We start from the raw sequence: 55,887 nt of genomic DNA, 5'->3' as shown, positions 1-55,887 counted from the left end.
CGAACCGTATTGAAACACTTGTTGCACATCTCGTCACGCCTGCCTATCGTCCGATCGATGGATCAAGGCCCCCTCGCCGAGCGCATCGTCGACAGCTTCGAGGCCATGCCGGCGCAGCTGCAGGCGGCGGCCCGCTACGTGCTGGACCGGCCGCGCGACGTCGCCCTGCTGTCGATGCGGGAGCAGGCGCGCCAGGCCGGGGTGCCGCCGGCGACGATGACCCGGCTGGCCAAGCGCCTGGGCCTCGACGGCTATGATGCGGTGCGGGCGCTGTATGCCGAGGCGGTGCGGTCGGGCGATCTCGGTTTCGCCGGCCGCGCCGATGCGCAGCTGGCCAGCCAAACGCTGAAGGGCGACCGGGCGCTGGCGGCGGAGATCGCCACCACCATCGCCGGCCATGTCGCCCGGCTGGCCGAGCCGGCGGCGCTGGACCGCCTTGCCGCCGCCGCCGCCCGGCTGGCCGCCGCCCGCCGGATCTACTGCCTGGGCCTGCGCGCCGGCCACCCGATCGCCTGGCATCTGCATTACGTGCTGTCGCTGCTGGGCGAGCGGACCGTGCTGCTCGACGCCGCCGGCGCCACCGGCACCGACCCGATCCGCGCGGCGACGCCGGAGGATGTGCTGCTGGCGGTCAGCGTGTCGCCCTACACCCGGGCCACGGTGGAGACCGCCCGCTACGCCGCCGAACGCGGGGTCGCGGTCGTCGCAGTCACCGACAGCGAGGTGTCGCCGCTGGCCCAGCTGGCGGCGGAGACGGTGCTGGTCGCGACCGACAGCCCGTCCTTCTTCCACAGCCTGGCGCCGGGCTTCGCCGTCGCCGAGATCCTGGCGGCGCTGGTCGCCGGCCGCGGCGCCGATGCCCCGGCCGCGCTGCGCCACACCGAGGCGCAGCTGGCCGCCTTCGACACCCATCTCCGCCCCTGGTCCGCCAAGGCACAGCCATGACCCACATCCTGCACCGCCAGATCCATGCCGAGTTCCCGACCGCCGTCGCCGGCCGGGGCATCGAGGTCATCGATGCCGAGGGCCGCCGCTACATCGACGCCTCCGGCGGCGCCGCAGTCTCCTGCCTCGGCCACGGCCATCCGGAGGTGATCGCCGCGCTGCACGCGCAGCTGGACCGGATGGCCTATGCCCATACCAGCTTCTTCACCAGCGAGGTGGCCGAACGCCTGGCCGACCGGCTGGTCGAGGACGCGCCGGCCGGGCTGAGCCATGTCTATTTCACCAGCGGCGGGTCGGAGTCGGTCGAGGCGGCGCTGAAGATGGCGCGGCAGTATTTCGTCGAGGCCGGCCAGCCGCAGCGCCGCCACATCATCGCCCGGCGCCAGAGCTATCACGGCAACACGCTGGGCGCGCTGGCCACCGGCGGCAACGAATGGCGGCGGGCGCCGTTCCGGCCGCTCTTGATCGAGACCCACCACATCGACCCCTGCTTCGCCTATCGCCTGCAGGAGTCGGGCGAGAGCGACGAGGACTATGCCGCCCGCGCCGCCCAGGCGCTGGAGGACAAGATCCTGGAGCTGGGGCCGGAGACCGTGGCCGCCTTCGTCGCCGAGACGGTGGTCGGCGCCACCATGGGCGCGGTGCCGCCGGTCGCCGATTATTTCAAGCGCATCCGCGCGATCTGCGACCGCCACGGCGTGCTGCTGATCCTGGACGAGGTGATGTGCGGCATGGGCCGCACCGGCACGCTGCATGCCTGCACGCAGGAGGGCATCGCCCCCGACCTGATGACCATCGCCAAGGGGTTGGGCGGCGGCTACCAGCCGATCGGCGCGGTGCTGCTGTCGCGCCGCCTGTTCGACGCCTTTTCCCAAGGCTCCGGCTTCTTCCAGCACGGCCATACCTATACCGGCCATCCGATGGCCTGCGCCGCCGGGCTGGCGGTGCAGGAGGTGATCCGCGGCGAGCGCCTGCTGGACAATGTCGCCGCCATGGGCGAGCGCCTGGCCCGCCGCCTGGGCGACCGCTTCGGCAACCACCCGCAGGTCGGCGACATCCGCGGCCGCGGCCTGTTCCTGGGCATCGAGCTGGTGGCCGACCGCGCCACCAAGGCGCCGTTCGACCCGGAGCTCAAGCTGAACGCGCGGGTCAAGCGCGAGGCGATGGCGCGCGGGCTGATGGTCTATCCGATGGGCGGCACGGTCGACGGGGTCGCGGGCGACCATGTGCTGCTGGCGCCGCCCTTCATCATCGACGGGGCGGCGGTCGAGGCCATCGTCGAGCGCCTCGGCGACGCCGTTGACGCCGCCATTGCGGGGCTACCCAGGGCGGCCTGAGAGACACCGGCCGACCCTCCGCCAGAGAGGGAGGCCGTCCGCACATACGATCAGAAGGGGAGAGAGATCATGAGGCTTCAGGTCACCGCATCGCTGCTCGCCGCCGTCACCGCGGCGGTGCTGGCGCTGGGTGCCGGCCCGGCCGCGGCGCAGCAGCGCTTCGTCACCATCGGCACCGGCGGGGTCACCGGCGTCTACTACGCCGCCGGCGGCGCGATCTGCCGGCTGCTGAACAAGGACCGCAAGACCCACGGCATCCGCTGCTCGGTCGAATCCACCGGCGGGTCGGCCTTCAACGTCAACACCATCCGGGCCGGCGAGCTGGATTTCGGCATGGCCCAGTCGGACGTCCAATTCAACGCGCTGAACGGCGCCGGGGCGTTCAAGGAGTCGGGCGCGTTCCCGGAGCTGCGGGCGGTGTTCTCGGTCCATCCCGAGCCCTTCACCGTGCTGGTGCGCAAGGAGGCCGGCGTCACCAGCTTCGCCGACCTGAAGGGCAAGCGCTTCAATGTCGGCAATCCCGGCTCCGGCACCCGCGCCTCGATGGAGGAGCTGCTGGCGGCGCTGGGCTGGACCCTGGCCGATTTCTCGCTGGCCTCGGAGCTGAAGGCCGACGAGCACGGGCCGGCGCTGTGCGACGACAAGATCGACGGCTTCTTCTACGGCGTCGGCCATCCCTCGGCCAACATCCAGGACCCGACCACGACCTGCGGCGCCAAGCTGGTGTCGCTGACCGGCCCGGCGGTCGACAAGCTCTTGGCCGAGAAGCCGTATTACTCCCGCGCCACCATCCCGGGCGGCCTCTACAACGCCAATCCGGACACGACCGAGACCTATGGCGTGCTGGCGACGCTGGTGACCTCGGCCGGCACCGACGAGGAAGCGGTCTACCAGCTGGTCCGCGCCGTGTTCGAGAATTTCGACGAGTTCAAGGGCCTGCACCCGGCCTTCGCCCATCTCGACCCGGCGCAGATGGTCAAGGCCGGCCTCTCCGCCCCGCTGCACCCGGGCGCCGAGCGCTACTACAAGGAGAAGGGCTGGCTGTAGCACCAACAAGCAGGGAGAGGCGGTCATGACCGACACGCCGGGGCTGCAGCCGAGCGCGGAGCTGGAGCAGTTGGTCGCCGAGGCCGACACCGGCGGGCGCAAGCCGGCCGGGGCCGCGGCGACGCTGCTGGCCGGCATCGCCATCGCCTGGTCGCTGTTCCAGCTGTGGTACGCCTCGCCCCTGCCCTTCCGGCTCGGCTTCGGCGTGTTCAACGACACCGAGGCGCGGTCGATCCATCTCGGCTTCGCCCTGTTCCTGGCCTTCACCGCCTATCCCGCCTTCGCCCGGTCGCGCCGCGACCGGGTGCCGGCGGTCGACTGGATCCTGGCCGTCCTCGGCGCTTTCGCCGGCGCCTATCTGTTCCTGTTCTATCGCGAGTTGGCGCAGCGCCCGGGCCAGCCGACCACGCTCGACCTGGTCACCGCCGGCGCCGGCGTTCTGCTGCTCTTGGAGGCGACGCGGCGGGCGCTGGGCCTGCCCATGGTCGGCGTCGCCATCCTCTTCATGGTGTTCACCTTCGCCGGCCCGTGGATGCCCGAGGTGGTGCAGCACAAGGGCGCGTCGCTCACCAAGTTCCTGCAGCATCAATGGCTGACCACCGAGGGCATCTTCGGCATCGCGCTGGGCGTCTCCACCAGCTTCGTCTTCCTGTTCGTGCTGTTCGGCACCCTGCTGGACAAGGCCGGGGCGGGCAACTGGATGATGCAGATCTCGATCGCCCTGCTGGGCCATCTGCGCGGCGGGCCGGCCAAGGTCGCGGTGGTGTCCTCGGCGCTGAACGGCGTGGTCTCCGGCTCCTCCGTCTCCAACGTCGTGTCGGGCGGCATCTTCACCATCCCGCTGATGAAGCGCACCGGCCTGTCCGGCGTGAAGGCCGGGGCGATCGAGGCCGCGTCCTCGATCAACGGCCAGATCATGCCGCCGGTGATGGGCGCCGCCGCCTTCCTGATGGTCGAGTATGTCGGCATCCCCTATTCCGAGATCGTCAAGCACGCCCTGCTGCCGGCCGTCGCCTCCTATGTCGCGCTGCTGTACATCGTCCATCTTGAGGCGCTGAAGATCGGCAGCAAGCCGATCCCGCGCGAGCACGTGGCGCTGCGGACCCGCCTCCTGCGCACCGGCCTCGGCCTCAGCGGCAGCGTCGCCGCGATCGGCCTGCTGTATTACGGCATCCTCGGCGCGCAGGCGGCGTTCGGCAGCGCCGCCGGCTGGGTCCTGGCGCTGGCCGGGCTCGCGCTCTATGGCGCCAGCCTGGCCTATGCCGCGCGCTTCCCCGACCTCGCCATCGACGACCCGAACACGCCGCTGCTGCACCTGCCGCGGGCCTGGGACGTGACCCGCACCGGCCTCGACTTCCTGATCCCGCTGGTGGTGCTGCTGTGGTGCCTGATGGTGGAGCAGATGTCGCCCGGCCTGTCGGCCTTCTGGGCGACCGTCGCGATCATCGGCATTCTCGCCACCCGCGGGCCGCTGCTGGCCCTGTTCCGCCGGCAGGATCTGCCGCAGGCGCTGCGCCGGTCGGTGGCCGAGCTGGTCGACGGGCTGGGCCTCGGCGCCCGCAACATGATCGGCATCGGCATCGCCACCGCCACGGCCGGCATCATCGTCGGCACCATCACCCTGACCGGGCTCGGCCTGATGATGACCGAGCTGGTCGAGGCCGTATCCGGCGGCAACGTCATGATCATGCTGGCGCTGATCGCCATGATCAGCCTGATCCTCGGCATGGGCATCCCGACCACCGCCAACTACATCCTGGTGGCGACGCTGATGGCCCCGGTGGTGGTCGAGCTCGGCGCCCAGGCCGGGCTCGCCATCCCGCTGATCGCGGTGCATCTGTTCGTGTTCTATTTCGGCATCATGGCCGACATCACCCCGCCGGTCGGCTTGGCCGCCTTCGCCGCCGCCGCGATCTCACGCGAGGACCCGATCAAGACCGGGTTCCAGGGCGCGCTCTACTCCCTGCGCACGGCGGTGCTACCGTTCGTCTTCGTGTTCAACCCCGGCATGCTGCTGATCGGGGTCGAGGGCTGGGCCGACCTCGCCGCCATCGTCACCGTCACCTTCGCCGCCGTGCTGTTGTTCTCCGCCGCCACTATGGGGTACTTCGTCACCCGGTCGCGGCTGTGGGAGAGCGCGCTGCTGCTGGTCGCCTGCTTCGCCCTGTTCCGGCCGGACTGGTGGCTCGACCGCTTCTATGCGTCCACCGTGTCCCAGGCCCCGGCCACCTTCCTGGCCGAGGTCGCGGCGGCGCCGGCCGGGCAGCGCCTGACCTTCGTGGTCGAAGGCCTGTCGATCGAGGGCGAGGAGGTGCGCAAGACCGTCAGCCTGCCGCTCGGCGACCCGCAGCCCGACCCGGCCAAGCGCCTGCGGGCGGCGGGGCTGGGCGTCAGCGCCATGGGCGACGGGGTGACGATCACCGATGTCGGCTTCGGTTCCTATGCAAGGCGCACCGGGCTGGAGGCCGGCTACGACATCACCGCGGTGCTGAAGCCGGCGGATCGGCCGCCGCATCTCTGGGTCTACCTGCCGGCGCTGGCGCTGGCCGGGCTGGTCGCCCTGCTGCAATGGAGCCACGCCGGCAGGCTGGCCTCACGCGGCCGGCGGCCGGGTCAGGACGGGTTGGCGGCGAAGACCTCGGAGCAATAGACCGTGTTGCCGCCGGCCATGACGAAGAACACCATGTCGTCGCTGTTGGTCAGCGCCGTGACGGTGCAGACGATCGGCAGGACCTGGTCGTCGATGGTCTTGCTGTCGTGCCGCTCCCACACCAGCTTGCGGCCGCCTTCCTTGTTGGGGGTGTCGCGGTCGGGCGGGCCGAGATCGGCGATCATCTGGGCCGAGGGATGATCCTGGTAGGGGGCGATCCTCTCCCCGAAGCGTTCCCGGGCCGCGGCGGTGATGCTCTCGGCCGTCTGCGGCTCGGCGCAGGCAGCGAGCAGCAGCAGGGCGGCTGCGGCGGTCAGCGATTTCGGGAAGGGCAACGGGCGTCTCCAGCCAGCGGTCGCAACGGATGTCCAGCGTGTACACGCCGGGGCCGGGGTGGTCCAGCGGAGCCTACAGCGATTGCAGCCCGAACCGAGCCAGCTCGTCCGGCAGGAACGGCGAGGCCGACAGCACATAGACGAGATGGAACGGCTCCACCCGGCCCGGGCGGAACACCGGCAGCGATGCGGGGGAGAAGCCGGCGGACCGGGCCCGACCGACGAATCCCGGATCCGCGAAGGCGGACCAGACCATCAGGATACCGTCCGGCCGCAGCGCCCGGCGCAGGGTGGCGAGGCCGTCCGCCCCGTAGAGCGCCGCGTTCCCGGCGGCGGAGAGCGGCTCCGGCCCGTTGTCGACATCGAGGAGGATGACGTCGAAGCCGGGGCCTTCGGCCGCCACGGCGAGGACGTCGCCATGCCGGATCCTGGCGGGATGGTCGCCGAGGGAACGGGGTTTGGTGTAGCGGTCGAACCAGCGGATCACCGCCTCGGACAGCTCGGCCACGGTGACCCGCCCGGCCCCGCCGAGATGCCGGTGCAGGCTGGCCAGGGTGAAGCCGAGGCCGAGGCCGCCGACGAGGATGTCGGGATCGGGGCGGCGGGCCAGCCGGGCGGCGAGCTCGCCGAGCCGGTCCTCCGACTCGTGGTACGCGCCGTTCATCAGCTCCCAGCCATCAACCCGGATCATATAGACGCCGTCGCGCTCATAGAGGTCGAGCACGCTGTCGCCGAGCGCGGCGCTGTCCACATGAATCCACATCGGCCGTCCTTATCGAGCCCATAGAAGCTACCGGATCGCCGTTCGACGATCCCGGTGCGCTGGCTACCCGTACAACTACATCAGGATCTCGCCGGATCAAACGAAGCAAAATCCCGCGAAATTCCAGCCTCGCCATTGTAAACAAAATGTTCATTGAATAACCAGAATTCACAAGATATCTTCAAGCTATAAGCACAAGAGCCGGAATAGTCGTAGCATCGACATGTCTCCGATCAAAAAGTCGGAGTGCGTGACCAACGCCCCTTTGGCCGACAGGAAAGACGATGACTGCATCGTCGGCAACCGATCACAGCCGCCCCTGCTGAGATCAGTACCGAGCAGCGGCGGCTGGAACCGGCCCGAAACAGCCCTCCACGAACCCCTTCCGGCGCCGGTTGAAGCCGGAAGTCCCTGGACACTTCACATCCTGCGCAAGGACGCCGACATGACCGACTATGATTCCAGGATGGCCGCACAATCGGCCACCATCCCGGGCACGGTGACCAACATCCGGGTCGCCGGATATGCCGACCCCGGGGACGGAGGCGAAGCGCTTTACAAGCGCGTGGATGCGGCCACCGTCCCCCAGCCGCCTCTCACGCCTCACAAGGGCTACTTCCAGTCGACCGGCGGCGCCTGGTGGCTGATCGCCGAGAACGAGCCGAACGTTCGGCAGTTCGGCGCGGTCGGCAATGGGGTGACTCCGGATACCGACTTCGTCCAGGACGCCGTCGATGCCTGCATCACTCTGGCGAAGCCCCTGGCGGTGCCCGCCGGAAGGTACATGGTGGGGCCGATCTACCTGAACGGCAGAACCTGGAAAACGAAGCTCGTCAACTGGTTAGAGGATTGGGAAGATTGGAAAGCCGCGCATCCTGGAGATGACTACCAAGATTACCTTGACCAGTATTATGAGACCAATCCTGGAGATTACCTCGAAAAGAATCCCAATGCCGACCAGCAGGTCTGCCTGAAGGCCCTTATCGGCGCGGGTTCCATCTGGTACGGATCGCGGTTCGTGGCCGATCCGGATGCTTACACCGAGGTTCCGGTAACCCCCGGCAGGGCTGCGGCGGTCATCACCGCCCGAAACGTCGCGAGCACGGTGATTACCGGCATCAACATCGATGCGGCCGGCGTCGCCGATGTGTGCATCGATGCGGCCTGGATCGGCTCCTGGAACGGCGTGCCGGGCCTGGCGGCGCCGGCCTGCTTCAACACCTTCGCCGACTGGTTGTGCGAGAACGCCAAGCTCAAGGGCATCATCGTCGACGGCGGGGCGGACAGCCGGATCTCCAACCTCAGCTATCGCGGCGGAACGGCGTCTGTCGGCCTGTCCATGCAGCTGTCCGGCGGCGGCATCTGGGTGGACAACATCCATCTGTACAAGGGCCGGCTGGAGATCGCCTGCCAGAACGCCAGCATCGTCAACAGCTTCCTGGCGCATGGTGTCCGGATTGTCGGCGCGTCGTATGACATGATCAACCTCCACGCGTGCCAGATTTCCAATGATCCCGAGGCGGGGGGCGATGGTGGGTACGCCATTTATTCGAAGACGGACGCGGGAAGTTTCGGGACCCTTGCCCTCACGGCCACGTCCTGCTTCTTCCTGGGGGGGACGACCTTCAAGGCCTACTTCGCGGGCCGCTGGGGCGCCGGGGCGAAGCTGGTCGGCTGCCACTTCCTGCAGAACGAGTACTTCGACAATACCAAGCTCGCCCCGAACAATCCGGCGTCCCCGCCCGTCTTCGATTTCGAGCACTGCACCTTTGACGCCCCCGGGGGCGGCCTCATCCTTCCCGAGGCTGTCTTCTCGCCGCCTCCCGCTCAGCGGCTGAATTTCGTGGGCACCTACGCGTGCCGCCGCGGGGACTCCGTCGTCCTCGCACGGCGTGACTTCCCTGCCGGCGCTCGGTTCGGAACGGGCCAGATCGACCCGGACAAGCTCGACGCCAAGGCGAGCGGCCTGTACGGACGCGGACAGGGCGTCGCCGTGATCCCTGCCGACGCCTATTTCGGGTTCGGATACAACCGCTCCGGCGGTCAAGCGGAGACGGAGGCGTACCACCGCGGCGACCTGTTCCGTATCACCAAATGGGATGGTGTTACGGCCACGCCGGGGTTCACCTTCAATGTGAGTGCGAACGGCGCGTTCTACCCGGCAGCGGACAATATTCGCAACCTGGGCCTCCCTGGCCAGCGCTGGGCCACGGTCTATGCCGGCACCGGCACGATCAACCCCTCCGACGCCCGCATCAAGACCGAGGTGGCGCCGCTGACCGGGGCCGAGATCGAGGCGGCCAAGGCGCTGGCCAAGGAGATCGGGACGTATCGTTTCCTGGATGCGATGGCGGCCAAGGGCGATGCCGCGCGGCTCCATCCGGGCCTGACCGTGCAGCGCGCCATGGAGATCATGACCGCCCACGGTCTCGATCCTCTGCGGTACGGCTTCATCTGCCACGACGCCTGGGACGAGGAGGTGACCGAGATCCCAGCGGTCACGGACGAGAGCGGGAAGGAGGTCGCCCCCGCACGCACCGAGACGAGGTCCGCCGGCGATCTTTACAGCTTCCGCCCCGACGAGCTGATGCTGTTCATCGGCCGGGGCCTCGAGGCGCGTCTGTCCGCCCTGGAGGCGGCTGTCGCCGGAACCGCCTGATCCTCTTGCGGCGGCCCCGTCCGGGGCCGCCGCTTCCTACCTCTTGCTCCAGCGAGATGACATCAATGCGCGTCCGCCGAGGGGCCGCGGGGCGGCGCCACCTTGCGCATCAGCGGCACCATCAGCGCCGCGATCGTCAGGCAGACGCACAGCACCAGGAAGGCGTCGGCATAGGTCATGGTCTGCGCCTCGCGCATCGTCAGCGCCCACAGCTGCTGCAGCGCCGCCGCATGGCCGCGCTGGGCGTCGCCGCCGAGGGCGACGGTCTGGGCGGCCGTCACCTTCTGCACCAGGTCGACCATGGCCGGGTTGGCCGGGGTCAGATGCTCGGCCAGCCGCAGGAAATGCAGGTTGGTGCGGTCGTTCAGGATGGTGGCGCAGGCGGCGATGCCGATGGCGCCGCCGAGGTTGCGCATCAGGTTGAACAGGCCGGAGGCGAGCTTCAGCCGGTCCGGCGCCAGCCCGCCGAGGGTCAGCGTCACCGCCGGAGCCACCGCGAATTGCTGCGAGAAACCGCGGAACGCCTGGGGCAGCAGGAATTCGCGCCAGCCCCAGTCATGGGTGATCGGGGTGAAGTACCACAGCGAGACGGCGAAGCAGGACAGGCCGAACATCATCAGCCAGCGCAGGTCGAAGCGCTTGGCGAACCAGGCGTAGACCGGGATCGCCATGATCTGGAACACGCCGGTCGAGAACACCGTCAGGCCGATGTCGTAGGCGCTGAAGTCGCGCACCCGGCCGAGGAACTGCGGCGTCAGATAGATGGTCGAGAACAGGCCGATGCCGGTGACGAAGGAGAAGAAGCAGCCGAGCGCGAAGTTGCGGCTCTTCAGCGCCCGCAGATCCACCACCGGCCGCTCATAGGTCAGGCTGCGCCAGATGAAGAGGATTCCGCTGACCGCCGTGATCCAGGCGGTGGCGCGGATGCTGTCGTCGCCGAACCAGTCCCAGCGCGGCCCCTCCTCCAGCGTGTATTCGAGGCAGCCGAGGAACAGCGCCATCAGCACCATGCCGGGATAGTCGGCGCCGCGCAGCAGCGACCAATCCGGCTTGTCGATCTTCACCAGCATCGGCACCGCGATGGTGATGAACACGCCGGGGACCAGGTTGACGAAGAACAGCCAGTGCCAGGAGTAGTTGTCGGTGATCCAGCCGCCGATGGTGGGGCCGAGCGTCGGGGCCAGCGAGGACAGCGCGCCGACGGTGGCGGCCGCGGCGATCACCTTCGGCCCCTGGAAGAAGGCGAAGGCGGCGGTGAACACGGTCGGGATCATCGAGCCGCCGAGGAAGCCCTGCAGCGCCCGGAAGGCGATCATGCTGTTGATGTCCCAGGCCCAGCCGCAGAGCAGGCTGGTCACGGTGAAGCCGGCGGCCGAGACGCTGAACAGCCAGCGCGTCGACATCACCCGCGACAGCCAGCCGGACAGCGGGATGACGATGATCTCGGCGATCAGGTAGCTGGTCTGCACCCAGGCGGTCTCGTCGACGCCGGCGGACAGGCCGCCGCCGATGTCGCGCAGCGAGGCCGAGACGATCTGGATGTCGAGCAGGGCGATGAAGAAGCCGACGCACATCACGGCGAAGGCGAAGATCTTCTGGCCCTCGGTCAGCCCGGCGACGCCGGCAGGGGCGCCGGGCGAGGCCGCGGCGGCGCTCATTTCGCAGCCCCGTCCCGCTGGTCGACATCGGCGGTCACCGACAGGCCGGGCCGCAGCCGGCCCAGCACCGAGGCATCGCCGTCGAGCAGGATGCGCACCGGCACGCGCTGCACGATCTTGGTGAAATTGCCGGTCGCGTTCTCCGGCGGCAGCACGCTGAACTGGGCGCCGGTGGCCGGCGCCAGGCTGGCGACATGGCCGTGGAACACCTCGCCCGGCAGCACGTCCGCCGTCACCGTCGCCGCCTGGCCTGGGCGCATCTGCGCCAGCTGGGTCTCCTTGAAATTGGCGTCGACCCACAGGCCGGCGGCCGGCACGATCGACAGCAGCTGCGACCCGACGGTGGCATAGGCCCCTTCCTGCGCGGCACGGTTGCCGATGGTGCCGTCGATCGGCGCCCGGATCTCGGTGTAGCCGAGGTTGAGCTGCGCCGTGTCGCGGTCGGCGACGGCCGCGGCCAGCGCCGCCCGGACCTGCTGCTTCTGGGTGTCGATGACGTCGAGCTGGCGCTCCGTCGCCTCCAGCGTCGCCTGCGCCTTCTGGCCGTCGGCCACCGCCTGCTTGTGGTCGGCATCGGCCTTCTGGAAGGTCTGGACCGAGGCGAAGGATCGGGCCGAGAGCTGCTGGTAGCGCACCTGGTCGTCGCGGGTGCGCACGATCTCGGCGTCCGATGCCGCGATGCCGGCCTGGGCCTGGGCGATCACCGCCTGCTGCAGCCGCCAGGTGGCGTCGAGATTGGCCAGGGTCGCGTTCTGCTGCGCCACCGCGGCCTCGGCCTTGGCCAGCGCCGCCCGGTAGTCGCGATCGTCCAGCCGGACCAGCAGGTCGCCGGCATGGACCGGCTGGTTGTCGGTCACCGCCAGGGTGGCGACGAAGCCAGCGACCTTCGGCGCGATCACGGTGATGTTGCCGCCGACATAGGCGTCGTCGGTGCTTTGGAAGAAGCGGCCGACCGTCCACCAATTGTACCCGTACCAGCCGCCGCCGAGGATGATGGCGAGCGCCACGCCGGACAGGGCCAGGCGCTTCCTGGTCAGCCGCGGCTTCCGAGCGGCCGGCGCCTGGACCGGGGTCGAGGTGTCGCGGTCGAGGACGATGGCGTTCACGGCTTGGCCTCCTGGGTGTCGATGCGGGCCAGCCGGCGGCGCGTCTGCTCATCGGCGGCCGGGCCGGCGCCGGGCTTGAAGTCGCGTGAGGTGATCGGCCGGCCGCTGTTCCGGTCGACCAGGATCGGATCGGCAACGACGCCGGTCTCGCGGTCGACCAGCTGGACGCTGGCGCCCTCCGGCGCGAAGTGGCGGTTGCCCCAGGCGACCAGCGACCACACTACCGGCCGGAAGTCGCGGCCGATCTCGGTCAGCACGTAGTCGTCGCGCGGCGGCTTCTCGCTGTAGCGCCGCCGCTCCAGCAGGCCGGACTCGACCAGGCTGTTCAGCCGCCGGGTCAGCATGCTGGGGGCGATGCCGAGGCTCTTCTGGAACTCGTCGAAGCGGGTCAGGCCGTAGAAGGCGTCCCGCAGGATCAGGATGCTCCACCACTCGCCGACCCGTTCCAGGCTGCGGGCGACGGGGCACGGCATGGTGCCGAAGCTCTTGCGCTGCATGGCGATGCCTTGCGGTCATCATTGAATGATGGTCGTCATATATGCGCGTCACTATCATTTTGCAAGTAACACGATCGAGCGGGCGCCTAAGACCCTCTCCGGCCCTCGGCACCATCCGTTTGCGATGGAGGCCCCAGGAGGAGAAGATCGGCGTGATGACGACGCACGAGATCTTCCTGCACTTCCTGACCACGGTGAAAAACCCGCTGGTGCTGGCCGCCTGCCTCCTGACCGTGCTGTTCATGCCGAATCGCTGGGCCATCAGGCTCGTCACGATCGCGACGGCGCTGGCATGGGGGGTGTTCAGCGTGACGGTCGTCCGCCCGTCCGACCATCCACTGCTGGCCCTGGCGATCAGAGGCGTGGCGGGCGCGCTGGTCGCCGAATTGGCCCTGCTCGTGATCGTTCCGATGATCGTTCTGGGCCTGGCGGCCGCGCGGTCGCTGCTGGCCTGGCTGCGCCCGCCGCCCTAGCCCGTCCCCATTGCGCAGCCCGGCCGATCCCGGCGAGAATGGGGGAACGCCGCCGAGGACATGCCCGCAACCCGCCCTGATCGGGCGAGAGGTGACCCTTGAGTCGCGACCGCCAGCTGCATCTCGGCGCCTTCATGCGCCCCGTCAGCATCCACACCGGCGCCTGGCGCTATCCCGGCGCCTATCCGGACGCCAACTTCAACTTCGGCCACCTCAAGCGCTTTGCCCAGACGCTGGAGCGCGGCTGTTTCGACGCCTTCTTCATGGCCGACCATCTGGCTGTGCTGAACATGCCGGTGGAGGCGCTGAAGCGCAGCCACACGGTGACCTCCTTCGAGCCGTTCACCCTGCTGTCGGCCCTGGCCGGCGCGACCGAGCGGATCGGGCTGGTGGCCACCGCCTCGACCACCTTCGACGCGCCCTACCACATCGCCCGGCGCTTCGCCTCGCTGGACCACATCAGCGGCGGCCGCGCCGGCTGGAACATCGTCACCACCTCGAACCCGGACGCGGCGCTGAACTTCGGCCTCGACGAGCACATGGAGCATGGCGAGCGCTACGACCGCGCCCGCGAGTTCTACGACGTGGTCACCGGCCTGTGGGACAGCTGGGCCGACGACGCCTTCCTCCGCGATGCCGGGAGCGGCCTCTATTTCGACCCCGACAAGCTGCATGTGCTGGACCACAAGGGGCCGCATCTCTCGGTGCGCGGGCCGCTGAACATCGCCCGGCCGCCGCAGGGCTGGCCGGTGATCGTGCAGGCCGGTGCCTCGGAGTCCGGCCGGCAGCTGGCGGCGGAGACGGCGGAGATGGTGTTCGCCGCCGGCTCGACCCTCGCCGCCGGCCAGCGCTTCTACGCCGATGTGAAGGGCCGGATGGAGGCGATCGGCCGCGACCGCGACCATCTGAAGATCCTGCCCGGCGCCTTCGTCGTGATCGGCGACACGGTCGACGAAGCGCGGGCCAAGCGGGCGACGCTGGACAGCCTGGTCCATTACGAGAGCGCCATCGCCTCGCTGTCGATCGCGCTGGGCATCGACGCCTCCGGCTTCGACCCGGACGCGAAGCTGCCGCCGATCCCGGAGACCAATGCCAGCAAGAGCGGCCGCGAGCGGGTGCTGGAGCTGGCCGAGCGCGAGGGGCTGACCGTGCGCCAGCTGGCCCAGCGCCTGGGCGGCTATTCCGGCCTGGCCTTCATCGGCACGCCGGCGACGATCGCCGACGAGATGGAGGAATGGCTGGAGACCCGGGGCTCGGACGGGTTCAACGTGATGTTCCCATACCTCCCCGGCGGCCTCGACGATTTCGTCGACCGGGTGGTGCCGGAGCTGCAGCGCCGCGACCTGTTCCGCAAGGAGTACGAGGGCACCACGCTGCGCGACCATCTGGGCCTGCCGCGGCCAAAGAACCGGTTCTTCTAGGCGAGGTGGGCGCAGGCAGCGCGGAGCGACGTTAGGAACGATTCCTTGACTAGCGACCGACGCTAGTAAAGAGTTCGTTCCTAATCAGGGCGGCAAGGAAAGCCGCCGTGCCTTGCGCATGGGCGCCGATAGATGCCGAAGCGAGCCACGGGCCGATATGAAAGCGTGACCGCCAGCGGGGAGAAGGTCGATGCCTTCATTCCATTCGACCTGCCGCCCGCTCGGCCAGCGCTCACCATAGGCAGCAAGCTGGAGCATCGCCTCCGGGAGGCCGAGCAAGCGCTGCTTCGGCTCGATCTTGCGGGCGAGATGGTGCCTTCGCTTGACTGGTTCATCTACGCCTTCGTGCGCAAGGAGGCGGTGATCTCATCGCAGATCGAAGGCACGCAAGCGTCACTGGTCGACCTTCTCGCCTTCGAAGCCGAGGAGCAGCCCGCTCCCAACGCGGATATCGAGGAGGTGACGAACTACCTCGACGCGCTCGCCTATGCACGCGGCCGGCTTGCGTCCAAACGCGGCCTGCCGCTTTCCATGCGACTGCTGAACGAAGCCCACAAGCGGCTGATGCGTGGCGTGCGCGGCTCGGGCAAGCAGCCCGGGGAAGTCCGCCGCAGCCAGAACTGGATCGGCGGCAGTCGGCCCGTGAATGCGGTCTATGTCCCACCGCCGCCCGACAAGCTCCCCCAGCTTCTCAGCGAATTTGAGAAATACATCCATAGAGATGATCCGCTGCCGAAGCTTGTGCGGACGGCCCTCCTGCATGTGCAGTTCGAAATCATCCACCCCTATCTCGACGGCAACGGGCGGATCGGGCGGCTGCTGATCGCCCTGCTGCTGGAGCACTGGGAGCTCCTGAAGGCCCCCCTCCTCTACCTCAGCCTCTATTTCAAGCGCCGCCGGGAAGAATACTACCGGCGACTCGACCTCGTGCGGGTGGAAGGTGACTGGGAAGGTTGGATCGACTTCTTTCTCGATGGGATAGCCACCATCTCCGACGAAGCCGTCGCCTCGGCACGCGATCTGTTCAAACTCGTCAGTACGGATCGGGCAAGGCTGCTTGGCGGCGAGTTGGCCTCCGTCTCGGCCCTGAGACTGTTCGAGCAGCTTCCCCGTCATCCGATCGTGACGGTCGCCTCGGCCATGAAGCTGATCGAAGCGAGCAAGCCCACCGCGACCCGCGCGATCGAAGCTTTGGTGCGGGTCGACGTCCTCGTGGAGACGACGGGAAAGAGGCGCGATCGCAGCTTTGCCTATCAGGCCTATATGGAGCGGCTGCGAACCGGAACGGAATTGAACAGCCGCGACTAAGACCGGGTGGTGCCGGAGCTGCAGCGCCGCGGCCTGTTCCGCACGGAATACGAGGGCACCACGCTGCGCGACCATCTCGGCCTGCCGCGGCCGAAGAACAGGTTTTCCCCGGCAGGGTGATAGACTGCTCTCTGGCAGGCTGCTTCGGATCGAGGATGCAGGACGAATTCAGCTACACCATCGATGGGACGCGCCGCCGTTGCCGTTTCGCACGAGCCGATCGCCCATGGGGCCATGCCATCGACGTCGAAATCCTCGGCGACGACGGCGAGCCATTGAATCATGTCGTCTTTGCCTGTCATCCGGAGCATCCGGCCTATGACGAGCTCCAGGCAAAGAACACCGCGGAGCTTACCGGGCTGGCTGCGGCACAGATGGAAACGGGCCGATACGAGGAGGCGCTTGCGCAGGCTCGGCAGGCCGGTTTCGTCCTTCTGATTCGGCTCGGCGGTCCTGAAGGCCACTCGTCGGGCTAGGTGGCCTCCTCGGCCCCCCTACGCCCCCACCAGCCGCCGGATGTAGTCGATCGACCGCGCCGCGAAAGTCTTCCAGTCGGCCGGGTTGTCGTGCTCGACCACCAGCACCGCGGCGCGGGTCTGGCCGAACAGCGGGGCCAGGGACGGCCAGTCGATGATGCCGTCGCCGGTCGCCGCCCAGCCCTCGTCGGCGGCGGTGCCGGCCCGGGCCGTGTCCTTCAGCTGGATCGCGGTGATGCGGTCGGCGTGGCGCGCCAGCTCCTGCGCCGGGTCGGCCCAGCCGCGAGTGACCCAGCCGATGTCGATCTCGAAATCGACGCCCGGGCCCGCCGCCTCCAGCAGCAGGTCGATCGGCCGGTTGCCATCCTCCAGCCGCCGGTACTCGAAATCATGGTTGTGCCAGGCGACCTTCAGGCCTTCGGCCTTCGCCCTCGCCGCACCCTCGGCCAGCTGTTCGCCGACCCGGCGCCAGCCATCGGCGGTGATGCTGCGCTCCGCCGGGGTCAGGTAGGGCGGGATCAGCGTGTCGGCGCCCAGGGCATGAGCATAGTCGAAGAACCGGCGCGGCTCGGCCACCAGCCCGGCCAGCGGCATGTGGAAGCCGGAGCAGGCGAGGCCGGCGGCGTCGATCTGCCGACGGAATGTCCGGGCGTCGGCCTCATAGGCCGGCAGCCATGGCTCGACCGCGTCGTAGCCGCATTGCGCCAGCCAGTCGAGCTGGGCCTCCAGCGGCGGGAAGAAGCGGGCGGAGTAGAGCTGGAACGAGATCGGGAGCATCGCGGTCGTCCGGTCGTGGTGGGGTCAGGCGGTGAACTCCTGGGGCGCGCCGGCGGCGGTCAGCCGGGCGGCGTCCTCGGGCGTCATCGGGGCCGGCCGGTCGGTGGTGCTGCCGATCTCGACGAAGCGGCCGGCCTCGGCCGATGCGACGATCGCCAGCAGCACCTCCAGCACATGCCGGGCGAAGCGGCCGGAGGCGCGGGCCGGCCGCCCCGTCTCCGCCGCGTCGAGCATGTCGGCCAGGCCGAGGCCGCGGTAGTTGCCGATGCGCCGGCCGGCCGGCTCGATCCAGTTGTCGCGGCCGAAGGGCGCGCCGGCCGGGTCGAAGCGCTCGGGCGCGCCGTCGCGGACCAGCTCCAGCCCGCCGGCGAAATAGTTCGGGTCGGGGATCATCAGCGACCCCTCGGTGCCGTGCAGCTCGATCGGGTTGCGGTGGCCGTGGCCCCAGGTGTCGTAGCTGAGCGAGGCATGGATCTGCGCGCCCGAGCGGAACTCCAGCAGCGCCTGGCTGGTGGTCGGCGTGGTCACCGGCACCCGGGTGCCCCGGTTCGGCCCCTCGGCGGTCACCAGCCGCTGGTCGAAGAAGCGGGTGGCCAGCGCCACGACGCGGCGCACGGGGCCGAGCAGGTTGACCAGGGCCGAGACGTAGTACGGCCCCATGTCCAGCACCGGCCCGGCGCCCTGCTGGTAGTAGGGGTGCGGGTTGGGGTGCCAGCGCTCCATGCCGTGGTTCATGAAATGCGCGCTGCCGCTCTTGACCGTGCCCAGCCGGCCCTCGTCGATCAGCCGCCGGGCGGTCTGGTGGCCGCCGCCGAGGAAGGTGTCGGGGGCCGAGCCCAGCATCAGGCCGCGCCGCTCCGCCAGCTCGACCAGCCGGTCGCCGTCGGCCAGGGTCAGGGCCAGCGGCTTCTCGGTGTAGGCGTGCTTGCCGGCCTCCAGGATCGCCGCGGTGGTGGTGGCGTGGCTGGCCGGGTTGGTCAGGTTGACGACGGCGTCGATGCCGGGGTCGGCCAGCATCGCCTCGGGGTCCATCGGCCGCAGCCCGTAGCGGCCGGCCGCGGCCTCCGCCGCCGCGCGGCTGACGTCGGCGCAGGCCACCAGCTGCACCGGCGCGAAGATCGCCGACAGCCGGGCATAGGCGTCGAAGATGTTGCCGCAGCCGAGCACGCCGATGGTCCACTGCCTTGCCATGATCCGTCCCGAGCCGAGGGTGAGGCGCGGCCGCCGGGCGGCCCGCATGACGGTGAGACTAGGCGCGGCGCCCGCCGCCCCGCCAGACGGATCGAGACGGCAATGTCCGCCATTCTGGACAAACCGCCGCCGGCGCCGGCGCCGCATTGACAGCGGAGCGGCTTCCCAGGTTCTGATTGTTGCAAGGAATCGCCGACTCGCTTTGCGAGATCAGAGACGACCACCCCAGGGAGGCAAAAAAATGTCGGAGACGACCAAGCCGGGATCCGCCATGGGACCGACCATCGGCAGGCGCCGCTTCCTGCAGAGCACCGCGGGGGCGCTGGTGGCGCCGGCCGTGGCGGGGCTGCCGGCCGCGGCGCGGGCGCAGGACAAGGTCGAGCTGCTGTTCTGGGCCTGGACGCCCGACACCCAGACCCAGGTCGACCTGTTCCAGAAGAAGTACCCCGGCATCTCGGTCAAGCTGGAGAATGTCGGCCAGGGCCCGCCGCACTACGTCAAGCTGCGCAACGCCATCAAGGCCGGCAGCGGCCTGCCGGACGTGGCGCAGATGGAGTTCAACTCGATCGCCAGCTTCAGGCAGCTGGGTGTGCTGGCCGACCTGGCGCCGCACGGCGTCGGCGATGTCGGGCCGAAATTCATCGACTGGACCTGGAAATCGGTCAGCGCCGACGGCAAGATCTACGCCGTGCCCTGGGACAGCGGGCCGATGGGCCTGCTGTACCGCGCCGACGTGTTCGACAAGAACGGCCTGTCGGTGCCCGAGACCTGGGACGACTATGCCGAGCAGGCGATCAAGCTGAAGGAGAAGTCGCCGGGCACCTTCATCTGCGATTTCGGCGCATCCGACGCCGGCTGGGTCTGCGCCGTGCTGTGGCAGGCCGGCTGGCGCCCGTTCCACCTGGACGGCACCAGCATCAAGATCGCGATCAACGACGACGTCGCCAAGAAATGGGCCGGCTACTGGCAGAAGCTGATCGACGCCAAGGCGGTCGACGTCAAGCCGATGTGGACCACCGAATGGTTCGCCGGGCTGGATGCCGGCACCTACGCCTCCTGGGTCACCGCGGCCTGGGCGCCGGTCTTGATGCAGCAGTCGATGAAGAAGAGCTTCGGCCAGTGGCGGGCGGCGCCGATGCCGCAATGGGAGAAGGGCGGCAAGATCACCTCGAACTGGGGCGGATCGACCTTCGCCGCCTTCACCTCGTCGCAGCATCCGAAGGAGGCGGCGCTGTTCGCCCAGTTCATGGGCAGCGACCCGGAGGCCTCGAAGCTGTGGACCACCAAGCAGTTCCTGTTCCCGGTGCTGAAGGACCTGATCAACGACAAGGAGCTGATGGGCCACGGCTACGATTTCTACGGCGGCCAGAAGGTCAACGAGATCTTCGTCGTCTCGGAGAACCAGGTCGACCCGAGCTTCGAATTCGCGCCGTTCCAGGACTATGTGAACCAGCAGCTGCAGGACGAGATGGCCTCCGCCATTGCCGGCAACGGCACCCTGGCCGAGGCCTTCGACCGGGTGCAGGACACCGTCGTGGCCTATGCCACCGACCAGGGCTTCACCGTCCTCTGAGGTCGGGGCCGGCGGGCGCGCCATGACGGCGGCGCCCGCCGGTGCCCGGGCCGCAGCCCCCCGGGCCGCCCGCGGGGCGCGGCGACGGATCCTGGTCGGCCGCAAGCTGGCGCCCTATGTCTTCCTGGCGCCGTTCCTGCTGCTGTTCGCCGGCTTCCTGATCGCGCCGCTGCTCTATGCCTTCCAGATGAGCCTGTTCCGCGAGACGCTGGTCGGCGGCGCCCGCTTCGTCGGGCTCGACAACTACGTCCGCGCCATCCACGACAAGAACTTCTGGGACGGCGTCGGCCTGCTGTTCCAGTTCGGCCTGATGCAGATCCCGGTGATGCTGGGGCTGGCGCTGCTGTTCGCGCTGATCCTCGACAGCGGCCTGGTCTTCGCCCGCAGCTTCTTCCGCGTCGCCTTCTTCATCCCCTATGCGGTGCCGGGGGTGATCGCCGCGTTGCTGTGGGGCTATCTCTACGGCCCGTCCTTCGGCCCGTTCAGCCAGATGTCCGAGGCCATGGGCTTCGGCAGGATCGACTTCCTGTCCGGCGGCGGCCTGCTGCCCTCGCTCGCCAACATCGCGGTGTGGGAGTTCATGGGCTACAACATGATCATCTACTACGCGGCACTGCAGTCGGTGCCGCGCGACCTGGAGGAGGCGTCGGCGATCGACGGCGCCACGGCGCTGCAGCATTCGCTGCGGATCAAGCTGCCGCTGATCGTGCCCACCATCATCGTCACGGTGATCTTCTCGATCATCGGCACGCTGCAGCTGTTCACCGAGCCCTATCTGATGCGCAACCTGGCGCCGAGCCAGATCAACAGCCACTACACGCCGAACTACTACGCCTACACCCTGGCCTTCGTCTCGCAGCAGTACAACTACTCGGCGGCGATCTCCTTCCTCCTCGGCGCGGTGGTGGCGGTGGCGTCCTACGGCTTCATGCTGCTGACCAACCGCAGGAGACCCCGGTGACGATCGCCGCGCGCACCGTCCGCTCCGCCGCCTTCCGCCGCCAGCGCTGGCTGCTGACCGCGGTGCTGGGAATCTACTTCGTCTACACCTTCATCCCGCTGCTCTACGTCATCGTCTCGTCGACCAAGACCAATGCCGACCTGTTCGGCACCTTCGGCCTGTGGTTCGCCGGCGACTTCAACCTGTGGGAGAATCTGCGCGGCCTGTTCACCTACCAGGACGGCGCGTTCGCGCGCTGGCTCCTGAACAGCTTCCTCTATGCCGCGATCTCCGGCCTCGGCGCCGCGCTGCTGGCCACCTGCGCCGGCTACGCCTTCGCCAAGTTCCAGTTCCGGGGCAAGAAACTGTTCTTCGCCCTGGTGCTGGGCGCCGTGATGATCCCGCAGACGGCGCTGTCGGTGCCGCTGTTCCTGATGCTGTCGCAGATCGGGCTGGTCAACACGCCGATCGCGATCATCCTGCCGTCGATGGTGTTCCCGCCGGGCGTGTTCCTGATGTGCGTCTATATCGAGGACGCGGTGTCGAACGAGCTGATCGAGGCCGGCCGCGTCGACGGCGCCGGCGAGCTGCACATCTTCGGCAAGATCGCCTTCCGCCTGCTGATGCCGGGCTTCGCCACGGTGCTGATCCTGGCCTTCGTGTCGACCTGGAACAACTACTTCCTGCCGCTGGTGATGCTCAGCTCGTCGGAGTATTTCCCGATCACCGTCGGCCTGTCGCAATGGTACGCCTCGGCCACCTCGGGCAGCGGCGGCACGGTCTTGTTCACCATCGTCATGGCCGGGGCGCTGGTCAGCGTGCTGCCGGTGATCGCCGCCTTCCTGTTCATGCAGCGCTGGTGGCAGGGCGGCCTGGCGAGCGGCGGCGTGAAGGCCTGAGCCGCCTCGCCGACCGACTCGACTCCCGGCACGCGAAGGAATAGAACATTTAGCGAACATTCGATCGGTCGGGAGCCTCGGAGGCCGCCATGAAGCACCGCAAGGGTCCCTTCAGCGAGGATCTCCGCGCCGTGTTCGCGCTGGCGGGGCGCTCCCCCGGCCCTTTCCCGCCGTCGGCCCCGGAGAAAGGCAGCCAGGGCCTGCGGTGAGGGAGCGCATCCAGGACAATTGGGAGATCGGCCTCCGGCTGTCCGACATCTCCTCCGGCACCGCCATCGTGGCAAAGTGCGGGAAGTGCAACCGCAAGCGGCAGCTGGATCGCCGGCGGCTGATCCAGCGCTTCGGCCGGGATGCAAGGCTGCTGCGGCTGGAGCTGGCCTTGCGCTGCACCGGCTGCGGCTCGGAGACCGCCTGCCGGATCGAGCTGCAGGCGGCCCGGCGGGACTGACGGTCCCGCCGGGCCCGTGATCAGCTGCCCGACCGCGGCCGGACCCGGTCGGCGACCAGGAAGGCCAGCGCGGCGACCAGCGCCGGCGCGGCGGCGATCAGGAACAGCGTCGGCCAGCCGAGATCGGCGGCCAGCAGGATGCCGCCCAGCATCGGCCCGATGATCGAGCCGACCCGGCCGATCCCCATGGCCCAGGCGACGCCGGCGCCACGCACCGCCTGCGGGAACAGCCGCACGGCCATGGCCGGAATGTTCAACTGCCCGCCGATGATGCAGGCGCCGGTCGCGACCACGACGGCCACCATCGCCACCGACGCCCCGACATTCTGCCCCATCAGCACCACCAGCACGGCGCCGGCCGCCACCAGCGCGGCCACCGGCCGGAACGGCCCGAAGCGGTTGATCAGGAAGGACAGGCCGATCGCCCCGACGATGCCGCCGGCATTGAGCAGCACCCCGCCGATCGCCGCGCGCTGGGGCGACAGGCCGGCCTGGACCAGCACGGTCGGGGTCCAGCTGATCAGGAAATAGCTGAGCAGCAGGATCGAGAACACGCCGGCCCAGATCGCCAGCACCGCCGGCAGCCGCCCCTCGCCGAACTGGCCGGACAGGGAGGCGGCGATGCCGCCCTGCGGCCGGTGCGCCTCGTCGTGGCGCGACAGCGTCTCCGGGATCAGCAGCGCCAGCGGCAGGACCAGCAGGGCGGCGACGCCGCCGCCGACGAAGATCGCCCGCCAGCCGAGATGCAGCAGCGCCGCGGTGATCGCGCCGCCCAGGACGGCGCCCAGCGGGAAGCCGACGAACATCAGCGTGACCATGCCGCTGCGCCGCTCCGGCGCGGTGTGCTCGGCGGTCAGCACGACGATCGCCGGCATCGCCCCGCCGAGGCCGATGGCGGCGACGAAGCGGAACAGCATCAGCTCGGCCGGCGTGTCCGCCACCGAACAGAGCAAAGTGCCCGCGGCGGCGAGGGCGAGAGCCGCGACCAGCACCAGGCGGCGGCCGAACCGGTCGGCGGCCGGCCCCATCAGGAAGCTGCCGACCACCGCGCCGGCATAGCCGATGCCGAAGATCTGCCCCATCTCGACCGGCGACAGGCCCCAGTCGCGGACCAGGACCGGGGCGATGAAGGACATCATCAGCGTGTCGTAGCCGTCGACCATGGCGATGATGAAGCAGATGACCACCGCGCGGGCCCGGAAGCCGGCGAAAGCGGCGCCCAGCGCGGGTGTTCCGTCTTGCACAAGCATGGTGTCCTCCCCCTGTGGTTCTCTTGGTGTCGCTACCGCCGGCTCAGCCGAAGCCGAACAGGCGCTGCGGCGTCTCGACCAGGACCAGCCGCCGCACCGCCGGGTCGGGAGCCCAGACCGCGAGCAGGTTCAGCAGCTCGCCGGTGTCCCGCCCCGAATCCGGAATGTGCGGCCAGTCCGATCCCCACAGCGCCCGGTCCGGCGCGGCCTTGAGGATGGCCTTGGCCAGGGGCTCCACCACAGCGTAGCCGCGGGCCTTGGCGATGCGGTAGGGGCCGCTGAGCTTCAGCCAGCACCGGCCGTGGCGCATCAGGTCGAGCAGCCGGGCGAAATCCGCCTGGGTCAGCCCGTCCTCCTCCAGCATGTAGCCCATGTGATCGATGACGAAATCGGCCTCGAGCGTGCGGAGGAAGCCCAACAGGTCGCGCACGACCCGGCCCGGGGCGTAGAATTGCAGGTGCCAGCCCAGGCGCGCGACCCGGCCGGCCATCGCCGTGATGTAAGCCTGGATCTGGTCGAGCGGCAGGGCCGCGCGCTTGAACAGGTCAAGCCGCACGGCCCGGACCCCGAGGCGGTGGAAGCGGTCGAGCTCGGCATCGGCGATGTCGGGCTCGACCATCACCACGCCGCGCGCCGCGTCGCCGGCCGCCGCCAGCGCGTCGAGCAGGCAGGCATTGTCGGTGCCGTAGAAGCTGGGCTGGACGATGACGAAGCGCTCCAGCCCCAGCACCGGCATCAGCCGCCGATACTGCGCCAGCGTGCCGTCCGGCAGGGTGTAGTGCGGCCGGGGCACGCGCGGATAGGTCTCTTCCGGGCCGAACACATGCATGTGCCCGTCGCAGGCGCCGGCCGGCACGTCGAAGACGGGCCGCTGGTTGGTTTCGGCCGGCCGCAGCGGCAGCGAGGTCAGGATCTCGTCGGTCAGGGTGCTCATCGGTCAGCTCCGCTCCGCAAGCTGCTGGCGCCAGTCCTGCGCCCGCTGGGCCAGGCCGGTGGCGAGGATGTCGGTGTCGATGGCGGCGAGGATCAGCGGCGCCATGCCGGCGGCCAGCAGGTCGCGATAGTGGTCGGCCCCGGCGACCCCGCCGACGGCGGCCAGCTTGCCGTGCCGCGCCGCGGCCGCGGCGACCCGGGCGCAGCACTCGGTCAGCGCCGGGTGGCGGACATCGCCGACATGGCCGAGATCGACCGACAGGTCGTTCAGCCCGACATGCAGAATGTCGACCCCGTCCAGCGCGGCGATGGCATCGGCCTGGGCGATGCCGGCCGCGCTTTCGAGCAGGATGTGCACGCTGGTGGCGCGGTCGGCGCGGCGCATCAGCTCCGCCGCCGGCAGCCGCCGGAAGCCGTTCTGCGGCAGCAGGGCCAGCTGCGAGCGCTGGCCGCGCGGCGGGAAGCGGGCGGCGTCGACGACGCGCCTGGCCTCCTCCGCCGTCTCCACCCGCGGCATGATGATGCCGCTGGCGCCGCCGTCGAGCAGCCGGCCGATGGTGCCGCAGTCGCGCTCCGGCACCCGCACCCAGGCTTCGAGGCCGAGATCGGTCGCGGTGGCGGCGATCTGGGCGGCGGCGTCGATCGGCATGGCGCTGTGCTCAAGATCGATCCACAGCACGTCGTAGCCGGCGCCGCGGGCCATGCGTGCCACATCGGCGGTGCGGGCATGGCGCACGCCGACCCCCAATGCCGGCCGCCCGGCGGCCAGCCCTTCCAGCACCCCGGTGCCGGCGTCGGCAGCGTCCTGCGCTGGAACGACGACCATCCGCTTCCTCCCGACCCTGCCCGGCCCTCTAGCCGCAGCTTTGATGGCTTGATGTTGCGACCGGAGAACGATTTGCGCTAATTCATTATCGATCCGTCATTGATGGGTTTTGTAAATCAATGGACCTGCGACAGCTGCGCTATTTCACGGTGCTGGCCGAAGAGCTGCACTTTCGCCGGGCGGCGGAGCGGCTGCACATCACCCAGGCGCCGCTGAGCCTGGCGATCCAGGCGCTGGAGCGGGAGCTGGGCGGGCCGCTGTTCCACCGCACCCAGCGGCGCGTGGCGCTGACCGAGATCGGCGCGGTGCTGCAGGCCGACGCCGCCGCCATCCTGGGCCGGGTCGAGCAGAGCCGGGCCGTGATCCAGGACCTGGTCAGCGGCGAGGCCGGGCAGCTGCGCATCGGCTTCACCCCGGCCTCGTCGCTGCTGTCCTTCTTCCCGCGGCTGATCTCGCAGTTCCGCAGCGCCCATCCGAATGTCCGCCTGCTGCTGCGCGAGCTGCCCTCGGGCAGCCAGCTGGGCGCGCTGCAGGCCCGCGACCTCGATGTCGGCATCGTCCGCAAGCCGGTGTCGCACCAGGCGTCGGACCTCACCCTGACCCGGCTGGTGACCGACGCGCTGGTGGTGGCGATGCATCGCGGCCACCGGCTGGGCGAACGGTCCGAGCTGGAGATCGCGGATCTGCGCGACGAGGCCTTCATCTTCTATCCGCGCCAGGCCGGCGTCGGCATCTACGACCAGATCATCGGGCTGTGCGCCCGGCGCGGCTTCGCGCCCCGGATCGTCCAGGAGGCGCAGGAGGCCTCGACCCTGATCGGCCTGGCGGCGACCGGCCTGGGCATTGCCATCGTGCCGTCCGGCCTGCAGCACATCAGCATCCCGAACATCCTGTTCCGGCCGCTGGCCGATGCCGATGCGGTGACCGAGGTGCTCCTGGCCTCCCGCATCGGCGAGGCGAATGCCCGCGTCGCCGCCTTCCGCCGCATGGCGCTGGCGATCCTGGCCGCCGAGCGCGCGGCCGGGGACCCGGAGTGACCGGAGCCGGTGCTCAGCCCCGCCCGGCCAGGAACTTCGCCGGCGGCTGGCCGTAGAGCCGCTTGAACATGGCGATGAAGGCGCTGACGGATTCATATCCCAGCGCCAGCGCCACCGCCGACACGCTCTCGCCCGCCGACAGCAGGTCGATCGCCCGCCGGGCGCTCACCCGGCGGCGCCAATCGGCGAAGCTGGTGCCGGTCTCGCGCTCGAAATGGCGGGTGAAGGAGCGGGTCGACATCGCCGCCGCCCGGGCCCACTCCGCCAGCCCGCCGCCATCGGCCGGCGCCTCCAGCAGCCCTTCGGCGATCGCCCGCAGCCGGGGCGAGCGCGGCAGCGGGATCTCCAGCCCCTCCGCCTCGGCCTGGCCGAGCTCGAGCAGGATGACCTGCGACAGCAGATCGGCCGCCGGCCCATCCGCCTCAGGCAGCTCGGTCAGCCGCTCCAGCGCCGCCAGCAGCAGGGCGGAGGTGCGGAGCACGCAGACTTGGTCGGGCAGCTGCCGGGCGTAGCGGGCGGGAGCCCAGGCCAGCCACCCCTCGACCGGTCCCTTCGACCGCGCCGCATGGATGGTGCGCGGCGGAATCCAGACCAGGCGCTGCCGCGGCACGACCCAAAGGCCGTCCTCGGTCTCCTGGCTGACGACGCCGGACAGGACGCAGGTGAACTGCCCGCGGTCATGGGCATGGGGCAGCACCTCGCGCCGGGCGTCGTCGCGGAAGCGCTCCACCTGAAAGGTCTCGATCGTCATGCTTTGGCCCAAACGCGATATTTTTTGCACTATAGCGGATAACGGCAAGGCCGTCGCCGGCGTTATTGTGCCCCATGAACGGACGATCTGGAGCCGGCATGACCGAAACCACACCTGCCGTCGCCGGCGGCCTTCTGGTGCCGTATCAGCGGCTGGCCACCTCCGGCGCCCGGGCCGTGCTGCCCGTCACCGTCGACGGCGCCCTGCACCTGGCGGTGCCGCAGATGGCCCTGGACCTGCCCGGCCAGCCGGCGCACATGAACGGCGGCGACAGCGACACCGACCTGCTGCTGTTCCGCTGGCGCGACGGACGGTTCGAGCAGGGCGGCCGGCTGCCCCTGCCCGGCGGCGAGGACGTGCTGGCCTTCGCCATCGGCGAGGACCGGTTCCTGGCCACTGCCGGGATCCGCACCGGCCGCGGCCCCTACGACCTGAACACCCAGGCCGTGATCTACCGCCGGGCCGGCGGGGCCTGGGAGCCGTTCCAGTCGATCCCGGCCTTCGCCGCCAAGCAGTGGCACCATTTCACCTTCGACGGCCGGCACTTCCTGGCCCTGGCCCAGGGCGTGACGCTGGACGGTATCGCGGCGCGCCATCCGCGGCAGTCCTGCATCCTGGAATGGGACGGCGCGCGCTTCGTCGAGTTCCAGACGCTGGAAGGCGGCTGGGGCTACAACTGGGAGTTCTTCGAGCTCGAGGGCCAGCGCTTCCTGGCCTATGCCGACCACACCAGCCCGTCGCGCCTGTACCGCTGGGCAGACGGCGCCTTCGTGCCGGTCCAGGACTTCGCCAATCTGAGCGGCCGCGCCTTCCGCTTCTTCGAGGCCGATGGCGGCGCCTGGCTGGCCTTCGCCAACATCGCCGGCGACTCCGTGCTGCATCGCTGGGACGGCCGCCGGTTCGAGCCGCATCACAGCCTGGGCGGGCCGGGCGGCCGCGAGTTCGAGCTGATCCACACCGGGTCCGGCCTGTACCTCGTCCGCATCTGCTTCATCCAGGGGTCGCCCGCGGCGCCGAAGACCGACCTGATGTCCCAGATCCATCGCTGGGACGGCGACGGCTTCGTGCTGGCCGGGGAGTTCCCGACCTTCGGCGGCACCGACGCCGCCGCCTTCGAGGCGGACGGGCAGCGTTTCCTGGCCGTGTCGAACAGCCTGACCCCGGACATCCGCTTCCGCCAGGACACCGTGATCTACCGGCTGGCGCTGTGACCGGCCCGGAAGGAGCTGCCCTTGGCCTACGCCCCCGACCCCGATTTCCGCGCGCTGTTCACGGCCTACACCTCGGACCCGGACAGCATCGGCGCGCATCTGACCGACCGGATGGCGCAGCTGGCCGCCGGCGACCCGCTGCTGGTCGCCACCGGCACCGATATCGCCCTGTTTCCCGGCGCCGGCCGGCCGCCGGTGACCGAGAGCTTCCGCCGCTCGACCCGCGGCTTCATCGAGCTGACCGGCGTGTCCCATCTCGGCATCGCCGTGCCCTGGATCGTGCGGCTGCGTGAGCTGGGCGACCCCGGCTGGCGGGCCGACGCCCTGCGCCTGATCGACCGGATGGACGCGGTGCGCGCCGTCAACAGCGAGGCGCATTGGCGCGACGCGGTCGCCGTCGCCGCCTGGGCCGGGCTGGAGGCGAAGATCGCCGACCTGGTCGACTACAGCTGCGCCGTGACCACCGCCACTCTGCAACGGGGCCTGGCCGATGAGAGCCTGCTGACCTTCGGGCACCTGCGGCAGAACTATCTCGACCCGGTCGGGTCGGTCGAGGTGCCGGTGCCGATCAACGACATGATGGCCGCGACTTTCGCCCTGGCCTTCCTCGACATCGGCCACCGCATCATCGGCTGGCTGCAGGCGCAGGAGCTCGACTGGGGCCGGGCGATGGTGCTGATCAGCGGCCGCTCCGGCCGGCCGACGGCGGGGCTGACCTGGCCGACCAACAACATGTGCCACCTGCTGTGGCAGGCCTCGGGCCGGCGGCTGCCGCCGGAGCGGGTCTACATCGCCCCGCACGCGCCGTCCTTCGTGCTGGCGGATCTGCGCGACGCGGCCCAGCTGGCCGCGCTGGAACGCGAGTTCCGCCGGATCTGGCTGAACACCCGGGCCAGCGTCGAGCTGGGCCGCGCCATGTTCGAGGGCTATCCCGCCTTCCGCCCGGCGGTCGACGCCGCGCCGGTGGTCGACGCCGCGACCCGGGCGATCCAGGACCTGCCGGCGGTGCGCTCGCCGGACGACCGCCGCGCCATCATCACCCGGCTGCGCTTCGTCATGGAGGATCCGGCGCAGCTGATCTCCAACGCCGCGGCGCATTACATCATCGACCAGCTCTGCGCCTGCGGCAACCGGCCGTCCGAGGTGGTGATCCCAGGCTTCACCCACGTCACCTATCCGTCGCGCCGGCGGAGCGCCTGAGGGAGCTCCTCCCGAGAGCAGGGGCCTTGGGCCGGACGCGTGTCGCCGGCTGGGATCGGGTCTCTCCCGCCCCGGCCGGCCAGCGCCAATTCCGGATACTTTCCGACCCTCTCAGGGGCGGACTTTGCGCGAGCCGATGCTCGCCGACTTGGAGTCGCGCGTATTGAGCGGAGAGAGGACTGTTTGCGAAGCGGCAGCTCCTGCCGGCCGCGGTGGTCAGCAAGCCCCGGGAACCGAGGCCATCATTTCTCCGATCGCCGCGGCCGCGCCAGGACGAAGTCGCTCTCCACCGTCCAGAACGGGTTGGGCAGGCCCAGCCTGGCGGCCTGGTCGGGGTCGTCGATCTGCCGGTAGTCGGCGATCAGGCTCTCCTTCACCCCGAACACCGCGTCGCTGTGCAGGTACGGGCAGTCCGGGCTGAAGATGTGGGTGGTGATCGGCTCGTGGCCCTCGGCCCCGACGATGAAGTGGATATGGGCGGGCCGGTAGGGGTGTCGGCCCATCCGCTCCAGCAGCTGGCCGACCGGGCCGTCGCTCGGGATCGGGTAGAAGCGCGGCTTGACCGCGCGGAACCAGTAGCGGCCCTCGGCGTCGGTCTGGAACACGCCGCGCAGGTTCATGTCCGGCTGCACGCCCTTCTGCTGCACGTCGTAGAAGCCGTCTTCGTTGGTCTGCCAGACATCCAGCAGCGCGCCCGCCACCGGCCGGCCCTCGGTGTCGGTGACCCGGCCGCGGACCAGCAGCGGCTGACCCTTGCCGTCGAGGCAGATGTTCGCCCCGTTCTCGTAGCGCGGCGCGTCGGAGACGTAGAACGGCCCCAGCACCGTGGTCTCGGTGGCGCCCGACGGCTTGCGGTTGTTGATGGCGTCGACCAGCATCGACACGCCGAGCGTGTCGGACAGCAGGATGTACTCCTGGCGCCAGTCGGTGCTGATCTGGCCGGTCCGGGTCAGGAACTGGATCGCCGCCATCCATTCGTCGTTGGTCGGCTCGACCTCCTTCACCAGCTCGTGCAGGTGCCGGATCACCGCGCTCATCACCTCGCGGAAGCGCGCGTCGGTGACCTTCATGCGGCCGATCACGATTTCGGCCGAGCTTTCCTCGGTGAAGTAGCCGGTGTCCTCGGGGGCAATGGCTGGCGCGGTCATCGGGGGTTCTCCCTTGGTCTCTGCATCAGGCGGCCACGGTGCGGCGGGCGGCCGGGGCGCGGCCGAGGATGCGCAGCACCGCGGCCTCGAGATCGGCATGGGCGGTGGATGTGACGGCCTGGGCCCTGAAAGCGACATGGTGGTCGGGGCGCACCAGGACGCAGCCGGTCTCGTTGGTCTCGCGCATCTCGGCCCAGTCGCCGAACACATCGGCCAGCTCCCGGCCCGGGCCGATGACATGGGCGTCGATCGGGAGGCCGCGCTCGGCCGCGATGGCCTGCGCTGCCGCGACCCAGGCCTCGCCGCCGATGCCGGTCAGCACGGTGAAGCGGCCATGGCCGCAGACATCGAGGGTCGACAGCCGCCGGCCGTCGCGCTCGAGCCAGAGATGCGGCAGCCGGGCGCCGGGCCAGGTGGTGGGGTGGTAGTACAGCTCGCGGTCGCGCGCCCAGTCCGGCTCGTCCGTGCCGTCCGGCACGATGACGGCGGAGCGGTAGCGCTGGTTCATCTCCACACCGTGGCAGTTGAACTCGTAGGATTTGTGGGCGATCGCCTGGCGCAGCCGCTCGCGCTGCGCCGCCGCCTCGGGCGTCGCGTCCTTGCGCGCCTCCATGTTGCGCTTCATCTGCTCGGGGTCGCTGGTCGACAGCAGGCCGAGGCTGTCGAAGATCGGCCCGAACTCCTCGATCGACTTGTTGGCGCGCTCGACGATCTGGCGCGCCACCGGCGACCGCTCGGCATCGTAGCTGGCCAGCAGCGACGGGTCGGCCTTGCCCTGCAGCACATAGGCCAGCTTCCAGGCCAGGTTGAAGGCGTCCTGGATCGAGGTGTTGGAGCCGAGGCCGTTCGACGGCGGGTGGCGATGCACCGCGTCGCCCATGCAGAACACCCGGCCGGCCGTGTTCGACAAAGCGAACTGGTGGTTGACCGTCCACAGGCTGTGCGACTTGACCTTGATCGGGATGGTCTGGTCGCCGATCAGGTTGTGCGCCACCTCGGTCGCCAGCGCGTCGGTCATTTCCGGCGGCGGCTGGCTGATGTCGTAGCCCCAGACGATCAGCCATTCGGTCCAGGGCCGCACCATGCGCACCAGCCCCATGCCGATGCCGCCGATATTGGCGCCCGGCTGCAGCACCCAGTACAGCACGCTGGGGCGGTGGGCGACGTAGCGCGACAGGTCGGCCTCGAACACGATGTTCATCGACCCGGCGACGCCCATCTTGCCCTGCATCGGCAGCCCGATGTCCTGCGCCACCTGCGACCGGCCGCCATCGGCACCGACCAGGTATTTCGCGCGGATCTGGTAGTCGTGGCCGGACAGCCGGTCGCGCACCGTGGCGGTGACGCCGTCGGCATCCTGCGCCAGCGACAGGTATTCGGTGTCGAAGCGCACCCGCGAGCCGCGCGAAGCGGCGTTGGACAGCAGGATCGGCTCCATCAGGTTCTGCGGCACGTCGCAGATCGTGGTCGGCGAGGCCAGGGTGTAGTCCGCCATCCGGCTCGGATGGTTGCCCCAGGAGTACAGGCGGCCGATCTCCTCCCCCGCCAGCGAGGTGCAGAACACGTTGTTGCCCATCAGGTTCTGGTGGGCCCGCTTCTGGTTCACCTCGTCCTCGACGCCGAAGTCGCGCAGCACCTCCATGGTCCGCTGGTTGGTGATGTGGGCGCGCGGCGTGTCGGCCAGCCAGCGGTACTTGGTCACCACCATGTTGCGGATGCCGTAGGTCGACAGCGCCAGGGCCGCGGCGGAGCCGGCGGGGCCGGACCCGACGATCAGCACATCGGTCTCGATCATGGCGTTCCTCCTTTGGTTTTCTCAGATGCACCGGCGACCGGCAGGACGAGACGGCGGCGGATCGGGAACAGGTGCAGGTCGAAGCGCTCCGCCACCATGCCCCAGAGCCCCTTCGGGAAGAGGCGCATGACCAGGATGGCGAGCAGGCCGAGCAGCATCAGGTACCAGCTGCCGAAGCCGGCCAGCTGGTCCTGCAGCAGGGTGAAGACGATGACGCCGAGGATCGGGCCTTCGATCGTGCCGATGCCGCCGATCACGACGATGAACAGGACGGTGGCGGTCCAGTCGAGCACCGAGAAGGCGGCGTCGGGCGAGATCCGGGCCTTCTGGAAGTAGATCAGCGCCCCGGTCAGCCCGGTGCCGAAGGCGGCGACCAGATAGACCCCGACCTTGAGCCGGAAGGCGTCGACCCCGACCGACAGCGCCGCCGGCTCGCTGTCGCGGATCGCGGCCAGGGCCAGGCCGCGGCGCGAGCGCAGCAGGGCGTAGACCAGGCCGACGGTGCCGGCCGCGAGCAGCAGCGCCAGCCAGTAGCAGGCGACGTCGCGGGCCGCCGCGGCGCGCAGGCCCAGCAGGTCGGCGGTCGCCTGCACCACCCAGCTGTCGTTGGTGGCCTCGCGCGGCAGCGACATGCCGGTGCCGCCGCCCAGGACCTTGACCTGGGCCAGGACCAGCCGGAACACCTCGGCCACCACCCAGGTGCCGATGGCGAAATAGGCGCCGCGCAGCCGAAACACGACGAAGGCGGTGGGCACGGCGATGATCGCGGCGGCGACGCCGGCCAGCGGGATCGCCACGATCGGGTCGATGCCGGCGGTGACGGTGGCGGCGAACAGCAGATAGGCGCCGAGCCCGACATAGGCCTGCTGGCCGACCGAGACCAGCCCGGCGAAGCCCGCCAGCAGGTTCCAGCACTGCGCCAGCGCCAGCATGGTGAAGACGAAGAACAGCTCCTGCACCAGCCCGCGCCCGGCGACCAGCGGGAGGACGGCGAGGGCCGCCACCAGCACCAGCGCAGCGATGCCGGCGGCGGTCGAAAGCCGGGTGCGGGTGGCGACGCGCCAGTGCCGTGGGGCCGCGGGGAGCAGAGTGTCCTGGGTCAGCAGGGACATGGCTTTCTCTCTCAGTCGCCGGCGCGCGGGAACAGGCCGCGCGGGCGGAGCACGAGGACGATCAGGAAGGCGACATGACCGGCCAGTAGCTGCCATTCCGGGTCGATCGCGGCGCCGAGCGTCTGGGCGATGCCGAGCACGACGCCGCCTGCCAGGGTGCCCCACAGGCTGCCGAGGCCGCCGATGATCACCGCCTCGAAGGCGAAGATCAGCCGGGCCGGGCCGATGGTCGGGTCGAAATTGGCGCGGATGCCGAAGAACACCGCCGCGACCGCCGAGACCATCAGCGCCAGCCCCATGGCCAGGCCGAACAGCCGGCGCGGGTCGATGCCCATCAGCTGCGCCGTCACCGGGTCGTCCGACACGGCGCGGAAGGCGCGGCCCAGCGGCGTGGCGTAGAACACGGCGTTGAGGCCGAGGATGACCAGCACCGCGGCAGCGAAGGTCATGAGCGGCAGCACGCCGATGGCCAGGCCGCCGCCGAGCGGTAGCGACGCGGTCTCGATCGCGCCCGCGGCCAGGCGCTGGCTGTCGGCCGAGAAGCCCTCCAGCAGGCCGTTCTGCAGGATGATCGACAGGCCGAAGGTGGTCAGCAGCGGCGGCAGGATGCCCTGGCCCAGCACCGGCTGCAGCACGCCGCGCTGCAGCGCATAGCCGGCCGCGAACATGATCGGCAGCGACAGCAGCGCCGCCGGCAGCAGGTCGAGGCCGAGCCCGCGGGTCAGGGCCAGGACCAGGAAGGCGGCCAGCACGATCAGGTCGCCATGCGCCAGGTTGACCAGCCGCATCACGCCGAAGATCAGCGACAGCCCGGCGGCGAACAGGGCGTAGAGCCCGCCCAGCAGGACGCCCTGGATCACGACATCGAGGAGGGTGAGGACCATGGCGGTCAATGCCCGAAATAGGCCGCCTGGATGGCGGCGCGGGTGAGGTCGGCGGGGCGGCCTGCCAGCGTCGCCCTGCCCTCCTGCAGGCAGATCACGCGGTCGGCGACGGCCAGGGCCTGGACGATGTCCTGCTCGACCAGCACCACTGCGGTGCCCTCGGCCCGGATCGCCGGCAGGGCGGCGTAGATGTCGCGGATCACGATCGGGGCCAGGCCGAGCGAGATCTCGTCGCACAGCAGCAGCGCCGGGTTGGACATCAGCGCCCGACCGATCGCCGCCATCTGCTGCTGCCCGCCGGACAGGGCGGTGCCAGGGTTGCGGCGGCGTTCGCCGAGCACCGGGAACAGCCCGTAGACGGCGTCGAGCGTCCAGCGGCCGGAGCCGCGGCGGCCCCAGCCGCCGACCAGCAGGTTCTCCTCCACCGTCAGCGACGGGAACAGCTTGCGTCCCTCCGGCACCATGGCGATGCCGCGCTTCATGATGTCGGCCGCCGGCAGGCCGCCGATCGCCTGGCCGTCGAAGCGGATCGCCTCGCGCCCGGCCGGGACCAGCCCGGTGATCGCCTTCAGCAGCGTCGACTTGCCGGCGCCGTTGGCGCCGATGATGGCGAGGGTCTCACCGGCCTCGACCGCGAGGCCCAGGCCGAACAGCGCCTGGAAGTCGCCGTAGAAGGCGTCGAGGGTGTCGATGTCGAGCAGGGCCATGGCGCGCCCCTAGACCGGCGAGCCGAGATAGATCTCGCGCACCTCGGCGAGGTCCATCACGCCGCGCGCCTCGCCCTCGGCGATCTTGCGGCCGAAGTTCAGCACGGTCAGGCGGCCGACCACGGCCAGCAGGGCGTGCACGATGTGCTCGATCCAGATGATGGTGGTGCCGCCCTGGTGGATGGCGCCGACCGTGCCGACCAGCGCATGGCATTCGGCCTCGGTCAGGCCGCCGGCGATCTCGTCGAGCAGCAGCAGGCGCGGCCGGGTGGCCAGGGCCCGCGCCAACTCCAGCCGCTTGCGGTCGAGCAGGGTCAGCGACCCGCCGGGCCGGTTGGCCTTGGGCAGCAGGCCGGTCAACTCCAGCACCTCGGCGCACCAGTCGGCGGCCTCAGCCTCGCGCATGCGGCGGCCGAAGCAGGCGGCGACCAGCAGGTTCTCGAACACGGTCAGCTGCTCGAACGGATGCGGGATCTGGTGCGACCGGCAGATGCCGGCGAGGCAGCGCCGCGCCGCCGGCAGCGCGGTGATGTCCTGCCCATCCAGCCGGATGCTGCCGGCATCGGGGCGGACGGCGCCGGTGATCAGGCCGAACAGCGTGGTCTTGCCGGCGCCGTTCGGGCCGATCACGCCGAGCGCCTCGCCCTCCGCCACCGACAGCGACACGCCGTCGGTGACCACCAGCGAGCCATACGCCTTGTGCAAATCCTGGAGGGCGAGAAGCATGGCCTCAGCCGATCGCTTCCATCCGGCCACCGGCCGGGATCTCCGGCGCCGTCTGGTTGTCGGTGACGATGATCTGGTATTTGCCGTCGGCGCCCAGCCGCCACTGGCCGCCGACCAGCGGCGTCTTGGCGACGTTCTTGCGGGCGAAGGGCGGCACGTTGTCCTGGCCGAACTTGATCGGCCCGACCAGGGTGTGCAGGTCGGCCGCGCCGATCGCGGCGATGTTGGCGGCCGGATCCTTCGGGTCGGCGGAGCGCTTCAGCGCGTCGACCGCCAACTCGAACAGCGCATGGGCGAAGCCGATCGGCTGGGTCCAGGGCTTGCCGGTCGCCTGCTGGTAGGCCTCGCCGAAGGCCGAGGCGGGCGCCCCGGTCAACGACGACTTGAACGGGTGCGTCGGCGTCCACCAGACCTCCGACGACAGGTTGTGCCCCGCCTTGCCGAGCGCCTCGAGCGCGACCGGGAACAGCAGCGCCTTGCCGACCGAAGCCGCCTTCGGCCTGAATCCGCGCTGGCTGGCCTGGGTCCAGAAGGTGGTGAAGTCCGGCGGGATCACCACGCCGGTCAGGATCTCGGTCTCGGCCGCGCGGAAGGCGGAGATCTGGGCCGAGAAGTCGTCGGTCAGGTTCTGGTAGCGGCCGGGGTCGGTCAGCCTGTAGCCCAGCTTCGACAGCACCGGCGGGAACCCGACGGTCGGGTCGCCCCAGGCGTTGCCGTCGCCATCGTTCGGAAACAGCCCGCCGACCGATTTGTTGGTCTGCAGCTGGCCCCACATGTTGGTGAAGACCGCGATCACATCCTCCAGCCCCCAGAAGAAGTGGAAGGTGCTGTTGAACGGTTTCCACGAGGCCGGGTCGCCCGGATTGCCCTGCCGGCCGATGAAATAGGGCTGCCACGGCGCGACGGTGGAGATGCAGGGCACCTCCTCGATCTCGCATTGCGTCGCCACCGGATTGGTGGTCTCCGGCGTCGAGGACACCAGGACCATGTCGACCTCGTCGGTGACGATCAGCTCCTTGGTCACCTCCGCCGCGCGGTTCGGGTTGGACTGGCTGTCCTTGACCACGACCTCGACGGCGTAGTTGGAACCGCCGAGGTCGAGCCCGCCCTTCACCGTGTCGAGGAAGCCGCGGATGACGAAGTCGTCGGCCTCGCCGAAGGCGGCCAGCGGGCCGCTGCGCGGGCTGACATAGCCCAGCTTGATGCTCTGCGCCGCCCGGGCCGCCGGGGCGAACAGCGGCGTCGATCCGGCCGCCAGGCCGATCACGGCCGAGGTCTTCAGCAGGTCCCGGCGGGACATCCGGCCGCGTGTGATGCGGTTCATTGGTTTCCTCCCTGTCATGTTTGTTCGGGCGCGGCTCAGGCTGGCGGCGACCCGTCCCAGGCGCGGCGGATCAGCGCCTCGATCCGGCCGCGCTCCAGCGGCGCCGGGTTCCAGTAGGGGTTGGCCAGCGCGATCTCCGTTGCCTCGGCGATGCCGGATTCGGGCATGCCCAGCTCGCGCAGCGCTCGCGGCGCGCCGACCCGGCCGGCCAGGTCGTGCAGCGCCCGCGGCGCGTCCTCGGCGCCCAGCGCCCGGGCGATCCGCGCCGTGGCCTGCGGCGCCGCGGCGGCGTTGTAGGCCAAAGCGTGCGGCAGCACGACGGTGTGGGTCTCGGCATGCGGCAGGTCGAAGCTGCCGCCCAGCGTGTGGCACAGCTTGTGGTGCAGCGCCATGCCGACCGCCCCGAGCACGGCGCCGCACAGGAAGGCGCCGTACAGCGCGTCGCCGCGGGCGGCGCGATCCAGCGGGTCCTGCGCGATCTTCGGCAGGGCGCAGGCCAGGGCGCGGATCCCCTCCTCCGCCATCAGCGACATGATCGGGTTGGCGTCGCGGGCGTACAGCCCCTCGACCGCGTGGGCGATGGCGTTGATGCCGGAGGTGCCGGACAGGCCGGCCGGCAGGGTCAGGGTCAGGTCGACATCGTAGATCACCACCTCGGGCAGGATCCGCGACGATCGCTGTGTCGTCTTCCGCCCGGCCACGGTCTCGCCCAGGATCGGCGTCATCTCGGAGCCGGCATAGGTGGTCGGCACCACGATCTGCGGCAGGTCGGAGCGCAGGGCGATCGCCTTGCCGAGGCCGGTGGTGGAGCCGCCGCCGACGGCGATCACCCCGTCCGCGCCGCGCGCCGCCACCACCTGCATCGCCCGCTCGGTGACCTCGACCGGGGTGTGCATCGTCGCCTCGGCGAAGGTGCCGACCGACCGGCCGCCGAGGGTGGCGGCGATCCGCTCCGCCTCCTGCGCCTGCTGCGGCGTGGCCAGCACCAGGGCCCGTTCGAGGCCCAGCCGCGCCACCTCGTCCGGCAGCTGGCGGAAGGTGCCGTGGCCGAACACGACCCGCGCCGGCAGCGCCTCGTAGACGAATCCCTGCATGGCGGCGCGGTCTCCCCTGGGTCGCAGCGCGAAGGCTGCATTGCCACGGGAGGGAGCTTGCGCCGGATGGCGCACGCCTTTCCTGCACGGATCGCTTATGCGGGCTGCACGAAACGCCGGCGATGGATCAGGAAATGGAGCGGCGGTACGCGCCCGGGGTCACGCCGATCTCGCGCCGGAACATCCGGGTCATGTGCTCCTGGTGCGAGAAGCCGCAGGCCAGGGCGATCTCGGCGATCGGCAGGTCGGTGGTCGCCAGCATCTCGCGGGCGCGGGCGACGCGCAGGTTCAGCAGGAAGCGGTGCGGCGGCTGGCCCAGCCCCTTGCGGAACAGGGCCGAGAGCTGCGACACGCTGAGCTCCAGCACCGCCGCCATGTCCTCGAGCTGGATCGACCGGTGCAGGTTCGACTGCACGAATTCGGTGACGCGGGCGATCTTGCGCTGCAGATCGCTGGGCGCCGCCACCTCCAGCCGTACCTTCGCCTCGTTGGACGAGTGGTTGCGGATCAGCCGGGCGCCGATCAGCCGGGCAGTGTAGTCGACCAGGGTCTCGCCGAAGGCGCTGGGCGCCTGGATCTCGTCGCGCAGCGACAGGATCAGCCGCTCGATCAGCGGGTCGGCGTCGCCGATCCGCGGCAGGAACTCCAGCCGGTCGGGGTCGCCCTTGTAGAGGTCCTGCGCCACCTCCTCCAGCACCGCCCGGCGGATGTAGAAATGGGCGGTGGAGAGCGGGTCGTTCAGGCGGACGCGGAAATCCACCCCGCCCGGCACCATGAAGGTGCCGCCCGGCGCAATCATCCGGCTCTCGCGGCTGATGCCGAGCCAGCGGTCGACCCGGACATAGCCGTCGAGATGCAGGATGATCAGGTGGTCGGGCAGGGCCTTGTAGGCATCCTCGAAGGGCTTCTCGCGCTGCACGGAGGTGAACACCGAGCGCCAGCCGAGCGGGCTGCTCGACGCGAGGGTCTCGTTCTCCTCGCGCAGCAGGATGCCGTGCGTCTCCTCGACTCCGAAGCCTCCCATGCTGCACTCCTCGTCGTGAGCCAGCGCCCGGGCGATTATAGAGACCCTTCCCCAAGGTAGAAACCGCCACGAATCGCAGATCCCGAGGGCACTGAGAGCCGCCGCCCGGCCACCTCCTTGAGCAACCCGGGGATCGTTGATGCCGAACCGAGCAATCACCGCATTCCCAAACAGTTGACCAGGTCCGGCTGCGGCTCACCATTGCAGTCGACTGGACGGTGCCAGAAGCGCAGCATCCGCCGCCATGTTGAGTCCCGTTTTGGGGGCATTTTCTGGCGCGCGACGATGGTGTCCCGGTGGTGTCCAGCGCTGAAAACGCGAAGAGACCGCCACCGCAGCATCGTCTTAACGCTTTGATTTTCCTGGAAAAACCGGCGCGGGCGAAGGGATTCGAACACTCGATCCCAACCTTGGCGAGGTTAGGGAGTTTGGTGCGGACGGCGGGACTCGAACCCGCACTCCCGAGGGATGCAGATTTTAAGTCTGCTGTGTCTACCGGTTCCACCACGTCCGCATCCGGCCTCTATCGCCCGGCCCCGGCCGCCGCGCAAGCCGAATGCGCCTTGCCGGCAGGCGGATCGGTCCCCATTGTCCGGGCATGGATGATTTCGACTGGATCCGCCTGGCCTGGCTGGTCGCCGCCCTGGTCCTGGTGGCGCCGGCCGTGCTGCGCCGCGGCGGCTGGGGCGGCCATGGCCTGTTCTACGCCGCCCTCTGGCTCGGCATCGCGCTGCTGATCGGCCTGGCCTACTCAGTCTTCTCCGGCTCCGGCTCCGCCCCGGCGGTGCCGCCGAGCGAGACCACCAGGGAGCGCACCGCCTCGGTGGCCGAGGACAACCGCTCGGCGTCGGTGCCGCGCAGCACCAGGCTGGTGCCGAACCTGCCGGCCCGGAAATACGGGTAGCTGCCGATCGACAGCTCCGGATGGACAGCGGCGATGGCGCCGAGCCCGGCGGCGATCACCCCTTCGCCCAGGTCGCAGGTGACGGTGCGGCTGAGCACCTTGTCGCCGCCGGCGAGCGTCGGGGCGATGCCGTCGAACATCGCCTGCATGATCCGCGGCACCCCGGCCATGACATGGACATTGCCGATGCGGAAGCCGGGGGCGGCACTGACCGGGTTGTCGATCAGCGTGCCGCCCTCCGGCACGTTGGCCATGCGCAGCCGCGCCTCGTTCAACTGGCCGGCCTCGTAATGCGCCTCCAGCCGCCGCACCGCCTCGGGGTGGCGCAGCAGCGGCACGCCGAAGGCCCGGGCGACGCATTCGGCGGTGATGTCGTCATGCGTCGGGCCGATGCCGCCGGTGGTGAAGACGTGGTCGTAGCGTGCCCTGAGCGCATTGACCGCGGCCACGATCTCCTCCGGCACGTCCGCCACCACCCGCGCCTCGCGCAGGCGGATGCCGAGATCGGTCAGCCGCTCGGCCAGGAAGCCCATATTGGCGTCCTTGGTGCGGCCGGAAAGGATCTCGTCGCCGATCACCAGAACGGCGGCGGTCACGATGCGCGTCTCGGTCATGGTCCTGCCCTGGGCTTGAGTCCGGCGATGCTATCGCCTGGACGCGCCGCGAGACAGGCGGAAATCGCTAGCGATAGCCGGTGGCGTCGGCCGGCTTGCCGGGATCCTGCACCTCGACGATGTAGCGCCAGGCGTCGGGCTGCGACCCGTCGAGGTCGGTGAAACCGTAGACCCGGGCCAGCTGGCCGCTGGACAGGGACTGGCCGTTCCAGCGCGCCCGGTCCGGATCGGCCGCCAGCGCCGCCACGGCGCGGCCGGTGAATCGCGGCGTCTCCGAGATGATGAAATGCGGCTGAATCTTCGTCGCGTCCTGCCAGGTCTCCTCGGTGACGCGATAGGCCTCCAGCATCATCTCCGACCGCATCCAGCCCGGCGTCAGCGACACCGAGGTGGCGCCGTGCGGCGCCAGATCCTGGGCATGGGACCAGCCCATCCGGTTCACCGACACCTTGGCGAGGTCGTAGAAGGGCGACAGGCGGTAGTGGTCGGCGTTGTATTCCGCCGTGCCGTCGGTGACCTCGACCAGCAGGCCGCCCGGGCGTTGGATCAGCAGCGGCAGGGCGTAATGCGCGGTGATCAGATGGGTGTGCACGCCGAGCTGCAGCAGCCGCAGGCCCTTCTGCAGGTCGTGCTCCCACACCGGCTTGTTCCACTCCATCAGCTTTTCGCCACCCCACAGGTCGTTGACCAGGATGTCGAGCCGCCCCTGCTCCTCCCGGATGCGGGCGACCAGGCGCTCGACCTGCTCCGGCACCAGATGGTCGGTCTGCACGGCGATGCCGCGGCCGCCGGCGGCCGAGACCAGCTCCGCCGTCTCCTCGATCGTCTCCGGCCGCTGGTATTCCGAAGGCTGGCCGCGGATGCTGCGCCCGGTGACGTAGACGGTGGCGCCGGCGGCCCCCAGCTCCACCGCGATCCCGCGCCCGCCCCCGCGGGTTGCGCCCGCGATCAGGGCGACCTTTCCGTCCAGCGGCATGGTCTCCTCCATCGGCTTGTTGAATTTATAAATGATCGTTTGGTTATAAATGAGAGTCAAGCGATCGCGGCAGCCTGCATGCCGGTTCTGCGGCGCCCACCCTCGGCGTTCCGCCGAGTCGCCCCCATATGCCGCCGGGTGGCGACCGCGCGGCGGCGGTGCTATAGGCTAATGTCAATGCGAGACAGGATAGAAAGCGTGACCGAGGTGGAACCCCAGACCCGCGAGGAAGGCCACATCCCCCTGCATGGCGAGGCCGAGTTCGCGGCGATGCGGCGGGCCGGCCGGCTGGCGGCCGAGACCCTCGACTTCATCGCCCCGCATGTGCGCCCCGGCGTCACCACCGACGAGCTGGACCGGCTGTGCGACGGCTTCATGCGCGACCACGGCGCGGTGCCGGCGACGCTGGGCTATCGCGGCTATCCGAAATCGAGCTGCATCTCGCTGAACCACGTCGTCTGCCACGGCATCCCGGGCGACCGGACGCTGGAGAACGGCGACATCCTGAACATCGACGTCACCCCGATCCTGGACGGCTGGTACGGCGACAGCAGCCGGATGTACGTCGCGGGCGACAAGGTCGCGGTCAAGGCCAAGCGGCTGATCGAGGTGACCTATGAGTCGATGATGCGCGGCATCGCCGCGGTCAAGCCCGGCGCCACGCTGGGCGACATCGGCCACGCCATCCAGAGCCATGCCGAGGGCCACCGCTTCTCGGTGGTGCGCGACTTCTGCGGCCACGGCGTCGGCCGCGTGTTCCACGCCCCGCCCAGCATCCTGCATTACGGCCGGCGCGGCGACGGGCTGGCGCTGCACGAGGGCATGATCTTCACCATCGAGCCGATGATCAATGCCGGCCACTGGGCGGTGAAGATCCTGTCGGACGGCTGGACCGCGGTGACCCGCGACCGCAGCCTGTCGGCCCAGTTCGAGCATACGGTCGGCGTCACCAAGGACGGGGTCGAGATCTTCACCCTGTCCCCCGCCGGCCACACCCAGCCGCCTTATACCCTTTCGTAGTCGGGGGCGCCGTGACCGAAGCGCCGGATGCGACGGAGCCCGCTCCCCATTACAGCGGCCATCGCGACCGGCTGCGGCAGCGCTTCCTCACCGCCGGTGCGGGGGCGCTGGCCGACCATGAGATTCTCGAACTGCTGCTGTTCTCAGCGATTCCGCGGCGCGACACCAAGCCCCTGGCCAAGCAGTTGATCGCCACCTTCGGCAGCCTGGGCGCGGTGCTGGCGGCGACGCCGACCCAGCTGGCCCAGCGCGGCGGCCTGAGCGACATCAGCGTCGCCCTGCTGAAGGTGGTGCAGGCCGCGGCCGAGCGGCTGCTGAAGGAGCAGGTGGTCGACCGCCCCGTCCTCGGCTCCTGGCAGGCGCTGCTGGACTATCTCGGCGTCGCCATGAAGTTCGGCGGCACCGAGCAGGTGCGGATCCTCTATCTCGACCGCAAGAACGCGCTGCTGGCCGACGACGCCTCGGCCCAGGGCACGGTCGACCAGGCGCCGGTCTATCCGCGCGAGGTGGCGCGGCGGGCGCTGGAGCTGGGCGCCAGCGCGTTGATTTTAGTCCACAACCACCCTTCCGGCGACCCGACCCCGTCGCGCGCCGACATCGAGATGACCAAGGCGGTGGCGCGGGCGCTGGAGACGGTCGGCGTGACTCTGCACGACCATGTCATCGTCGGCCGCAAGGGCCATTCCAGCTTCCGGAGCCTGGGGCTGCTCTGAGCCGGGCCTCAGCCCGCGAGGGCGAGCGCATCCGTCGCCCTGGCCGGCACGGCCTTCACCTCCGGCTTCGTCCCGGCCGGCGCGGTCAGCGCCTGCCAGATCCCCTCCGCCACATCGGACCACCGGCGCAGATCCTCGCGGCGAATCCGCCGGGCCATGGCCTCGCGATACGCGTCATCGGTGATCAGCTTCAGGCAGGCATCGCGGATCGATTTCGGATCATAGGGATCGACATACTCCACCAGCGACCCGCCGACCTCCGGCATCGCGCTGACATTCGAGGCGACGACAGGGCGCCCGAACCACAGGCCTTCGCCGATCGGCAGCCCCCAGCCCTCGTAATAGCTGGCCGAGACCGAGAACAGGCAGCGGCGGTAGAGATAGGCCAGTTCGGCATCGTCCGGCCGGTCGACGATCCGGATGTAGCCGTCGAGATGGCCGGTGCCCAGCAGGAAATCGTCGAAGGCCTGCTTCGCCCAGCCCTGCTTGCCGGCGAAGACCAGCCGCGGCGTGTCGAGGCCGAGGCGCCGGTAGATCTCCTGCCAGACGATGGCGATCGTCCAGACATTCTTCCGGGATTCGATCGTGCCGACGACCAGGACATAGGGCAGCAGGGCGGCATTCAGGACCTCGCACCGGATCCGACGCTCGCCGAAGCTGTGCCGTTGCGGATCGAGGAACCTGGCCGAGGCCTGCCGCCGGCTGCCGCCAGGGTCGTCCGGCAGCAGGAATTCATGGGCCAGCGGCACGACCCGGACCGGCACGACCTGCGCGGCATGCGCCCGCATGAAGCGGTCGAGATCCCGCCCCGTCGACTCGGAGTTCACCAGGAACAGGTCGACGAAGCGGCACATCCGCCCGAGCCAGTCCGAGAACTGTTCCGGCACGTCGTTCACCACATGCTCGGGCGCGATCAGCGGGATCAAGTCGTGCACGAGCAGGGACACCTCGATGCCCAGGCGCCGCTTCGCATCCTCGAGCGCGTCCATATAGGGCTGGAACAGGCCGCCCCAGGTCGCCCCGGATATGAAGACGCGATCGCCCTTGGCGAAGCAGACATCGAAGGCATTCTTCGGCTTGAGCCGGCGCGACCGTCTCGTCACCAGCTTGTGCCGCGCGAATGTGTGCCCGCCGTCGAGCATGTTGCGGAGGCGCAGCCGCACGCCGTGAAACAGGCGTTTCGCGGAGCTCCGGTAACGCTTCTTCAGGTACTCCTTGATCCTGATGGTCCCTTCCCTTCGAGGAACGATGCCGAAATACCTGCAGAATCCGGAATGGTCAAAACTGTAGTTTCTGCTGAACGGCTTCGCTGAAAACCAGACCATCCGCTTCAGGGTCGGGTGATAGCAGATCAGGCGCAGATCGTGATCGCCGCGGTGCTCCGATAGATATTTGACGATTTCCAGGGATACCCGCTGAATGCCGCTCAGCCTGGTGTTCGAGCGCACGAATTCCACCACGTCGCTGACGTCGAAATAGATCACCGGCTGACTACCCATCAGCGCCGGTTCGAGTCCCCGTGGCAGGGCCCTGCGGGTGACGGTCGGTTCGGGCGGTCGCATGGCAGGATCCTGGCTCGTGGGAATTTGTCCCACGATCAATCCGTGGGATTTCTGCCCACGTCAAATGAAATCGCCTTGATGGGCATTTTTCCCACGCGCCGCAGAGCCGTCAGTCCGCCAGGATTTCAAAGGCGAGCGGCCGTGGCGGCGCGCCGCCGTTGCAGGTCGACGCCGGGCAGGAGGACAGCGCGACCGCCAAGTCCATCTCGGCGCGCAGCACGATCGCGTCGCCGGCGCGGGACCGGGGCGCCGCGATCACCAGCCTGCCGTCGGCCGCGACCTCGACATTCATGAACAGGTTGAAGGCGGTCGGCAGCGGATCCGGCTCGACCCCCAGCCCGCGCAGCGCGGCGCACAGGTTGTCGTGGCAGTTCGGATGGTAACCCGTCGCGCCGTACTGCATCCGGTACATCTCGAGGCTGCAGGGCGCGTAGAGGAAGTCGTGCCGGCCGACCTCGTCGGCGACGATGGTCAGCATCGGGCTGCTGCGATCGGACCACAGCACGTCGCCGGTCGAGAGATAGATCTTGCCGCCATAGTCGAAGCTGCGGCCGTTCGACAGGCGCTCGCTGCCGTCCGCGGCATAGGCCATGAGGTCGCCCGTCTGCCCGCCCACCGGGTCGATGATCCGCAGCCGCTCGCCGCGCTGCAGCCGCAGCCCGACGCCGCCGGCCGCTGGAACCGTTTGCTCCGCCATCCCCTGCCTCCCTTCGCTCAGCCTGCCAGCAGGTCGTCGATCGTCTTGCCGAGGCGACGCTGCCGGGTCTCCTCCGTCTTCGCCCCCTCGATCACGGTGACCAGCGCCTTCCGCCGGCTGTAGGACAGCGCCTCGAAGCGCTGCCGGGCCGCGGCGTTACCGCCCAGGGCCTCGGCGAGGTCGGGCGGGACCACCACGTCGCGCGCCTCGGTGTCGAGCTTGAGATCGACCTCGATCTCCTCGCCGCCGGCGACGCCGGCCTTCTCGCGGTTCTCGGCGCTGACCGGGACCAGGAACTGGCCGCCCATCACCGCCACGGTGCTGCGGTAGGTATGGCCGTTGATCGCGACCCGGACCGGCGGGCGCTTGCCCGCGCCGAGCCGCTCGACGATGTCCGCGGGCACCTCGATGCCCGTCGCGGTCTTGCCCGCCTGCAGGAGGATGGTCCGGAACTTCATGCCGAAGGGACCTTCTGCTGGAACCGTCAATCGGCCAGGCGCCCAGGATAGAGCCGGAAGTGCTGGACGGTGAAGACCGGACTGCCCGCCGTCAGGCCTTCGGCGACAGCGACCAGTTGACGCCGAACGGGTCGCGCAGCTTGCCGTAGCGGGCGCCCCAGAACTGCTGCTCCAGCGCCAGGGTCACGGTGGCGCCGGCGGCGACGGCGCGGCTCCACCAGGCATCCACGTCGTCGACGTCGAGATGCAGGGTGTGGCTGGTCGAAGGCTGGCCGACGACGCCGAATTCCGGGAAGGTGTCGCTGAGCATCAGCGACCCGCCGTTGAGCACGAGATGGCAATGCATCAGCCGCTTGCCGTCCTGGGCCGGCGCGCGGGAGAGCTCCCGGGCGCCGAAAGCCTTCTGGTAGAAGGCCGAGGCGTCGCCGGCGCCCTCGACATTGATGTGCGGAACGACGCCGCCGGCAGGCGGCACGGTCTGGCTGGTCACCGACATATCCTCCCCTTGCTGTGTGAAGTCGCTCTGAGGGCGATCCGGGGCCGCAAGAGATCGGCAGCGCCATCAAGATTGATCTTGATCGCCGTGGCCTGCGGTCCGTAGCTAGTACTGATCGGTCTAGTACCAAATCGGGTACTGGTCCGTCCAGTACCATTCTGGAGCGACGACGCGATGGAAGAGGAAGGCCGGTCCGCCCGCAAGCGCAAGGCGATCATGGCGGCCGCCACCCAGGTGTTCCTGGCCAAGGGCTATCTCGGCGCCACGGTCGACGAGATCGCGGCGCTGGCCGCCGTGTCCAAGCAGACCGTCTACAAGAATTTCGGCGACAAGGAGCAGCTGTTCGCCGAGATCGTGCTGGCCACCACCGACGAGATCGACGAGCTGGTGCGGCTGGTGAGCGGCAGCCTCGACGGCACCGAGGACCTCGACCGGGCCCTTGGGGCGCTGGCGCGCCGGTTCATGGCAGCCCTGATGCGGCCGCATCTGCTGCGCCTGCGCCGGCTGGTGATCGCCAATGCCGACCGGCTGCCGCATCTCGGCCGCGCCTGGTACGAGCGCGGCTTCGGCCGGGTGCTGGCGACGCTGGCCTCCCGCTTCCAGGCCCTGGCCGAGGCCGGGCGGCTGCGGCTGGACGATCCGATGCTGGCCGCCCAGCATTTCGTCGGGCTGCTGCTGTGGATCCCGGTCAACCGGGCGATGTTCAGCGGTGACGACGAGAGCAGCAGCACCCCGGCCGAGCTGGAGCACTATGCCGAGGCCGCGGTCGCCGCCTTCCTCGGTGGCTATGGCGGCAAGGCGCGGGCAGCCCGCTGACTCAACTCAAGCCGGAACCGGCGCATCCTCCCGCACCAGGCCTTCGCGCTTCAGCTCGGCCCAGAATGCCGCCGGGATCGGGGTCGCGATCAGGGCGTGGTTGCGCTCCACCTCGTCCGGCTTGACCGCGCCCGGGATCATCGAGGCGACCACCGGATGGGCCAGCGGGAACTGGATCGCCGCGGCCGGCAGGGGCACGCCGTGGCGGCGGCACACCGCCTCGATCCGCGACACCCGCTCCAGGATCTCCGGCGGCGCGTCCTTGTAGTTGTACTTGGCGCCCGGGATCGCGCCGGTGGCGAGGATGCCGGAATTGTACGGCCCGCCCAGCATGATGCCGATGTCGCGGCGCTGGCACAGCGGCAGGAAGTCGTCGAGCGCGGTCTGCTCCAGGAGGGTGTAGCGCCCGGCCAGCAGGAAGCAGTCGAAGTCGCCGCCCTCGGCGAAGCGCATGCAGGATTCGACCTCGTTGACGCCGACGCCGATCGCCTTGACCACGCCCTCCTCGCGCAGCTTCAGCAGCGCCTTGTAGGCCCCGGCCAGGGCCTCCTGCAGCCGCTGCTCATAGGCTTCGCGCGAGCCGTGGGTCCAGATGTCGACGTCGTGGATCAGCAGGATGTCGACATGGGGGATGCCCAGGCGCATCAGGCTCTGCTCGAAGGCGCGCATGGCGCCGTCGTAGCTGTAGTCGAACACCGGCTTGAACTCGAGCCCGCCGGCCCAGCCGCCATGGTCCACCGCCTCGCCGCGCCGCGGCGGCTCGAACACGCGCCCGACCTTGGTCGACAGCACGTAGCTGTCGCGCGGCCGCTGCCGCAGCACCTGGCCGAAGCGGTGCTCGGACAGGCCGTAGCCGTAGAGCGGCGAGGTGTCGACCAGGGTCACGCCGAGCTCCAGCGCCCGCGCCATGGTCTGGGTCGCCTGCCCATCCGGCAGCTTCTGGTAGAAGTCGCCGAGCGGTGCCCCGCCGAAGCCGAGCTGGGTGACGGGAACGCCGCTCTTGCCGAGCGGACGGGTCGCGATCGGGTCCATGGGCAGGCGGTCCTCTCCAGGTCGTCTTGGGCTCAGCCGAGCCGGTAGAAGGCGGTGGCAGTGTCGCGATAGAGCTGCCGCAGCTGCGCCTCCGACGAATCCGCGAGGATGGCGTCCAGCGTGTCGACCCAGCGGCGATAGCTGGAGGCCAGCTCGCAGACGGGCCAGTCGCTGCCGAACATGGTGCGGTCGAAGCCGAAGCAGTCAATCGTATGACATATGTACGGCTCGATCTGGGCCCGGGTCCAGCCCCCATGATCGGCTTCGGTGACCACGCCCGACAGCTTGCACCAGACATTGGGCAGCGCCGCCAGGGCCCGCATCTGGTCGCGCCAGGGCTGGTCGACCCCGTCCCGGATCCCCGGCTTGCCGATATGGTCGAGGACGAAGCGGATCTCCGGGCAACGGCGCACCAGCTCGAGCGCGGCGTCGAACTGCGAATGGAAGATGCAGAGGTCGAAGGACAGGTCGTATTCGGACAGGAGCCGCACGCCTTCGACGAAGCCGGGCTGGATGCAGAAATCCACCGCCTCGCCCTGGATCAGCCGGCGGATGCCGCGCAGCTTCGGGGTGGCGGCGTGCAGCGCGTCGAGCTCGGTCCGCACCGCCTGGCCGTCCTCGATCGCCGCCGCGGCGACGAGGCCGCCGAGTCGGGGGTCGGCGAGGGCATCGACCCAGCGCGCCTCCTCGACCCGCTGCACCGGGGCGACATCGACCTCGACGAAGACATAGCGATCGATCGCCACCCCGTCGCGCTGCCGGTCGTACACGTCCGGCAGATGCCGCGATCTCAGGCTGGGGGCATGATCCATCCACGGATAGGACAATATGGCTGGATCATAAATATGGACGTGGCTGTCCACGATCGGAAAACCGGGCACGTGAAACCTCCACCACCGGGCGACGCCTTATGTTTCAAGGACTTTAATCTAAAAAGCCGGCGATGCCCATCAGACCCTTTGCCGCCCGTCGAGAAGATCCTCCAGCCCGCCGATGTCCGGCAGGCAGAGATCGGCGAGCCCGGCCAGGGTCCGGGTCGTGCCGGTGCCGCTGAGCACGCCGACGCAGAGTCCGACCCCGGCCGCGCGGCCCATCGCCATGTCGTGCCGGTTGTCGCCGACCATCAGCACGGCGCCGGGCGGCAGGCCGGTGGCGTCGCAGAAACCGTAGACCATGCCAGGATTCGGCTTGTGGCCGTGGCCGCTGTCATAGCCGGCGATGAAATCGACCAGATCGAGCAGGTCGAACAGCGCCAGCGTGGCGCGGATCGCGGCCTCGCCGTCGCTGGAGGCGATGCCCAGCTTCAGCCCGCGGCCGCGCAGCCGGCGGAACAGCCCGGCCGGGTCGGCGACGGTCGGCCGGATCATCGTGGCGGCCGCGCCCTGGAAGATGCGGTCCATCTCCGGCACCAGCAGGTCGAGATCGTAGGGGCTGCCGGCGGCGATCCAGGCGGCGGCGATCTCCGGCGTCGCCCCGGCGGCGAACAGGCTGTCGGCGCGGACGGCGCCGGTGTGCGGGTCGGCGCCGCCGACCTCGAGCAGGCGCAGCGCCAGCTCCGGGTCGCCGGCCGCGGCGAACAGCGCAGCCTCGCGGTTCAGCGGCAGCCAGGTCGCCTCGTAGTCGATCAGCGTGCCGTCCTTGTCGAACAGGATGCCGCGGATATCGGCCGTCATCGCGCCTCTTCCTCGAAAAAGCCGCCTTCGAGCGTGATGTGGCTGAGCGTCCGGTCCTCGTGCCGCATGCGCCAGGACAGCAGCTTCTGGGCATAGGCCAGCATCTCCCCGGCATAGGCCGGGTCGCCGCTGCGGTCCTCGAACTCGCCGGGGTCGCGCTCCAGGTCGAAGAACAGTGGCGGCAAAGCGGTGCAGTGCACGTATTTGCGGCGGGCGTCGCGGATCACCTGGACGCCGCATTGGTCGGAATGCAGCCGGGCCGCGCCGACGCGCTCGCGGACATTGCCGAAATCGTAGAACCAGTGCGCCGCGTCGCGCCAATCCTGCGGCCGCTCGCCCCGGCAGAAGGGCAGCAGCGAGCCGCCGTCGCAGTGCCGCGGCACCGGCAGGCCGAGCCAGCCGAGGATGGTCGGCAGGATGTCGACCGATTCGGTGAAGTCGTCGACCTGGCGGCCACGGCCGGCATCCGCCTCCGGCCGCGGGTCGCGCAGGATCAGCGGGATATGCGCCGACTGGTCGAAATAGCCGAGCTTGCCGAACAGATGGTGGTCGCCGAGCTGCTCGCCATGATCGGAGGTGAAGACGATCAGCGTGTCGTCCCACTGGCCGCTCGCCTTCAGGAACTCGAACACCCGGCCGAGATGGTGGTCGACCTCCGACGCCAGGCCGTAATAGGCGGCGCGGACCGCGGCGACGCCGGCGGCGTCGAGCGCCGAAGCCGGGCCTTCGGCGTGGTTCAGGAACTTGTCGAGCCGCACCGCCCGGTGCAGCCCGGCCAGCAGCGGATGCTGCGCCCCCTCCTCCGCCAGCGAGGCCGCCCGCAGCGGCGCCGGCACCGCGGCCGGGTCATAGGCCAGGTGCCAGGGCGCCGGGGCGGCGAAGGGCGGGTGCGGGCAGATATAGGTCAGGTGCACGAACCAGGGCTTGCCGTGCAGCACCGACAGGTGGCGCAGCACCTGGTCGGTCATGAAGGCGGTCTCGCTGTCCTCGGCCCGGATCCGGGTCGGGCCGAAGCCGCCGGGCGCCGCCTCGGCCCGCGGATCGGGATCGTAGAGCGGGTCCCGCCCCTGCTCCGGCGCCGGCACGTCGTAGCCCTTGGCCAGCAGGTCGGCGATCCAGGCGCGGCTGGCCTCGGACAGGTTGAGCACCGGGGTGAAGCCCGGGGCCACGCTTTCGTAGCTGTGGCGCGCCGGGTCGTCCGGCGCCCGGCCGCGCGGGTCCAGCGAGGTGTCGGTGTAGCCGAACAGGAGCGGCTCCCAGCCGCCGCGCCGCACCTCCAGCGCCAGGTTGGTGTGCCGGGTGTCGAGCGGCGTGCCGTTGCGCACGCTGCGATGGGTGTGGGGGTACAGGCCGGTCAGCAGCGAGGCGCGGGACGGGCCGCAGGGATAGGCCACGGTGTGGTGGCGCCGGAACAGCGTGCCCTGCTCCGCCAGCGCGTCCAGCGCCGGGGTGCGGATGCAGGGATGCCCGACCGCCGACAGCGTGTCGCCGCGCCACTGGTCGGCGGTGATGAACAGGACGTTGGCCAAGCCCGAGGACTCCCGCATGCGCTTCCTGCTGATAGCGCAACGGGACGCGGCGCGACATGGGTAAGAAGGCCCTGCGCGGCGGTGCGCAGGGCCTTCGGCTCGGCCGGGGACAGCGTCAGGCCGGGATGCGCAGCACCTGGCCCGGATAGATCTTGTCGGGATGCTTCAGCATCGGCTTGTTGGCCTCGAAGATCTTGGCGTAGGCGTTGGCGTTGCCGTATTCCGCCTTGGCGATCGCCGACAGCGTGTCGCCCTTCTTGACCGTGTGGAACCTCGATTCCGGCGCCGGGGCGGCGGCGGCGAGGTTGTTCTCGACGGCCGCGACGCCCGGCGTGTTGCCGACGGCCAGGGCGATCTTCTCCGCCACCTCGGTGGAGGCGACGTTGCCGCCGACCGTCACCTTGTCGCCTTCGACCTTGATGTCGACGCCGGCGGGGTCGAGCCCCTGCGCCTGGATCTGCTTCTTGAGGTCGTCCGCCGTCGCGGCCTCGGCCTCGCCGCCGCCGAACAGAGACTCGCCCGCGTTCTTGATGAAATTGATCAGCCCCATGGCACACCCCCTGGCTGCATGGTTCATGCCCGCCGGTCGCGGCTCCGGTCCGGCCGGCTGCGGAGGTTCAACGGCGGGCTTGAGACAAAGTTCCCAGAGGGATGCCTGTCGTCACGCCGCCATCGCCTGGCCGCACTGGCTGCAGGTGCGGGCGGCGGCCTGGTTCGGGGCCCGGCACGCCCCGCAGGCGACGCTCGCGGGCTGTGACCCGCAGGCGCCATGGGCGCAACAATCGTCGGCCGGCTCGGGCGCTGCGTGGTCATGGTCGTAACCCCGATCTTGGGCATGCTCGCGCCCGTGATCATGGGCCTGGTCCGGCTTGGCCGCGGCCGGCCGCGCCGCGGGCAGCAGGCGCAGCAGCCGCAGCGCGTTCAGCGTCACCAGCACGGTCGCCCCGGTGTCGGCCAGGATCGCCAGCCACAGCGAGGTGGCGCCGAACAGCGTGGTGGCCAGGAACAGCCCCTTGAGGCCGAGGGCGACGGCGATGTTCTGGTGGATGTTGGCCAGGGTGGCGCGCGACAGGCCGATCAGCTCGGCGACGCCGGTGACGCGGTTGTTCAGCAGCGCCGCATCCGCCGTCTCCAGCGCCACGTCGGTGCCGCCGCCCATGGCGATGCCGACCGAGGCGGCGGCCAGCGCCGGGGCGTCGTTGATGCCGTCGCCGACCATCGCCACCGGCCCCTCGGCCTTCAGCTTGCCGATCGCCGCCAGCTTGTCGTCCGGCAGCAGCTCGGCCTCGACCGCGATGCCGAGCATGCCGGCCACGGCCTCGGCGGTGCGGCGGTTGTCGCCGGTCAGCATCACCGGCCGCACCCCGGCCCGGCGCAGCGCGGCCACTGCGGCGGCGGCATCCTCGCGCGGCTCGTCGCGCAGCGCGATCAGCCCGCGCGGCCGGCCGGCGGCCAGCAGCACGACCACGGTCTTGCCCTGCCCTTCCAGCGCGGAGATGCGCCCGGCCAGATCCGCCGGCAGCGGCCCGCGCTCGGCGGCATAGCGCGGCGACCCGACCGCCAGCAGCGCGCCATCGACCCGGCCCAGCACCGCCTTGCCCGGGACGGCCCCGGCCCCGGTCACCGCCGGCACGGCCACGCCCCGCGCCGCGGCGGCGTCGAGGATGGCGCGGGCCAGCGGGTGGCTGGAGCCGGATTCGACCGCGGCGGCCCGGGCCAGCAGGTCTGCTTCGGTTCCGTCCAGCGCCACGATGTCGGTGACCTGCGGCCGGCCGATGGTCAGCGTGCCGGTCTTGTCGAAGGCCACGGCCTTGACCTTGCCCAGCATCTCCAGCGCCGCGCCGCCCTTCAGCAGCAGGCCGCGGCGGGTGCCGGCGGCGATACCGGAGGCGATGGCCGCCGGGGTCGACAGCACCAGGGCGCAGGGGCAGGCGATCAGCAGCAGCGACAGGCCGCGATAGGTCCAGACCGTCCAGTCGCCGCCGAACAGCAGCGGCGGCACCGCGATCACCAGCCCGGCGACGACCATGGCCGCCGGGGTGTACCAGGCGCTGAACCGGTCGATGAAGCGGGCGGTCGGCGCCTTGCTGGACTGCGCCGTCTCGACCATGTGGATGATCCGGGCGATGGTGTTGTCCGCCGCCGCCCGCGTCACCTTGAGGCGCAACACGCCCCCGGCATTGATGCTGCCGGCATAGACGGCGTCGCCCGCCGCCTTGGCCACCGGCACGGATTCACCGGTGATCGGCGCCTCGTCCAGCTCCGACGCGCCGTCGACGATCTCGCCATCGGCCGGCACCCGGTCGCCGGGGCGCACCAGAACGATGTCGCCGATCGCGAGATCGTCGACCGCGACGGTGGCCAGGACGCCATTCGCCTCGCGCTGCGCCGTGCGCGGCACCAGCGACACCAGCGCCTTGATGCCCTGGCGGGCGCGGCCGGCAGCGACGGTCTCCAAGAGCTCGCCGACGGCGAACAGGAACACCACCACCGCCGCCTCCGACGCCGCGCCGATGGCGATGGCGCCGATCGCGGCGACCGCCATCAGCGTCTCGATGCTGAAGGGCGAGCCGGAGCGGATCAGGGCCGCGGCCCGGCGGGCGACCGGCACCAGCCCGATCAGCGCCGCGGCGAGATAGGCCCATTCGGCCTCGGCCGGGACGATCAGCGAGGCGACGAAGGCCGCGGCCAGCAGGAGTCCGGTGAAGCCGACCAGCTGCGCCTTGCGCTCGTGCCACCAGGGCCTGGCGTCGGCCGGGGCCGGGGCGCGGGACGCCGTGTCCTCGATCGCGGTCGGGGTGAAGCCGAGGGCGCGGATCTTGTCTTCCACCGCCCGGCCATTCGAGGCGGCGCCGGCCGCGCCGAGGGCCAGCAGGCCGGTGGCGAAGCTGACCTCGACGCCGCTGACGCCCTCGATCCGGCCGAGCGCCGTCTGCAGCTTGCCGACACAGCTCGGGCAATCCATGCCGTCGACCCGGTAGCGCAGGGTCCGGCCCTGCCCGTCATTCGCCGCTGCCATGCGACGCACTCCCTTGCCGAAACATCCGTCGCAGGGGAAGATGGGAGCTACAGCGACTAGAGCTTCAAGAGGAAAATTCATGTCCGCGCGCGGCGACGCGATGCCGATCGGCGAGCTGGCCCGCCGCACCGGCTGCAAGGTCCAGACCATCCGCTATTACGAGCAGATCGGGCTGATGCCGGAGGCGGCGCGGACCCTGGGCAACCAGCGGATCTACGGCCGGGCGCACAGCGACCGGCTGGCCTTCATCCGCCACAGCCGCGAGCTGGGCTTCCCGCTGGACGCCATCCGCCAGCTGCTGACCTTGGCCGACGACCCGGCCCAGCCCTGCGCCACCGCCGACCGGATCGCGCAGGAGCAGCTGGTGGCGGTGCAGGCCCGCATCGCCCGGCTGGAGGCGCTGAAGGTCGAGCTGGAGCGGATGGTGGAGCAGTGCCGCCACGGCACCATCGGCCATTGCCGGGTGATCGAGGTGCTGGCCGACCACAGCCACGGCCATTGCCTGCATCCCGACCACGGCACCGGCGAGGACATCGAGGCCGCGGCCTGAGGTCTGTGGGGGGCTCTTCCGGGCATGGTTCGCGTTGCCTGCTGCAGGTCCCCAAGCCCGGAGAGGGCGGCCCCCGGCCTCGACAAAACCCCCTCACCCGGAGGCGCAAGCGCCTCCGACCTCTCCCGTAATCCCCGGGTCAAGCCCGGAGAGGAGAGGCAAAAACTGTCTGAACTTATCGGGATAGGGGGAAGCCTCGCGGCTCCCCCCTCCCACACCACCGGACATACGGGTCCGTATCCGGCGGTTCGGGGGATTAAGCGGTGAGCGGGTCGGCGACGGAGGCGAGGCCGAGGGCCTGAA

The 55,887-nt window shown here is 70.0% G+C and carries 52 protein-coding genes and 1 tRNA gene; 20 read left to right on the top strand and 33 right to left on the bottom strand.

Features of this window, described 5'->3' with window-relative positions:
• The first annotated feature begins 57 nt into the window (after positions 1–57).
• The 4 genes from ACTOWL_RS20770 (at position 58) to ACTOWL_RS20755 (ending at position 5,979) form a co-directional block, all read left to right on the top strand.
• Entirely contained in the window at positions 58–945 is an 888-nt protein-coding gene (locus ACTOWL_RS20770; RefSeq protein WP_441323178.1) for a MurR/RpiR family transcriptional regulator, read from the top strand.
• Positions 942–2,282, top strand: coding sequence for an aspartate aminotransferase family protein (locus tag ACTOWL_RS20765; protein ID WP_441323177.1), 1,341 nt, complete (start codon positions 942–944; stop codon positions 2,280–2,282). The genes ACTOWL_RS20770 and ACTOWL_RS20765 overlap by 4 nt, the downstream gene beginning before the upstream one ends.
• Positions 2,283–2,351: 69 nt before the next feature.
• On the top strand, positions 2,352–3,329 hold the full coding sequence (locus ACTOWL_RS20760) for a TAXI family TRAP transporter solute-binding subunit (RefSeq protein ID WP_441323176.1): 978 nt from the start codon (positions 2,352–2,354) through the stop codon (positions 3,327–3,329).
• Positions 3,330–3,354: 25 nt separating this feature from the next.
• Complete coding sequence (locus tag ACTOWL_RS20755) at positions 3,355–5,979, top strand: TRAP transporter permease (RefSeq protein ID WP_441323175.1); 2,625 nt, start codon at positions 3,355–3,357, stop codon at positions 5,977–5,979.
• Here the strand turns inward: ACTOWL_RS20755 and ACTOWL_RS20750 are convergent.
• Positions 5,943–6,314, bottom strand: coding sequence for a hypothetical protein (locus tag ACTOWL_RS20750; RefSeq protein WP_441323174.1), 372 nt, complete (start codon positions 6,312–6,314; stop codon positions 5,943–5,945). The genes ACTOWL_RS20755 and ACTOWL_RS20750 overlap by 37 nt on opposite strands.
• Positions 6,315–6,387: 73 nt before the next feature.
• Positions 6,388–7,077: a spermidine synthase gene (locus ACTOWL_RS20745; protein WP_441323173.1), complete on the bottom strand. Its 690-nt coding sequence runs from the start codon at positions 7,075–7,077 to the stop codon at positions 6,388–6,390.
• Between the two features lie 445 nt (positions 7,078–7,522).
• On the opposite strand from ACTOWL_RS20745, the gene ACTOWL_RS20740 reads away from it, so the two are divergent.
• Entirely contained in the window at positions 7,523–9,736 is a 2,214-nt protein-coding gene (locus ACTOWL_RS20740) for a tail fiber domain-containing protein (RefSeq protein ID WP_441323172.1), read from the top strand.
• A 62-nt stretch (positions 9,737–9,798) separates the two neighbouring features.
• Here the strand turns inward: ACTOWL_RS20740 and ACTOWL_RS20735 are convergent, their stop codons facing one another.
• The 3 genes from ACTOWL_RS20735 to ACTOWL_RS20725 are packed head-to-tail and all read right to left on the bottom strand — an operon-like array spanning position 9,799 to position 12,997.
• Positions 9,799–11,394, bottom strand: a complete 1,596-nt coding sequence (locus ACTOWL_RS20735; protein WP_441323171.1) for a DHA2 family efflux MFS transporter permease subunit — start codon at positions 11,392–11,394, stop codon at positions 9,799–9,801.
• A complete protein-coding gene (locus ACTOWL_RS20730) occupies positions 11,391–12,500 on the bottom strand; it encodes an HlyD family secretion protein (RefSeq protein ID WP_441323170.1) in 1,110 nt (369 codons plus the stop codon). Before ACTOWL_RS20730 ends, ACTOWL_RS20735 begins: the two co-directional genes overlap by 4 nt.
• Positions 12,497–12,997 (bottom strand): winged helix-turn-helix transcriptional regulator, encoded by a 501-nt coding sequence (locus tag ACTOWL_RS20725; RefSeq protein ID WP_441323169.1) that lies wholly within the window; start codon positions 12,995–12,997, stop codon positions 12,497–12,499. The genes ACTOWL_RS20730 and ACTOWL_RS20725 overlap by 4 nt, the downstream gene beginning before the upstream one ends.
• Positions 12,998–13,152: 155 nt before the next feature.
• On the opposite strand from ACTOWL_RS20725, the gene ACTOWL_RS20720 reads away from it, so the two are divergent.
• From ACTOWL_RS20720 to ACTOWL_RS20705, 4 genes are all read left to right on the top strand, one after another.
• Positions 13,153–13,470 (top strand): hypothetical protein, encoded by a 318-nt coding sequence (locus ACTOWL_RS20720; RefSeq protein WP_441323168.1) that lies wholly within the window; start codon positions 13,153–13,155, stop codon positions 13,468–13,470.
• 98 nt (positions 13,471–13,568) lie between these two features.
• The gene (locus ACTOWL_RS20715; protein WP_441323167.1) at positions 13,569–14,891 is read left to right on the top strand and encodes an LLM class flavin-dependent oxidoreductase; all 1,323 of its coding nucleotides are present in this window, start codon (positions 13,569–13,571) and stop codon (positions 14,889–14,891) included.
• A gap of 132 nt (positions 14,892–15,023) precedes the next feature.
• Positions 15,024–16,199 carry a Fic family protein gene (locus tag ACTOWL_RS20710; protein ID WP_441323166.1) on the top strand — a complete coding sequence of 392 codons (1,176 nt, stop codon included), beginning with the start codon at positions 15,024–15,026 and terminating at the stop codon, positions 16,197–16,199.
• A gap of 155 nt (positions 16,200–16,354) precedes the next feature.
• On the top strand, positions 16,355–16,675 hold the full coding sequence (locus tag ACTOWL_RS20705) for a hypothetical protein (RefSeq protein ID WP_441323165.1): 321 nt from the start codon (positions 16,355–16,357) through the stop codon (positions 16,673–16,675).
• A gap of 18 nt (positions 16,676–16,693) precedes the next feature.
• On the opposite strand, the gene ACTOWL_RS20700 is transcribed toward ACTOWL_RS20705, so the two are convergent.
• The gene (locus ACTOWL_RS20700; protein WP_441323164.1) at positions 16,694–17,452 is read right to left on the bottom strand and encodes a sugar phosphate isomerase/epimerase family protein; all 759 of its coding nucleotides are present in this window, start codon (positions 17,450–17,452) and stop codon (positions 16,694–16,696) included.
• Positions 17,453–17,476: 24 nt separating this feature from the next.
• Positions 17,477–18,643, bottom strand: coding sequence for a Gfo/Idh/MocA family protein (locus ACTOWL_RS20695; protein ID WP_441323163.1), 1,167 nt, complete (start codon positions 18,641–18,643; stop codon positions 17,477–17,479).
• Between the two features lie 241 nt (positions 18,644–18,884).
• On the opposite strand from ACTOWL_RS20695, the gene ACTOWL_RS20690 reads away from it, so the two are divergent.
• From ACTOWL_RS20690 to ACTOWL_RS20675, 4 genes are all read left to right on the top strand, one after another.
• A complete protein-coding gene (locus ACTOWL_RS20690; RefSeq protein WP_441323162.1) occupies positions 18,885–20,216 on the top strand; it encodes an ABC transporter substrate-binding protein in 1,332 nt (443 codons plus the stop codon).
• A 22-nt stretch (positions 20,217–20,238) separates the two neighbouring features.
• Positions 20,239–21,177: a carbohydrate ABC transporter permease gene (locus ACTOWL_RS20685; RefSeq protein ID WP_441323161.1), complete on the top strand. Its 939-nt coding sequence runs from the start codon at positions 20,239–20,241 to the stop codon at positions 21,175–21,177.
• Entirely contained in the window at positions 21,174–22,055 is an 882-nt protein-coding gene (locus tag ACTOWL_RS20680) for a carbohydrate ABC transporter permease (protein ID WP_441323160.1), read from the top strand. Before ACTOWL_RS20685 ends, ACTOWL_RS20680 begins: the two co-directional genes overlap by 4 nt.
• A gap of 205 nt (positions 22,056–22,260) precedes the next feature.
• Complete coding sequence (locus ACTOWL_RS20675; RefSeq protein WP_441323159.1) at positions 22,261–22,503, top strand: hypothetical protein; 243 nt, start codon at positions 22,261–22,263, stop codon at positions 22,501–22,503.
• A 20-nt stretch (positions 22,504–22,523) separates the two neighbouring features.
• Here ACTOWL_RS20675 and ACTOWL_RS20670 read toward each other — a convergent pair whose 3' ends face one another.
• From ACTOWL_RS20670 to ACTOWL_RS20660, 3 genes are read right to left on the bottom strand one after another with little or no spacing between them, the layout of a single operon-like run.
• Positions 22,524–23,753, bottom strand: coding sequence for an MFS transporter (locus tag ACTOWL_RS20670; RefSeq protein ID WP_441323158.1), 1,230 nt, complete (start codon positions 23,751–23,753; stop codon positions 22,524–22,526).
• A 43-nt stretch (positions 23,754–23,796) separates the two neighbouring features.
• The gene (locus ACTOWL_RS20665; protein WP_441323157.1) at positions 23,797–24,687 is read right to left on the bottom strand and encodes an amidohydrolase family protein; all 891 of its coding nucleotides are present in this window, start codon (positions 24,685–24,687) and stop codon (positions 23,797–23,799) included.
• A gap of 3 nt (positions 24,688–24,690) precedes the next feature.
• Complete coding sequence (locus tag ACTOWL_RS20660) at positions 24,691–25,512, bottom strand: HpcH/HpaI aldolase family protein (protein ID WP_441323156.1); 822 nt, start codon at positions 25,510–25,512, stop codon at positions 24,691–24,693.
• 119 nt (positions 25,513–25,631) lie between these two features.
• On the opposite strand from ACTOWL_RS20660, the gene ACTOWL_RS20655 reads away from it, so the two are divergent.
• Positions 25,632–26,549, top strand: coding sequence for a LysR substrate-binding domain-containing protein (locus ACTOWL_RS20655; RefSeq protein WP_441323155.1), 918 nt, complete (start codon positions 25,632–25,634; stop codon positions 26,547–26,549).
• Positions 26,550–26,562: 13 nt separating this feature from the next.
• On the opposite strand, the gene ACTOWL_RS20650 is transcribed toward ACTOWL_RS20655, so the two are convergent.
• Entirely contained in the window at positions 26,563–27,300 is a 738-nt protein-coding gene (locus ACTOWL_RS20650; protein ID WP_441323154.1) for a helix-turn-helix domain-containing protein, read from the bottom strand.
• 98 nt (positions 27,301–27,398) lie between these two features.
• On the opposite strand from ACTOWL_RS20650, the gene ACTOWL_RS20645 reads away from it, so the two are divergent.
• Together ACTOWL_RS20645 and ACTOWL_RS20640 are read left to right on the top strand one after the other, a co-directional pair.
• Entirely contained in the window at positions 27,399–28,511 is a 1,113-nt protein-coding gene (locus tag ACTOWL_RS20645) for a hypothetical protein (RefSeq protein WP_441323153.1), read from the top strand.
• Positions 28,512–28,532: 21 nt separating this feature from the next.
• Positions 28,533–29,711, top strand: a complete 1,179-nt coding sequence (locus tag ACTOWL_RS20640; protein WP_441323152.1) for a DUF5624 domain-containing protein — start codon at positions 28,533–28,535, stop codon at positions 29,709–29,711.
• A gap of 242 nt (positions 29,712–29,953) precedes the next feature.
• Here the strand turns inward: ACTOWL_RS20640 and ACTOWL_RS20635 are convergent, their stop codons facing one another.
• The 12 genes from ACTOWL_RS20635 to ACTOWL_RS20580 form a co-directional block, all read right to left on the bottom strand.
• Positions 29,954–30,859, bottom strand: coding sequence for an intradiol ring-cleavage dioxygenase (locus ACTOWL_RS20635; protein WP_441323151.1), 906 nt, complete (start codon positions 30,857–30,859; stop codon positions 29,954–29,956).
• A gap of 25 nt (positions 30,860–30,884) precedes the next feature.
• Complete coding sequence (locus tag ACTOWL_RS20630) at positions 30,885–32,654, bottom strand: FAD-dependent monooxygenase (RefSeq protein WP_441323150.1); 1,770 nt, start codon at positions 32,652–32,654, stop codon at positions 30,885–30,887.
• A complete protein-coding gene (locus ACTOWL_RS20625) occupies positions 32,651–33,766 on the bottom strand; it encodes a branched-chain amino acid ABC transporter permease (protein WP_441323149.1) in 1,116 nt (371 codons plus the stop codon). Before ACTOWL_RS20625 ends, ACTOWL_RS20630 begins: the two co-directional genes overlap by 4 nt.
• Positions 33,767–33,777: 11 nt before the next feature.
• Positions 33,778–34,650: a branched-chain amino acid ABC transporter permease gene (locus ACTOWL_RS20620; protein WP_441323148.1), complete on the bottom strand. Its 873-nt coding sequence runs from the start codon at positions 34,648–34,650 to the stop codon at positions 33,778–33,780.
• Positions 34,651–34,655: 5 nt separating this feature from the next.
• A complete protein-coding gene (locus tag ACTOWL_RS20615) occupies positions 34,656–35,357 on the bottom strand; it encodes an ABC transporter ATP-binding protein (RefSeq protein WP_441323147.1) in 702 nt (233 codons plus the stop codon).
• Positions 35,358–35,366: 9 nt separating this feature from the next.
• Complete coding sequence (locus tag ACTOWL_RS20610; RefSeq protein WP_441323146.1) at positions 35,367–36,083, bottom strand: ABC transporter ATP-binding protein; 717 nt, start codon at positions 36,081–36,083, stop codon at positions 35,367–35,369.
• Positions 36,084–36,087: 4 nt separating this feature from the next.
• Positions 36,088–37,407, bottom strand: a complete 1,320-nt coding sequence (locus tag ACTOWL_RS20605; protein WP_441323145.1) for an ABC transporter substrate-binding protein — start codon at positions 37,405–37,407, stop codon at positions 36,088–36,090.
• 35 nt (positions 37,408–37,442) lie between these two features.
• Positions 37,443–38,501 (bottom strand): maleylacetate reductase, encoded by a 1,059-nt coding sequence (locus ACTOWL_RS20600; protein WP_441323144.1) that lies wholly within the window; start codon positions 38,499–38,501, stop codon positions 37,443–37,445.
• A 127-nt stretch (positions 38,502–38,628) separates the two neighbouring features.
• A complete protein-coding gene (locus tag ACTOWL_RS20595; RefSeq protein ID WP_441323143.1) occupies positions 38,629–39,525 on the bottom strand; it encodes a helix-turn-helix domain-containing protein in 897 nt (298 codons plus the stop codon).
• Positions 39,526–39,954: 429 nt separating this feature from the next.
• Positions 39,955–40,039, bottom strand: a tRNA-Leu gene (locus ACTOWL_RS20590).
• Between the two features lie 233 nt (positions 40,040–40,272).
• Positions 40,273–41,043, bottom strand: coding sequence for a competence/damage-inducible protein A (locus tag ACTOWL_RS20585; RefSeq protein WP_441323142.1), 771 nt, complete (start codon positions 41,041–41,043; stop codon positions 40,273–40,275).
• A gap of 67 nt (positions 41,044–41,110) precedes the next feature.
• Positions 41,111–42,019, bottom strand: coding sequence for an SDR family oxidoreductase (locus tag ACTOWL_RS20580; RefSeq protein WP_441323141.1), 909 nt, complete (start codon positions 42,017–42,019; stop codon positions 41,111–41,113).
• Between the two features lie 207 nt (positions 42,020–42,226).
• Here ACTOWL_RS20580 and map point away from each other — a divergent pair, with 207 nt between their 5' ends.
• Positions 42,227–43,039 carry a type I methionyl aminopeptidase gene (gene map / locus ACTOWL_RS20575; protein ID WP_441323198.1) on the top strand — a complete coding sequence of 271 codons (813 nt, stop codon included), beginning with the start codon at positions 42,227–42,229 and terminating at the stop codon, positions 43,037–43,039.
• 11 nt (positions 43,040–43,050) lie between these two features.
• Positions 43,051–43,752: a RadC family protein gene (gene radC, locus ACTOWL_RS20570; RefSeq protein ID WP_441323140.1), complete on the top strand. Its 702-nt coding sequence runs from the start codon at positions 43,051–43,053 to the stop codon at positions 43,750–43,752.
• Positions 43,753–43,760: 8 nt separating this feature from the next.
• Here the strand turns inward: radC and ACTOWL_RS20565 are convergent, their stop codons facing one another.
• The 4 genes from ACTOWL_RS20565 to ACTOWL_RS20550 form a co-directional block, all read right to left on the bottom strand.
• Positions 43,761–45,314, bottom strand: a complete 1,554-nt coding sequence (locus ACTOWL_RS20565; RefSeq protein WP_441323139.1) for a glycosyltransferase family 4 protein — start codon at positions 45,312–45,314, stop codon at positions 43,761–43,763.
• A gap of 109 nt (positions 45,315–45,423) precedes the next feature.
• On the bottom strand, positions 45,424–46,011 hold the full coding sequence (locus tag ACTOWL_RS20560; protein WP_441323138.1) for a DUF1989 domain-containing protein: 588 nt from the start codon (positions 46,009–46,011) through the stop codon (positions 45,424–45,426).
• A 17-nt stretch (positions 46,012–46,028) separates the two neighbouring features.
• The gene (locus tag ACTOWL_RS20555; protein ID WP_441323137.1) at positions 46,029–46,469 is read right to left on the bottom strand and encodes a YdeI/OmpD-associated family protein; all 441 of its coding nucleotides are present in this window, start codon (positions 46,467–46,469) and stop codon (positions 46,029–46,031) included.
• Between the two features lie 91 nt (positions 46,470–46,560).
• On the bottom strand, positions 46,561–46,959 hold the full coding sequence (locus tag ACTOWL_RS20550; RefSeq protein WP_441323136.1) for a VOC family protein: 399 nt from the start codon (positions 46,957–46,959) through the stop codon (positions 46,561–46,563).
• A 180-nt stretch (positions 46,960–47,139) separates the two neighbouring features.
• On the opposite strand from ACTOWL_RS20550, the gene ACTOWL_RS20545 reads away from it, so the two are divergent.
• Positions 47,140–47,781: a TetR/AcrR family transcriptional regulator gene (locus tag ACTOWL_RS20545; RefSeq protein WP_441323135.1), complete on the top strand. Its 642-nt coding sequence runs from the start codon at positions 47,140–47,142 to the stop codon at positions 47,779–47,781.
• 6 nt (positions 47,782–47,787) lie between these two features.
• Here ACTOWL_RS20545 and ACTOWL_RS20540 read toward each other — a convergent pair whose 3' ends face one another.
• The 6 genes from ACTOWL_RS20540 to ACTOWL_RS20515 form a co-directional block, all read right to left on the bottom strand.
• The gene (locus tag ACTOWL_RS20540; RefSeq protein WP_441323134.1) at positions 47,788–48,813 is read right to left on the bottom strand and encodes an aldo/keto reductase; all 1,026 of its coding nucleotides are present in this window, start codon (positions 48,811–48,813) and stop codon (positions 47,788–47,790) included.
• Positions 48,814–48,845: 32 nt separating this feature from the next.
• Positions 48,846–49,676 carry an amidohydrolase family protein gene (locus tag ACTOWL_RS20535; RefSeq protein WP_441323197.1) on the bottom strand — a complete coding sequence of 277 codons (831 nt, stop codon included), beginning with the start codon at positions 49,674–49,676 and terminating at the stop codon, positions 48,846–48,848.
• Between the two features lie 87 nt (positions 49,677–49,763).
• The gene (locus ACTOWL_RS20530) at positions 49,764–50,486 is read right to left on the bottom strand and encodes an HAD family hydrolase (RefSeq protein WP_441323133.1); all 723 of its coding nucleotides are present in this window, start codon (positions 50,484–50,486) and stop codon (positions 49,764–49,766) included.
• Positions 50,483–52,033, bottom strand: a complete 1,551-nt coding sequence (locus ACTOWL_RS20525) for an alkaline phosphatase family protein (RefSeq protein ID WP_441323132.1) — start codon at positions 52,031–52,033, stop codon at positions 50,483–50,485. The genes ACTOWL_RS20530 and ACTOWL_RS20525 overlap by 4 nt, the downstream gene beginning before the upstream one ends.
• Positions 52,034–52,130: 97 nt before the next feature.
• Complete coding sequence (gene lysM, locus ACTOWL_RS20520; RefSeq protein WP_441323131.1) at positions 52,131–52,565, bottom strand: peptidoglycan-binding protein LysM; 435 nt, start codon at positions 52,563–52,565, stop codon at positions 52,131–52,133.
• 111 nt (positions 52,566–52,676) lie between these two features.
• Complete coding sequence (locus ACTOWL_RS20515) at positions 52,677–55,034, bottom strand: heavy metal translocating P-type ATPase (protein ID WP_441323130.1); 2,358 nt, start codon at positions 55,032–55,034, stop codon at positions 52,677–52,679.
• Between the two features lie 79 nt (positions 55,035–55,113).
• On the opposite strand from ACTOWL_RS20515, the gene ACTOWL_RS20510 reads away from it, so the two are divergent.
• A complete protein-coding gene (locus tag ACTOWL_RS20510) occupies positions 55,114–55,584 on the top strand; it encodes a MerR family transcriptional regulator (RefSeq protein ID WP_441323129.1) in 471 nt (156 codons plus the stop codon).
• Positions 55,585–55,887: the final 303 nt, after the last annotated feature.

This window comes from Inquilinus sp. CA228 (genome assembly GCF_052078665.1).
Classification (GTDB): Bacteria; Pseudomonadota; Alphaproteobacteria; order DSM-16000; family Inquilinaceae; genus Inquilinus.
This window is presented reverse-complemented; position numbering and strand designations above follow the sequence as displayed.

Bases quoted from the DNA above. Each gene is read 5' to 3' on its own strand.
- ACTOWL_RS20600 (WP_441323144.1), bottom strand. From the start codon at position 38,501: ATGCAGGGATTCGTCTACGAGGCGCTGCCGGCGCGGGTCGTGTTCGGC.
- ACTOWL_RS20630 (WP_441323150.1), bottom strand. From the start codon at position 32,654: ATGATCGAGACCGATGTGCTGATCGTCGGGTCCGGCCCCGCCGGCTCC.
- ACTOWL_RS20760 (WP_441323176.1), top strand. From the start codon at position 2,352: ATGAGGCTTCAGGTCACCGCATCGCTGCTCGCCGCCGTCACCGCGGCG.
- ACTOWL_RS20740 (WP_441323172.1), top strand. From the start codon at position 7,523: ATGACCGACTATGATTCCAGGATGGCCGCACAATCGGCCACCATCCCG.
- ACTOWL_RS20625 (WP_441323149.1), bottom strand. From the start codon at position 33,766: ATGTCCCTGCTGACCCAGGACACTCTGCTCCCCGCGGCCCCACGGCAC.
- ACTOWL_RS20565 (WP_441323139.1), bottom strand. From the start codon at position 45,314: ATGCGACCGCCCGAACCGACCGTCACCCGCAGGGCCCTGCCACGGGGA.
- ACTOWL_RS20685 (WP_441323161.1), top strand. From the start codon at position 20,239: ATGACGGCGGCGCCCGCCGGTGCCCGGGCCGCAGCCCCCCGGGCCGCC.
- ACTOWL_RS20660 (WP_441323156.1), bottom strand. From the start codon at position 25,512: ATGGTCGTCGTTCCAGCGCAGGACGCTGCCGACGCCGGCACCGGGGTG.
- ACTOWL_RS20725 (WP_441323169.1), bottom strand. From the start codon at position 12,997: ATGCAGCGCAAGAGCTTCGGCACCATGCCGTGCCCCGTCGCCCGCAGC.
- ACTOWL_RS20595 (WP_441323143.1), bottom strand. From the start codon at position 39,525: ATGGGAGGCTTCGGAGTCGAGGAGACGCACGGCATCCTGCTGCGCGAG.
- ACTOWL_RS20525 (WP_441323132.1), bottom strand. From the start codon at position 52,033: ATGCGGGAGTCCTCGGGCTTGGCCAACGTCCTGTTCATCACCGCCGAC.
- ACTOWL_RS20615 (WP_441323147.1), bottom strand. From the start codon at position 35,357: ATGGCCCTGCTCGACATCGACACCCTCGACGCCTTCTACGGCGACTTC.
- ACTOWL_RS20530 (WP_441323133.1), bottom strand. From the start codon at position 50,486: ATGACGGCCGATATCCGCGGCATCCTGTTCGACAAGGACGGCACGCTG.
- ACTOWL_RS20555 (WP_441323137.1), bottom strand. From the start codon at position 46,469: ATGAAGTTCCGGACCATCCTCCTGCAGGCGGGCAAGACCGCGACGGGC.
- ACTOWL_RS20510 (WP_441323129.1), top strand. From the start codon at position 55,114: ATGTCCGCGCGCGGCGACGCGATGCCGATCGGCGAGCTGGCCCGCCGC.
- ACTOWL_RS20545 (WP_441323135.1), top strand. From the start codon at position 47,140: ATGGAAGAGGAAGGCCGGTCCGCCCGCAAGCGCAAGGCGATCATGGCG.
- ACTOWL_RS20645 (WP_441323153.1), top strand. From the start codon at position 27,399: ATGACCGAAACCACACCTGCCGTCGCCGGCGGCCTTCTGGTGCCGTAT.
- ACTOWL_RS20745 (WP_441323173.1), bottom strand. From the start codon at position 7,077: ATGTGGATTCATGTGGACAGCGCCGCGCTCGGCGACAGCGTGCTCGAC.
- ACTOWL_RS20605 (WP_441323145.1), bottom strand. From the start codon at position 37,407: ATGAACCGCATCACACGCGGCCGGATGTCCCGCCGGGACCTGCTGAAG.
- ACTOWL_RS20665 (WP_441323157.1), bottom strand. From the start codon at position 24,687: ATGAGCACCCTGACCGACGAGATCCTGACCTCGCTGCCGCTGCGGCCG.
- ACTOWL_RS20560 (WP_441323138.1), bottom strand. From the start codon at position 46,011: ATGGCGGAGCAAACGGTTCCAGCGGCCGGCGGCGTCGGGCTGCGGCTG.
- ACTOWL_RS20705 (WP_441323165.1), top strand. From the start codon at position 16,355: ATGCAGGACGAATTCAGCTACACCATCGATGGGACGCGCCGCCGTTGC.
- ACTOWL_RS20585 (WP_441323142.1), bottom strand. From the start codon at position 41,043: ATGACCGAGACGCGCATCGTGACCGCCGCCGTTCTGGTGATCGGCGAC.
- ACTOWL_RS20735 (WP_441323171.1), bottom strand. From the start codon at position 11,394: ATGAGCGCCGCCGCGGCCTCGCCCGGCGCCCCTGCCGGCGTCGCCGGG.
- lysM (WP_441323131.1), bottom strand. From the start codon at position 52,565: ATGGGGCTGATCAATTTCATCAAGAACGCGGGCGAGTCTCTGTTCGGC.
- ACTOWL_RS20670 (WP_441323158.1), bottom strand. From the start codon at position 23,753: ATGCTTGTGCAAGACGGAACACCCGCGCTGGGCGCCGCTTTCGCCGGC.
- ACTOWL_RS20765 (WP_441323177.1), top strand. From the start codon at position 942: ATGACCCACATCCTGCACCGCCAGATCCATGCCGAGTTCCCGACCGCC.
- ACTOWL_RS20700 (WP_441323164.1), bottom strand. From the start codon at position 17,452: ATGCTCCCGATCTCGTTCCAGCTCTACTCCGCCCGCTTCTTCCCGCCG.
- ACTOWL_RS20770 (WP_441323178.1), top strand. From the start codon at position 58: ATGGATCAAGGCCCCCTCGCCGAGCGCATCGTCGACAGCTTCGAGGCC.
- ACTOWL_RS20720 (WP_441323168.1), top strand. From the start codon at position 13,153: ATGACGACGCACGAGATCTTCCTGCACTTCCTGACCACGGTGAAAAAC.
- ACTOWL_RS20620 (WP_441323148.1), bottom strand. From the start codon at position 34,650: ATGGTCCTCACCCTCCTCGATGTCGTGATCCAGGGCGTCCTGCTGGGC.
- ACTOWL_RS20580 (WP_441323141.1), bottom strand. From the start codon at position 42,019: ATGCCGCTGGACGGAAAGGTCGCCCTGATCGCGGGCGCAACCCGCGGG.
- ACTOWL_RS20755 (WP_441323175.1), top strand. From the start codon at position 3,355: ATGACCGACACGCCGGGGCTGCAGCCGAGCGCGGAGCTGGAGCAGTTG.
- ACTOWL_RS20655 (WP_441323155.1), top strand. From the start codon at position 25,632: ATGGACCTGCGACAGCTGCGCTATTTCACGGTGCTGGCCGAAGAGCTG.
- ACTOWL_RS20690 (WP_441323162.1), top strand. From the start codon at position 18,885: ATGTCGGAGACGACCAAGCCGGGATCCGCCATGGGACCGACCATCGGC.
- ACTOWL_RS20610 (WP_441323146.1), bottom strand. From the start codon at position 36,083: ATGCTTCTCGCCCTCCAGGATTTGCACAAGGCGTATGGCTCGCTGGTG.
- ACTOWL_RS20650 (WP_441323154.1), bottom strand. From the start codon at position 27,300: ATGACGATCGAGACCTTTCAGGTGGAGCGCTTCCGCGACGACGCCCGG.
- ACTOWL_RS20695 (WP_441323163.1), bottom strand. From the start codon at position 18,643: ATGGCAAGGCAGTGGACCATCGGCGTGCTCGGCTGCGGCAACATCTTC.
- ACTOWL_RS20710 (WP_441323166.1), top strand. From the start codon at position 15,024: ATGCCGAAGCGAGCCACGGGCCGATATGAAAGCGTGACCGCCAGCGGG.
- ACTOWL_RS20515 (WP_441323130.1), bottom strand. From the start codon at position 55,034: ATGGCAGCGGCGAATGACGGGCAGGGCCGGACCCTGCGCTACCGGGTC.
- ACTOWL_RS20540 (WP_441323134.1), bottom strand. From the start codon at position 48,813: ATGGACCCGATCGCGACCCGTCCGCTCGGCAAGAGCGGCGTTCCCGTC.
- ACTOWL_RS20635 (WP_441323151.1), bottom strand. From the start codon at position 30,859: ATGACCGCGCCAGCCATTGCCCCCGAGGACACCGGCTACTTCACCGAG.